Genomic DNA, 57,533 nt, shown 5'->3' with positions numbered 1-57,533 from the left:
GGCCACCGGGCCGATGAGCGGGTTGGTCGTGCGCATGTCGTGCACCAGGTCCTCCGCGGCCGCCGCGCCGGTGCCCTCCTCCGGTTGCTGCGAGAACTCGCAGGCCAGGCAGGCACTCCTCCCCGGGTCGACGGACATGTACGAAAGCAGCGTTCGGGTCGCGCCGCCGACGACCAGCGGTACTCCGGCCCGGACCGCGGCCTCGTTGACCCAGAGGCCCGCGTCGGGATGACCGTCCAGGCCGCCCACCATCAGGTCGATCCCGTCGGTGAGATCGGTGAGGTCCTCGGGGCCCGCGACCCAGCGGTCGACGGTGCGCACCTCGATGTCCGGGTCGTACGCCCGCACCCAGGCAGCGGCGCGCTCGACCTTCGAGCGGCCGACGTCCTCGAAGCGGTAAAGGAACTGCCGGGCGAAGTTGCGTGTCTCGACGCGGTCGTGGTCCAGCAGCGTCAGCCGGCCGACACCGAGACCGGCCAGGCACTGCACCAGCGAGGAGCCGCCACCGCCCACACCGAGCACCAGGACGTGCGCGTCGCGCACCCGGCGCAGGAAGTCGGTGCGGTGCCGGTCGAGGTCCGAGAAGGTGCCGAAGAACGCCAGGTTGGAGAAGTGCCGTTCGTCGACTGCGGATTCACCGGTGAACCGGCCCTCGTCTCGTTCGACCAGCCCGAGGCCCGCCAGCCCCGTCAGCGCCCCGCCGAGCTCCTGGTCCGTCACCTCGACGCCCCGGCCGGCGAGCGCGGCACGCAGTGCGTCGGCGCCACGTGGCCCCTCGCGAAGCACGGAGAGCAGCGCCTCGACCTTCCCCTCGGGGTCCTCCAGAGTGATCGACTCACGGGGGTCGAAGACGACGATCAGGTCCTCCCCCACCGTCTGCCAGGAGCACTCCTTGAGCGCGACGCGCATCCACCCACTCGCTTTCGGCCTCAGCGGACCCCGGACCCCCCAGGGCATGGCCGCAACTCTGATGCCCGGGGCTGAACTTCCGCTTTGACGGCGCTTTGGGCCGGTGCCGCAGGTCGGGTGCGGTGCGGGCCCGCGTCCGGCGGCTCAGTCCGCCGGCCGCAGCAGCTCGCGCACGGCGTCCGCGTCCGGGTGGTCGAGTTCGTCGAAGAGGGCGAGGGAGTTCCGCCACGCCTCGCGCGCGCCCTCGGAGTCGCCGAGGGTGCGGCGGACCTCGCCGAGTCCGCGCAGCGCGACCGCCTCTCCGTACCGGTTGCCGAGGCGGTGGAACCCCTCCTGGCACCGGCGGTAGCAGTCGAGCGCTTCGGCGTACTGGCCCATGGCGCGGCGGATGACGGCGAAGGTCTCCCAGGTGTACGCCTCTCCGAGCGGGCTGCCTTCCTCCCGGTGCAGTCGTAGCGCCTCCTCACAGCAGGCGAGCGCCTTCTCGTGGTCCCCCAGATGGGTGTGGCACCAGCCGATGTTGTTCAGCGCGCCGCCCCATCCGGCCCGGTTGCCGGCCGCGCGTTCCAGTTCGAGTACCTGCTCGACGCAGCGGAGCGTGGCACGGTAGTCGCCCTGCTGCTCGTACGACCAGCCGAGCGCGCGCAACGTGTGGGCCTGTGCCGTCGGGTCGTTCAGCTCACGTTGCAGCTCCAGGGCCCGCGACAGCTCCTCCTGGGCCTCCTCGTGCCGTCCAAGCCGGATCGCGGCCCGGCCCGACTCGCAGTGGCACTGTGCCGTCCCGGCCGCGTCCCCCTGCCGCCGGGCGGCGGTGATGGCCGTGCGCTGGGTGGCCGCCCAGTCGTGCCAGCGGCCGCTGAGGTGCAGGAAGTCGCCCATGACGAGGGGCAGTTGCCAGGCGTGACCATCGAATCCTGCTGGGCCCGCCGCGTCGGTGACCGCGAGCAGTGCGGAGTGCTCCGCCTCGAACCACGCCATCGCCTCCTCGTACCCTTCCGGGTACCGGGGGACGGAGCCGGGCACCGGTGGCGACAGGGGAAGTTGGGCGCGGACCGGGGCGAGCCGCCCGCCCGCCGCGTGCGCGGTGTGCAGGAAGTGGTCGAACAGGCGGTGCAGCGCCTCGGTGCGTGCCGCCTCGGAGTCCTCGGTCACCGCCAGCTCCGCGGCGTAGGTGCGCAGCAGGTCGTGGAAGGAGTACCGGCCGGGCTGGTGCTCATCGATCAGGTGGACGCGGGCCAGTGCGGTCAGCGCCCCTGCCGCCTGCCGGACGGGGAGCCCGGCCAGTGCCGCGACGGCGGGCGCGGCGGCGTCGCGGCCGGGGTGGAGCCCGAGCAGGCGGAACACCCGGGCCGTTCCGGCGTCGAGCCGGAGGTACGACCACGAGAAGACCGTCCGTACGCTGCTCACTCCTTCGCCGGCGTCCAGCGCGTCCAGTCGGCCTCGTGTGTCGCGGAGTTCCGCCGCGACCGCGCCGAGCGCGAATCCGGGTCGGCCGACGGCGCGGGCGGCGGTCACGGCGAGTGCCAGTGGCAGCCGGGCGCACAGGCCGATCAGCTCGGCCGCCGCCTCGGGTTCAGCGGTGATCCGGTCCGTGCCGAGCCGGGCGACGAGCAGTTCGTGCGCCTCCTCGCGCGGCAGCACGTCGAGGGAGAGCAGGAGGGCGCCGTCGGTGACGGCGAGGCCGGCCAGCCGGCCGCGACCGGTGACGACCACGGCGCAACCGGGCCCGCCCGGCAGCAGGGGGCGTACCTGGGCGGCGTCGGTGGCGTTGTCGAGGACGAACAGCAGGCGGCGGCCTGCGGTCTCGGTGCGCAGCAGTGCAGCCCGCGCCTCCAGCGGATCGGGGATCCGTTCCGGCGGCACCGACAGGGCCTCCAGGAAGCCGCGGATCGCCTCGCCGGGTGGCACCGGCCCGGCGGCGGAGTCGAAGCCGCGCAGGTTCACGTACAGCTGTCCGTCCGGGAAGTCCGGTGCCGCACGGTGTGCCCAGTGCAGTGCCAGGGCCGTCTTGCCCGCGCCCGCCGTGCCGGTGATCACGCGTACGGCCGGGCCGGTCCCGGTGGCCGCGTCATCGCGCGGTCCGTCCAGCATCCGGAGTTCGGCCCGGCGTCCCGCGAAACCGCGTGCGGCTGCGGGGAGTTGGCGCGGTGGCGCAGGTGCACGTCCGGGGCGGGACGGCACCTTCGGCGGCCTTGGCCGGGGTGCGGGGGTGGCGAGTTCCGGATCGCCGCGCAGCACCCGCAGTTGCAGCTCGCGCAGTGGGGCGGACGGTTCGACGCTCAGCTCGGCGGTCAGCAGCCGGTGCACTTCCCGGTAGGCGTCGAGCGCTTCCGCCTGTCTGCCGGACCGGTACAGCGCCAGCATCAGTTGCTCCCACAGTCCTTCCCGGAGGGGATGCTCGCGCACGGACTGCCGTAGTTCCGGTACCAGTTCGGCGTGCCGCCCGCAGGCCATATCCGCTTCGATCCGGGCCTGGAGGACGTCGAGGCGCTGTTCGTCGAGGCGTGCCGCCTCCGCTTCCACCACCGGTCCGGCCGGTACGTCGGCGAGTGCGGGGCCGCGCCAGAGTGCGAGCGCCTCGGCGAGCAGCGCCGCCGCGTGTTCCGCCTCGCCGGCGGCCAGCGCGTCACGGCCGGATGCTCCCAGCCGTGCGAAGGCGGTGGCGTCCAGATCATCCCCGCTGTCGGGCACCACCTGGTAGCCCGGTGATCGGGTGACGATCAACCGGCCCTGTGGATCGGCGAGTTCGCGGCGCAGCCGCAGCACGTACTGCTGGATGAGATTGGCTGCGGCCCTGGGTTCGCGGTCGCCCCAGAGCTCCGTTGCCAGCCGGTCCGTCGGGACGGGGGTGTCGCGCCGCACCAGCAGGGCGGCGAGCAAGGTGCGCGGCTTCGCGGCGGAGATCCCCCGCCAGTGGGTGCCGTCGAATATTTCGAGAGGGCCGAGGACACGAAAACGCATCCGGCCTCCCCCGTGCTCCGTCCCGTGCCCGACCGATCCTGCCACCCGTCCCCACGGACCGCCACGTCATTGTGGCGCCGACGGCAAGGGCTTCGCGTGGGGCCCCGGGGACGGGCTCGGCGCGCGGTGTCATCCGCCGGGGCGGGGCGGGCGGAAGCAGGCGATCACCATCTTGCCGTCGTTGCAGGGGTGGGCCTCCCAGTCGTCCGCCAGGGCGTCGACCAGAAACATGCCGCGGCCGCTCGGCCGCTCGGTGCTCGGCGGCCGCGGTGTGGGCAGCGTCGGCGAGGAGTCGTGGACGGCGACGTGCAGGCAGCTCTCGTCCCAGGTCATCACCAGCTGTGCGCTGCTGCCCGCGTGGATGTGGGCGTTGGTGACCAGCTCCGAGACGGTCAGCAGCACGTCGTCGACCACGTCCGCGGCGTCGTGCGCCCACGGCAGCGTCTCCAGGTGGCCGCGTGCCCATTCCCGCGCGGCCTTGACCTCGCTGTGCAGGGGCAACGACCGCGCCCAGCCCACCGCGCGCAGTGATTCCCCCATGATGTTCCCTCCGTAGGTTCGGCTCCCTCGGTTTCGCGTCTACCCCGGGCGGGGGCGCTGACGCGGTCAGACCGGCAGCAGACCCGGGAACTGGCCGTGACCCATGTCCGGTGCGGTGACCGCCAGCCAGCCGTGGCCGCGTACGACCGTGTCGAGGACCCCCACCAGGTCGGGGTCGACCGACAGGTCGCCGCACACGTCGCGGACGCCGCCCGTGATGTCGTCGTCCTCGTCGTCCTCGTCCCAGCCGCCCTCCGCCGCGTACTGCCGGACGATCAGGCCGTCCTCGGCGGCGAACCAGATGTCCGCGCCGCCGGCGTCGTCCACGTAGAAGAGCTGGGCCTTGCCGCACGCGGCGCTGACCCGCTCCACCGTCTCGACCATGTCGTTCCAGTCGTCGTACCCGACGAGCTGGGGGAACTGGCCGAACACCAGTCGCCAGCCGTCGAGTTCGGGCGTGACGAAGGCCCGGCTGGTGCCGCGGGAGGGGTCGTCCGGGCTCGGGTTCGGTATCTCCTCGCACATCGCGGCGGCCACACCCGTCGGGACCGGCACCGGGCGCGGATCGTGCAGGCCCAGCGCTTCGAAGACGCCCTCGTACGTGTCCCCGGGCACTGCCAGCCACCAGGCGCTGAGCTGCGTGTCCGGCACCGCGCGGACGCCGCCCGGGAGCTTCACCCGTACCAGCCGCTCCACCAGCATCCGGTCGCGTGCGTCGAGCGCGTCCAGCCCGCCGCCCTCGATCAGGAGGCCGAGCGCGCCGCGCCGTTCCGGCCGGGAGGAAGCCGGGTCCTGGCACAGGTCCCGCAGGCGCGGCGCGTAGGCGTCCCACATGGCGTGGAGGTACTTGCCGGGCTCGCCGTAGAAGTCGCCGCCCCGGGCGGCCTTCTCCACCAGGGCCCGCAATCCGGCCTCGGAGTCCACGCGCAGCCTGAGCAATCCCTCGTAGCCGACGTTCGACAGCCAGCGGTCGGGGTCGAGAGCCAGTGCCGCGTACCGACCGGCACAACGCTCGTCGAAGACACGCAGCAGCCGGGCCCTGAGCCATCCGTCCAGCTGCCCGGCGCTCGCCGCCGCGAGGACGGCGTCGAAGGCCGGCGCACCGATCCGGCTCAGCACCTCGCCGTACGCCTCGAGGCGCTGGGGCGACTGGTCGGCGCACACCGCTTCCAGCAACCTCGGCAGCGCGTTCTCACCGTGGGCCGCCAGCCGCTCCACCGCCGCGGTCACGCGTGCCGAGTCGCCGCTGGTCAGGTCCTCGATGAGCTCTTCGATCCCGGGTTCGATTTCCATGGGGGGATCCTAACGATCTCGTGCGGGGCCGGCGGCAGCCGTCAGGCAGCCGGAGTCAGACAAAGGGTCAGGATCTGGAACGGGCGCAAGTCCACGTGGACGTCCTGTCCGTGGACGGCCGGTGCGGGCTCATCCGTCAGTTCCCGTTCCAGCAGATCCGTGATCCGCGCGCCGGCCGGCGGGAATCCGGCCCTGAGCGTCGCCCGCGCGCGGCCGCCCGCGGATTCGTAGAGGCGGACGATCACGCGGCCCGAGCGGTCGTCGGCGAGTTTGACCGTCTCGATGACGACGTCGCCCGTGGTTTCGTCCGTCGTCCGGACGAGGGGTTCGACGGGCGCTCCCCCGGGCACGACGCGCTCGGGAAGGTTGAAGCGGTAGCCCTCACGGACCGCGTCCCGCAGCGCGGCACCGATGACCAGTCCGTAGCGCAGGCGGTGTTCGCCGCGATCGCAGTCGGGGTCCGGGAAGAGCGGGGCGCGCAGGAGCGAGAGGCGTACGGTCGTGGTGGTTCCGCCGTCGGGGCGGACGTCCCTCGTGACGTCGTGGCCGTAGCTGGAGTCGTTCACGAGGGCCGCGCCCCAGCCTGGTTCCTCGACGTGCAGATAGCGGTGGGCGCAGACCTCGAAGCGGGCGCTGTCCCACGAGGTGTTGGTGTGGGTGGGACGCCGGACGTGGCCGAAGGGGATCTCCGCGCTGGACTCCGCGGCCCTGATGTCGAGCGGGAAGGCCGCCTTCAGGATCTTCTCGCACTCCTGCCAGTCGATGTCGGACTCGACGTCCAGGCGGCGGCCGCTCTCCTGCAGACGGAGCACCTGGGTGATGCGGGAGTCATTGAAGCTTCGTACCACCCGGATGCCTCCGGGTACGGCGACGACCTCGTCCGCCTCGGTCAGGTCCCGCACGGTGTTGCGGTAGAAGGCGTCGACGTCCCAGGCATCCCACTGGTTCGGGAAGTCCTGGTGCAGTTGGAGGAGGTTTCCGACCGTGCCGGGAGCGAGCGCTTCGCGTCCGGCGGTCAGGTCGTACGCGGAGGTGATCAGGCCGCGGGTGTCCACCGTGACGCGGACGAGGCCGTTGTCCAGGACGAATCCGCCGTCCTGGACAGGGCGGGGCTCGACCGGCCGGGCGGTTCGCGCGCGGGGGGACGCGCCGAGCGCGGGAATGCCGTCGCGGGTGTGCGGTGCGGCGTTGAACACGGTTTCGCGGGCCGTCCCCTCAGCGCCGGAGGCCGCGAGGGCGCGTTGCGCGGAGTCGATGACCTCGCCGAGCTCCCGGGCGGTCTCGGCGTAGACCGCCTCGGCCTCCCGGTGCACCCAGGCGATCGAGGTGCCGGGCAGGATGTCGTGGAACTGGTGGAGCAACACGGTCTTCCACAGCCGGTCGAGCCGTTCGTACGGGTAGGGCAGGCCGGTTCGCAGTGCCGCTGTCGCAGACCACAACTCGGCTTCCCTGAGCAGGTGTTCGCTGCGCCGGTTGCCCTGCTTGGTGGCGAGCTGGCTGGTGAGTGTGCCGCGGTGCAGCTCCAGATACAGCTCGCCCGACCACACGGGTGCGTCCGTGTACTCCGCCCGCGCCTTGGTGAAGAACTCCCCTGGGCTCTCCATCTCGACGCGGGCCGAGCCCTCCAGATCCTCCAGCCTGCGGGCCCGGGCCAGCATCTCGCGGGTGGGGCCACCGCCTCCGTCCCCGTACCCGAAAGGGACGAGTGAGCGGTTGGCGGCGCCCTTGTCCCGGAAGTTGCGCTCGGTGTGTCCGATGTCGGCGCCCGAGAGGTCTCCGTTGTAGGAGTCGACGGGCGGGAAGTGGCTGAAGATGCGGGTTCCGTCGATGCCCTCCCACCAGAAGGTGTGGTGCGGGAAGGGGTTCGTGGCGTTCCAGGAGATCTTCTGGGTGAGGAACCACTTGACGCCGGCCAGCTTCATGATCTGGGGCAGGGCGGCGTTGTACCCGAAGGTGTCGGGCAGCCACATGTCCTCGGTTTCGATCCCGAATTCCTCCAGGTAGAAGCGCTTGCCGTGGACGAACTGGCGTACCAGTGACTCGCCCCCGGAGAGGTTGGTGTCGGGTTCGATCCAGAGGCTGCCCGTGGGGATGAACTGCCCGGTGCGCACCTTCTCCACCACACGTGCGAACACCTCGGGCCGCTGCTCCTTGAGCCAGGCGAGCTGCTGGGCCTGGGACATGACGAAGCGGAACCCGGGGTGGTCGTCCATCAGTGCGGTGACGTTGGAGACGGTCCTGGCCGCCTTGCGGACGGTCTCCCGTACGGGCCAGAGCCACGCGGTGTCGATGTGCGCGTGGCCGACGGCGGAGACGCGGTGCGCCCCCGCGTGCGCGGGTGCGGCGAGCGCCGGGGCGAGTACCTCACGTGCGCGTGCGGCCGTTCCCGCGATGTCCTGGAGATCGATCGCGTCCAGTGCCCGGTCCACGGCGTGCGTCAACTGCCAGCGCCTGGTGGAGTCCTCGGGAAGCTGGTCCATCAGCCCGGAGAGGACGTCCAGGTCCTGTACGAGTTCCCAGACCGTGGGTTCGAAGACGGCGAGGTCCATCCGGTTCAGGCGGTAGAGCGGTGTGTCCGGTGCGGTGTCGCCGCTCAGCCACGAGGGGACTCCGCCGGCCCGGGTGGGGACGAAGGGGTCACCCGCGCTTCCCGAATCGAAGATCACCGGGTTGGCCGCCGCCTCGATGTAACGAACGAACTTCTCTCCGCCTTCCGCGCGTTCGGTGACGGGCAGCCACGCGTTGCGGGGATTGAGTGCCTTGACCGGGCTTCCGTCGGGGCGGTACACGAGCCCTTCGGCGGAGAAACCCGGCTGGGTGGCCCCGAAACCGAGGTCGAGGACCGCTTCGACGCGCCGCCCGGCCCATCCGGCGGGAACGGTGCCGCTGATCCGGAACCAGGTGGTCGTCCACGCCGGGCCCCACGGTGTGCCCGTGCGGACCGGTTCGTACGGTGCGCGGATCCCTTCGGACACGGGTGCGGGTTCGCCGGGGACCTCCCACAGGGCGATGTCGAGGGGAAGGCTCTCGCCGTATACGGCGGGCCTCAGGCGCAGGTCGAGGACGCGGGCGAGCCGGCGTTCGGTGACGGTTCGGTCGTGGTGCATGGGTGCTCCGGAGGGGAAGGCGGGGCAGGAGGGCAGACCGGTGCCGTGGAGGTGGCGGCGGAGTCCGGTTCAGCGTGTCCCGTAGCGGATGACGCGGGTGGGTACGACGGTCCTGCGGGCCGGGATCGGTTCTGCGGACGAGCCGTTGATGCGGTCGATGAGCATCTGTCCGGCTCGGCGGCCGATCTCGTCCGCGTCGTACGAGACGATCGTCAGGGGCAGGCCGAGGACGTCGGCCAGGTCGAAGTCGTCGAAGCCGGCGAGGGCGACCGGGCGGCCGAGGCCGTGCACGGCGCGGATGGCGCCCTGCGTCAGCCGGTTGTTGGTGCAGAAGAGAGCCGTCGGCGCGTCGGAGGCGTCGAGGAGCGCGCGTGCGGCTGCCTCGGCGGTGGGTACGTCGGTGAGGCCGCGCCGTACGTGGGTCTCGGCGGGTTCGATCCCGGCCGTTTCGTGGGCCGCCCAGTAGCCGCGGAACCGTTCCGCTCCGGTGTACAGGGCGGGCGGGTTGCCCAGGAAGCCGATGCGGCGGTGGCCGTCCGCGATCAGCTGCCCCACGGCCTGCTCGGCACCGCCGAAATCGTCGACCAGGACACAGTCGGCGTCCATGCCGGCCGGAGGCCGGGAGGCCAGGACGATCGGCATTCCGCGCAGCGCCGCGGGAGCGAGGTGGCGGTGGCTGCTTCCGGCCGGGACGACGATCATCCCGTCGACCTGACGGGCAGTCAGGTCCGCCACGAGGCCGCGCTCCTTGTCGACCTGCTCGGCGGTGTTGCTGAGCAGGACCCGCAGGCCGTGTTCGGAGGCCACCTCCTGCACGCCCAGGGCCAGGCGGGAGTAGAAGGGGTTGGCGAGGTTGGTGACGACCAGTCCGATCATCCCGCTGCCGCCCAGGCGCAGGCTGCGGGCCGTCTCGTTGCGCCGGTAGCCCAGCGCTTCGACGGCGGCCAGCACACGTTCCCGGGTGGTGCCGCTGACCCGGGCGTCGTCCTTGAGCACGCGGGAGACGGTCATGGCACTGACACCGGCGCTCGCGGCCACGTCGCGCATCGTGGGGGCGCCGTTGTCGCCCGCGCGGTGCTGTGCCATGTGCGGTTCTCCTGCGGATCGGTGGACGGGCCCGTGGGTCGGTGACGCGGTCATTCTAGGTCCGTGCCCGGGATGCGACGGCGGCCTCGCGCAGGGTCCAGTGCGCGGCGCCGATGAGGGGCGCGTCGGCCGGGCGCCGTGCCGTGAGGGCCGGGGGCGCGGCGGCCGGCGCGCTTGCTGCGATGCCTTCGCGCACCGCGGGCCCGAGCAGGTCCCAGGATCCGGCCATCGATCCGCCGACGACCATCAGGTCCGGCCGGAACCGCTCGCACCAGGGCGCGAGGGCCCGTCCGAGGGCGCCGAAGCAGTGCCGGATCGTGTGCCGGGCGGCCCCGTCGCCCGCCCGGGCCGCGTCGGCGATCTCGTGGACGTCGGGAAGGGGTCCGTCTCCGGACAGGGCCGCGGCGGTGGCGTAGAACCTGCGGATGGCCCGGCGGGAGACCACCTCCTCCAGCGGGAGCCCGTCGACGGTGAGCCGGTGGGCGCGGCCGCCGGGCGGTACGTCGGGTCCGTCGGTCACGGGCCGCCCGCCGTCCAGGAACGAGGAGCCGACACCGGTTCCGAGCGTGACGCACAGGACCCGGCGACGCCCCACCGCCGCGCCCGCCCGGTACTCGCCCAGGGCGAAGGCGTCCGCGTCGTTGACGAAACTGATGCGGCGGGGGGCTCCGGGGAGCCGGAGGAGCAGTTCCGCTCCGACGTCGACGCCGTGCAGCGACTCGAACTTGCCGATGCCGCGGAAACGGCCGACCCCGGTCTCGTAGTCGAACGGGCCGGGTATCGCGACGCCCCAGTGGGCGCCCGCCGGGGGCTCTGCCCGGGCTCCGACGGCGGCGATGGCGTCGAGGAGTTCGTCGGCGGGCGCGTCGGCGGGGACCGGCTCCCGGACCATGGACAGGGGCGCCGGCCGCGTGGACGTGGTGTCGATGACGGCGGCCGTCACGTGGGTGCCGCCGATCTCCAGTACGGGGACGTGGCTCATGCCGGGGCCACCAGGGACTTCACCACGTGCACCGGTTCGCTTCCGACGGGGTGCAGCCGGTAGCCGCCCACGCCCGCCGGGATAGTGAGGGTTTCGGCGAAGGCCAGGTGGTGCCGGTCCCCCCGGCCGGTCTCCACGACGACGCCCCCGCCCGAGGAGACGTTGAGGATGTGGAAGCGGCCGTCGGTGTCGTCCTCGGCGGGCCCGGGCCCCTCGATCACGAAGCGGTGCACCGCGTAGAACATCTCGGGCAGCGCCCCGATCAGTTCCTCGCGCCAGCCCTGGCCTTCTCGCAGGGTCCTCGGCTCCTGCACCAGTTCCTTGAGGACATCGTCGCCGCGGCGCGCGGTGTCGAGGTTGGCGAAGGCGTGGGCGGAGGAGAGGGGCCTCGGCGCACCGGATACGCCCTTGCGCTGCCAGTCGTAGAAGCGCAGGGAGTAGAGGTAGGGGGTGGCACTGATCTCCAGGACCAGATTGCCCTCGCCGGAGGCGTGCGGGGTGCCGGCCGGGATCATGTAGAGCTGCCCGCTCTCCGACGGGTGCGTCATCACGTGGTCCTCGACGCGCAGCGGGGTTCCCTCGGCCGCGGCCGCCTCGACCTCCTCGCGCATGGCTGTCACGTCCGTACTGTCCCGCAGTCCGAGGTAGACCTGGGCGCCGGGGTCGCACGCGGTGACGTAGTAGGTCTCGTGCTGGGTGTAGGGCCACCCGAAGGTCTCCCGCATGTACCGCTCCCGGGGGTGCAGGTGCAGGGAGAGGTTGCCGCCGCCCACGGTGTCGAGGTAGTCGAAGCGGATCGGGAAGGACGTGCCGAAGCGGCGGTGGACGTCCGGGCCGAGGAACGTCTCGGGGTGGAGTTCGCACAGCAGCTGGAAGGGCAGTTCCACCTGGGCCGTCTCGTCCTGGCCGACGAGGACTCCGGCCTCGGGGGCGATCAGCTCGTAGCCGAGGGCCGTGTTGCCGTGGCGGGGTTCGAAGCCGAGCTCCCGGGCGGCCCACCGGCCGCCCCACGGAGTGGAGTTGAAGAAGGGCCGGCTGCGGACGGGGCCCGAGGCCAGGGCGGCCAGGGTGGCCCGTACCGCCGCGCCGTCCAGTGAGGCCGGGCCGTGTTCGCCCTGGAGGTCGATCCAGCGGTCGATGCGGGGGGCCAGGCGGTCGCGGTGGCGGTCGCCGACGGGCCAGTCGGTGTAGAAGAGGCTGCGCAGCTCGCCAGGGGTGCCGGGGCGGCCCAGGTTGACGCCGAGCGGCAGTTCGGCGCGGGTGACGGCCTCCTCCGCGTACCGCTTGGGCAGGTCGGCCCACCACAGCAGGTCGGGCTCGCCGAGCGCGGCGCCGGGGCCGAATACGAGCAGGACGCCGTCGGCCGGACGCGGCTGGACGGGAGGCGTGTCGAACAGGTCGTCCATGGAGAACCCGGCGATCGGCAGGAAGAACGGGTCGGCGTCCGCGTCGGGCACGCAGAGCCGCTGGACCGCGTCGGCCGACCAGAGGGCGCGCACATCACACAGCGCCACCTGGGTACCCCGTGCGCGCAGGGCGGCGGCGAGGGCGCCCGCCGCCGCCTCCCAGTCGAGGGCGGCGGGGCCGTCCAGGGCCAGGACGACGGGTGCCGTGGGCACGTCCGCGACGGCGGCGGCCCAGCCGGTGACGACGGCGCCGCCGGTGACGGCGTACCGGGGGTTGCGTTCATAGGGACGGGGCTGGTGCACAGAAGCTCCTGAAGAAGGGACCGGCAAGCATCGGCATGGTATCGATAACACCCCTGGTCGGACAAGGCGGCTATCGAATCGGTTCACAAAACCGGCCCCTGACAGGACTTTCCTGGTTCAGCCAAGAGAACCCCTTGTTTCAGCCACATGGTGTCGTTAACATCCTCGCAACCCGGAGCGCGACGGCGCACGCCGTACGCGCTTCCGGTGGCCTCCCCACCGCATACCGGAGCCCAGGCGTTCCCCGCCGGGGTCCAGAGGGAAGTGAGCCCATGAGATCCACCGGCGAGACGACGGCGCAGTCGTCTCACCCGCTCCGCCGGCGCACCGTGCTGGCCGGCCTCGGGGCCGGCGCGGCCGCCGCACTGGCCGGCGGCTGCGCGCGGGGCGACAGCACCGCCGCGAAACCGGGGACGACATCCCTGGCCAACGACAACGCGACCTGGGACGACGGTTACGTGGCCGCCGGACGCGAGCTGAAGAAGCTCACCGGCTACGCGCTGCGGCCGCTGTCGAACCCGAATCCGACCGCGTACACCCAGGTCACACAGATCTCGCTGCAGACGACCAAGGCGACCGATCTGATCAAGTGGCAGGCGGGCTACAACCTCAAACAGCTCGCCCGCACGGGCAGCCTCAGTGACCTGACGCGGCTGTGGGACGCGTACGAGCGCAAGGGCTGGGTGACGAAGTCCCTGCGCGACTCGATGTCCTACCGGGGCGCGGTGTACGGGATGCCCCTCTACCAGTCGTACTACGTGCTCTTCTACAACACGCACGTCTTCGACAAGCACGGTCTGCGGGCGCCGGAGTCCTGGGACGAGCTGCTGCACACCGCGGAGGTGCTCAAGAAGTCCGGTGTCGTTCCCTTCGTGGCCACGCAGAGCGGCAACTGGCCCGCCTACGAGTGGTTCGAGGAGCTGGTCAGCAAGGTCGACCCGGTGTTCTACGCGGATCTCATCGCGGGCCGGGCCCGGTACACCGATCCGCAGGCGCACAAGGCCATGCAGATCTGGCAGGACTTCATGAAGAAGGGCTGGATGACCCCGGCCGACTTCGACCAGAACAACGGCCCGGCCGCGCTGAAGACGGGCAAGGTCGGCATGTTCCTGCACGGTTCCTGGCAGTCGCAGGGACTGGCGGCGGCGGGCATGAAGCCGGGTGAGGACTTCGACGCCTTCGTCCTGCCTCCCGTGGACGCCGCCACCCGGCGCTCCGTGATCACCGAGGCGGGTGTGCTCGCCGTCCCGGAGAAGGCCGTCTCGCACGACGCCGCGATGGCCAACGCCGGTCACTGGCTGCACCCCTCGGTCCAGCGGGTGTGGACCGACTTCCTCCAGGACGGCTCGGCCAACCCGAAGGCGGTCACCTCCAACCCGGTGCTCGCCCGGCTCAGGAAGCGGGCGCGGGACGAGCACTGGACCGAACTGCCCCGCTACGGCCAGTCCGGACCGCCCAATCTCATGCAGGGGAACACCGATGACCTGGGAGCCTTCATGACGCACGCCATGTCGCCCGAGGCGACGCTGCGCAGCATGGCGGGCCGCGCCACCAAGGAGTGGGCCGCGTGGAACAAGGACGAGTCATGACATCCACCCTCGACGCGCGCCGCACCCGGGCCGGGGCCTCCCCCGCCCCGCCCGCTCCCCCGGCCCGTACGCCCTCGCGGGGGCTCAGGGACCGGATCGCCTCGGCGGGCTTCCTCGCCCCGGCCGTCCTGCTCGTCGGCGGCCTGCTCCTCACGCCGTTCGTGATCACGCTGTACCGCGGATTCTTCAGCGACGGCCGGGTCTCCGGCTTCACCTGGTTCACCAACTACGGGCTGTTCCTCAGCGACCCGGTCCTCGCGAAGTCCGTGGAGAACACCCTGATGTGGGTGGTCGGCACGGTGGCCCTCCCGCTGGTCCTGGGGCTCGGCATCGCGGTGATGACGAACGGCTCCGGGTGGTCCCGTATCGCCCGGCTGCTGGTGGTCCTGCCGTACGCGATCTCCGGCTCGGCCGTGGCCGTCGTCTGGAACTTCCTCCTGACCACGGACGGGGCGGCCAACCAGGCGCTCGACGCGCTGGGACTGGGGTCGTTCGCCCAGGGCTGGCTGCTGGAGTGGCCGGGGAACACCCTCGTCATGATCGTCGCCAACACCTGGCAGGCCACCGGGGTGGCCGTGATCCTCTTCCTGGTCGGTCTGCAGACCATCCCTCCGGAGACCCTGGAGGCCGCGTCGCTCGACGGTGCCGACGGGCTGCGGAAGTTCTGGTACGTGGTCCTGCCGCAGCTGCGGACCGTGTCCGTGATCGTCGTCGGCAGCAGTCTGGTGAACGGGCTGAAGTCGTTCGACCTGATCTGGGTCCTCACCCAGGGCGGCCCGGGCCGCAGCTCCGAGACGCTCGCCGTCTCGATGTACCAGGAGACCTTCCTCGCGCTGCGTCCCGGCGCCGGAGCGGCCGTCGCCGTCGTCCTCACCGTCATCGTGCTGCTGGCCTCCTGGCTGTATCTGCGGCGCCAGCTCACTCCGAAAGGCGCCTGAGCATGTCCCTACGCCGCGTCTCCGCCGGCACCGCCGTCCGCAACACGGTCCTGGTGCTCGTCTCGCTCCTCTGGGCCGTACCGACCTGGCTGCTGCTGGTCAACGCGCTGGTGCCGGCCGCCGAATACGGCGGCGCGCCGCACTGGCTGCCGCACGGGGGGTTCGGTCTGTTCGACAACATGTCCGAGGCGTGGTCCCGGGCCAGGCTCGGTCCCGCGATGGGCAACAGCCTGCTGTACGCGGTGACCAGCTCGGCCGCGGCCATCGTGGTGGCCACGACCGCCGCGTTCGCCACGGTGATCATGCCGGTCAGGCGCAAGGCCCTGTGGTTCTGGCTGATCTACTCGGGCACGCTGCTGCCCCTCCAGGTCTTCCTGCGGCCGCTCTTCCTCGCGTACGCCAACACCGGCCTCTACGACGCGCAGTTCGGGCTGTTCCTCATCTACGCGGCGGTGGCGATCCCGTTCGCGTACTTCATCATGCGCAACTTCGCGCAGACGCTGCCCTCGGAGGTGGTCGAGGCGGCGCGCCTCGACGGCGCCTCCTGGTGGCGGGTGTTCTGGCAGATCCACGTACCGCTGTCCCGGTCCGCGATGATCGCCGCGTTCGTCTTCCAGTTCGTCGCCGTCTGGAACGACCTGCTGTTCGGCATCACCCTGTCCACGAGCCGCAACATCCGCCCGGTGATGGCCGCGCTCGCCGAACTCCAGGGCAACTACTCCAACGTGGGGCCCCCGGTCGTTCTGGGCGGAGCCCTGCTGGTCTCGCTGCCGACCGTCGTCCTCTTCTTCGCGGCGCAGCGGTTCTTCGTCAGCAGCCTCAAGCTCGGCTGAGCCCCGCCGCACCCCCGATCAGACACCCCGCACCGACGCCCCGAGCCGATTCCCGAAAGGCATCCCGGTGAAACTCTCCGCCCGCACCGCTCTCGCCCTGGCCGCAGCACCCCTGCTCTGCACGGCGCTCGGCTCTTCCCCCGCCCTCGCGGCGTCGCATCCGACGGCCGGTCCCTGGAAGAACCGTGCCGTGCGGACGTACGACGCGCTGCAGCGCCATCTGTACCAGGGCCCGGAGGACCACGGCCTCTACCGGGAAGCGACCCCGCCCCGCAGCGCCGACAACGCCCATTCCTATCTGTGGCCGATGCGGGAGGCGGCGGCCGCGACGGTCGACATGGCCGGCCTTCCCGGGTCCGGCGGGCGCTACACGGCGGACGCGGCGGAACGCTTCACGACCCTGGAGCTGTACTTCGAGCCGCGCGACGGCAGGCCCGGCTACGACTCGTACCTCCCGGCACCGCTCGGGCAGGGGGGTGACGTCTTCTACGACGACAACTCCGTGGTCGGGCTGACGCTGCTGGACCAGTACGAGGCCACCGGCGACGCCGCCTACCTGCACCGGGCCGAGCTGACCTTCGACATCGTCAGCCGCGGCTGGGACGACGACCCGGCCAAGGAGTGCCCCGGCGGGATGCGCTGGGTCGACTCCCCGGCCAACGACATGCGCGCCGCCAACGTCACGGGCCTGGCGGCGGAACTGGCCGCCCGGCTCCACCAGGAGACGCACCGGAGCCGCTACCTGACGAGCGCGCGGCGGTGGTACGAGTGGAACTGGTCGTGCCTGCGCCAGTCCCCCGGCCTGTACCGCAACAGCCTCGGCGACGACGGCTCCGTCAACTCCACCCTGTGGACGTACAACTCCGGGGCCATGATCGGCACCGCCACCACGCTCTACCGGGCGACCGGGGACCGCACGTATCTCGACCGTGCCGTACAGGACGCCGAGGGCTCGCTCGCGTACTGGAAGGAGGGCGAGCGGCTGCACGACCAGCCGGCGATCTTCAACGCGATCTACTTCGACAACCTCCGGATGCTGGACCGGATCCGCCACGACCCGGCCTACCGGCAGACGGAGAGCGCCTACGCCGAGCGGGTGTGGCAGGAGAACCGCGACCCCGCCGACGGCCTCTTCCGCTTCCAGCCCTCGGGCGGCGGCGACTACGAGCCGACCGCCTCCGCCGAAACCCTGGAGCAGTCCGCGATGGTCCAGATCTTCGCGGGCCTCGCCGACGAGCCCTCCTGACCCCCGTCTCTTCCCGCCCGCCCCACGCACCGAACCGGCACCATGCCAGAGCGGAGAACACTCTCCATGCCCCGCCCCGATCTGTCCCGCCCCTCCTGGTGGGACTCCGACATCGCCCGCGACATCCTGCGCGACCGCGGTGTGAGCGCCACCGGTGTCCTCGGCGGACACCCCGTCCGGCTCTCCTGCGAACCGCTGCTGCGCCACGACGGCAACGGCGGGCTCCTGCAGTCCGTGCGGATCCAGGCCGGCCGCCCTCTCGCCCGGGCCGCGGTCACCACCCTGTCCGGCGCCTCCGTCCGCAGCGAGCTGATACCCGGACCGGCCGGCGAGACCCGGATGCTGGTCCCGGAGGTCGAAGCTCCGCTGCCGGTGCTGGTCGAGCTGCCCGACCTGGCTCCCGGCGAACACGTCGAGGTGCTGCTGACCCCGCAGCGGCACTGGACGCTGCACCTGGTCCAGCACGCCCATCTCGACATCGGCTACACCGACCCTCAGGGCACCGTGTTCGCCGAGGGCCGCAAGTACCTCGACTCCCTGCTCGAACTGTGCCGTACGACGGACGACCGGCCCGACGCGTCGAAGTTCCGCTGGGCCGTCGAAGGGTTCTTCAGCTTCGAGAACTGGTCGGCGAACCGGCCGCCGGAGCAGGTCGCGCAGTTCCTGGAGCGGGTGCGTCAGGGGCGTATCGAGCTGACCGCGATGCCCTTCAACCTGCACACGGAGACGTGCTCGACGGACGAACTGCACGAGTTGCTGCGCCCGGTACGCGAACTGCGCGCCCGGCACGGCATCGACGTCACCACGGCCATGCAGACGGACGTCCCCGGTCAGGTGGTGGGCCTGCCCGACGTGCTCGCCGACAGCGGCATCCGCTATCTCTCGGTCGCCCACAACTGGGCGGGCCGGGCGGTGCCGCACCACACCGGCGGCGGGGCGCTGCCCCGGCTGTTCCGGTGGCGTGCGCCGGGCGGACGCAGTGTGCTGGTCTGGCGTACCGACACCCCGCACGGGCTGGCGTACATGGAGGGGTCGATCCTGGGCTTCGACGAGTCCTACGACCGGGTCGACGACCTGCTGCCGCACTATCTGTCGGCGCTGGCCACCCGGCAGTATCCGCACGAGGGGCGGGGCATCCCCGGATTCCCGGTCCTGGACGAGGAGTTCAAGGGCGATCCGTATCCGTGGGACGTCCTGCACCTGCGGGTCCTGGGCAAGTTCGCGGACAACGGCCCGCCGCGCCGCGTCATCGCGGACACCGTGCGCAGGTGGAACGAGGAATGGGCCTTCCCCGCCCTGCGGACCTCGCGCAACGAGGACTTCTTCCTCGACGCGGAGGCCCGTTACGGGGACCGTCTGGAGACCTTCGAGGGCGACTGGAGCGACTGGTGGGTGGACGGGGTCGGGGCCGGCGCGGTCCCGCTGGCCGCCACCCGGGACGGTCAGGCGGCGCTGGCCGACGCCCAGACGGTCGCCGGGCACGCGGAGATCCTCGGCGCGGCGGGTTCGGGCACCACGGCTTCGGCGCCCGAGGTCTACCGGGCCGCCTCCCTGTTCAACGAGCACACCTGGGGCGGTGGCGATCCCTGGACGCACGGCGACCACGGGCACGCCTCCGGTGAGCGTCAGTGGCACTGGAAGTACGCCCAGGCGCTGCGCGCCCACGACGACGCGAAGACGCTCCTGGACGGCGCTGGTGCGGCGCTCGGCGGCCGGCTCTCCCCGCGCGAGGGAACGCTCGCCGGTTTCTACGTGACCAATACGTGCAGCTGGCCGCGGTCGGAGGCGGTCCGGCTGTTCCTTCCCGAGAGCACGGTCGCGCTGGAGGACCCGGTCCGGGTGCTCGACGCGCGCGACGGCTCGTTGCTGGAGCACACCGAGGAGGCGCAGACCAACGAGCTGCACCGGGCGGCGGGCCGCTTCCTGCTGTTCCGGCTCCCGGAGGTGCCGGGGCATGGCGCGGTACGGGTGGACGTCGTCCCGGGACAGGAGCCGCCGGCCGTCCCGGAGAGCCGTTCCGAGGAGCCGGGCGTCCTGGAGAACGAGTTCCTGCGGGTGCGGGTGGACCTGCGGTCGGCGTGGATCGGCTCGGTGGTCGACAAGCGCACCGGCCGGGAGCTGGTGCGACAGGACGCCACGGTGGGGCTCAACGCCTATGTGTACGACGAGTACGCCACGGCGGGCGGCTTCAACCATCAGTCGAGCAAGACCACAGCGGACGGGTCGATGCATCTTCTCGCCTCCCGCACGGCCGCGCCCCCGGCCGCCCTGGTGGACCGTTTCCGCGACGCCACGGGCGAGACCCTGGTCTACGAGTGCGCCCCGGCCGGCACCGAGCGGCTGCGGGTGCGCGTCCATCTGCCGCACGGGCAGGCCCGGATCGATCTGGAGAACAGGATCGTGAAGCCCGCGACGCTGACCAAGGAGAGCGCGTTCTTCGCGTTCCCCTTCGCGATGCGCCGGCCTGTCGTCCGCATGGAGGCGACCGGCGGCATGACGGGCACCGGGCTGCCGGTCGTGCCGGGGTCCGCTCAGCACATGCGCGCGGTACGACGCTGGGTGAGCTTCGCGGAGGACGAGGTGGTCGCGGCCGTCGCCACGCAGGACGCGCCGCTCGTCCAGGTGGGCGGGATCGCCGTCCCGTACGTGCCCTACCCGCAGTCGCTGGCCCAGGACGAGCCCGGCACGCTCTTCTCCTGGGTGCACAACAACATCTGGGACACCAACTTCCCCTCCGAGCAGGCGTTCGACCATGTGTTCCGCTACAGCGTGTCCTTCGGACAGGCCCCGCACATCAGCGGGCCCGTGCTGGGCATGCGCACCGCGGCCGTGGGCAGCCGCCCGCTGCTCGCCGTCCGCGCTCTGGGCGAGGAGAGCCCGGCCCCGGACGCCGCGTACGCATTGCTGGGCATCGGCGACCGGCGCGTGCGCGTCGTGGGGCTCACCGTGCCGGCCCCGGGCCAGGTGCTCGTCCGGCTCCAGTCCTTCGCCGAGGAACCGGTCGCCTGCCGGATCACCCCGGGCTTCCCCGTCAGGGAGGCCCGCGCGGCCGATTACCTGGGGTGCGCCGGTGACCTCCTGACGCCGGACGACGAGGGCGCCACGACCGTCGACCTGCCCGTGCTGGGCACCCGCGCGGTGCTGCTGCGGCTGTAGCCGGGGGCCCGGGTCTCGGCCGGCGGCCTCGTCCGGACCGCCACCGTGCCGAAGAACGCCCTTGACACCACGCCTCGCTGATCACATAGTTCTCACCGCTCAGCGCAACGACGTTGCGCTGAGCGCACCGGATCAGCGAGGAAAGGGACGAGGCCATGAACGAGGTGAGCGGAGCGTCCGCCGGCGGCACCGGCCACGAGGCCGGCCGGCGCGACGACGCGGACGTCCTGGCTCCGCCCCAGCCCGGCGTGCTTCAGGGAGCGGACCGGGCCCTGCTCGCCCTGCTGTCGTTCACCGAGCGGCGCCCCGAGTGGGGGGTGAGCGAGATGGCGCGCCGGCACGGCTGGGACAAGGCCGTCGCCCAGCGCATCCTCACCACGCTCGCCTCCCGCTCCTTCCTGACCTGCGACACCACCACCCGCCGCTACCGGCTCGGGCCTGCCGTGTCCCGGCTCGCCCGGGCCGGGGAGCACAGCGGTGTGCTGCCGTCGCTGGTCCGGCCCATCCTGGCCGGGCTGCTGCGGGAGACCGGCGAGAGCGTCGTGCTGAACGTGCCGCAGGGCGCCGGATACCGGTGCGCGGCCGCCGTCGACGGCACCGGACCGGTCCGCTACACCGCGATCGTCGGGGCCGTGATGCCCGGCCACGCCGGCGCTTCCGGCCACGCCATCTTCGCCCACTACTCCGAGGCGGAGATCCGCCGCCTGTTCGGAGCCACCCCGCTCCAACGTTTCAACGACCACACCGTCACCGGCCTCGACACCCTCCTGGCCCGGTACGCGGAGGTACGCACCCGGGGGTACAGCGTCAGTCACGGCGAGTACGACGAGGCCGTCGCCGCCGTGGCCGCCCCCGTGTTCCAGGCCGGCAGCATCGCCGCCTCGCTGACCGTCATCGGGCCCGCCCACCGCGTTGCCCGGGCCGTCGACCGCATCACCGAACTCGTTCTGGCCGGAGCCGAGGAGGCCACGGCCGCCTTCGGCTCCTGACCCGCCCGGCCCGGCGGCACTGTCCGGCGGGCCGCATCCGTACGACGTGCGTCGTGCCGGAGTACGCGCGGATCACCGCAGCCTGCCCGAAAAGTCCCTCCCTGTCCCGGGGCAGGGCCCACCCACCAAGGGGTGTTCCGTGTCGCATCACACCTCGCCGTCGGCCACCGCGCCGCCGCCCTCCGACTCCGGCCCCGCCGACGCAACCTCCGGCGCCGGCCACCCCCGCGTGCGCGAACCCGTCGTGTTCGTCGTCCTCGCCGTGCTGTCCGTCGTCGGCGCCGTCATCGGCGCGGACCTCGTCGCCAAGCTCGGGATCTCCGCCAACACCTCGGTCGTCGGCGCGCTGATCGCCATGCTCATCGGCCGCATCCCGCTCGCCGGGCTGCGCTCGATGCGCTCCGTGCAACGGCAGAATCTCGCCCAGAGCGCCATCTCCGCCGCCACCTTCGCCTCCGCCAACGCGCTGCTCACCTCGATCGCGGTGCCGTACGTCTTCGGGCGCGAGGACCTGGTGTGGCCGATGCTGGCCGGTTCCTTCGTGGGCCTGCTCATCGACACCTGGGTGCTCTACCGCTCCTTCGGCTCCCGGCTGCTGCCCGCCGACGCCGCCTGGCCGCCCGGGCAGGCCGCCGCCGAGACGATCAAGGCCGGTGACAAGGGCGGGAAGCGGGCCCTGGTCCTCGGCGCGGGCACGCTCGTGGGGCTCGGCGGAACGCTCTTCAGCCTGCCGCTGTCCGCCGCCGGTGTCGCCTTCCTCGGCAACGTCTGGGCGCTGCTCATGTTCGGTACAGGGCTCGGTCTGCGCGAGTTCGGCCCCGACCTGTTCCACACCGACCTCGGCGCCGGGTACGTTCCGCACGGCGTGATGGTCGGCGCAGGCGTCGTCGCCCTCGGCCAGGCGGTCGTGCTGCTGGTCCGCCGACGCGCGGAGCAGCCCGTTGCGGCGGCGACCCTCGCGGGACACGACGAGACGACCTCGTACACCGTCGACGAGAAGGCACTGCGCCGCGCGCTCGTACGCGGCTACGCCCTGTTCGTCGCCGGGGCCGTGCTGCTCGCCGTCCTCGGTGGGCTGATCGGTGACATGAGTCCGCTGGGGCTGCTCGGCTGGGTGCTGTTCGCCGCGTTCGCCGCACTCGTGCACGAGCTGATCGTCGGGCTCGCCGCGATGCAGTCCGGCTGGTTCCCGTCGTTCGCCGTCACTCTGATCTTCCTGGTCCTGGGGCTGCTGATCGGCATCCCGTCGGTGCCGCTCGCGCTCCTGGTCGGTTACGTGTCGGCCACCGGCCCCGCCTTCGCCGACATGGGCTACGACCTGAAGGCCGGGTGGCTGCTGCGCCGCGAGCACCGGCCCTGGGACCCGTACGAGCGCGAGGGGCGCCGCGAGCAGTTCCGCGCGGCCCTCATCGGCTTCGCCGCGGCGCTCGTCGTGGTGGCGGTCCTGTGGCAGTCGTACTTCAAGCAGGGGCTGATCCCGCCCGTCGCCAAGGTCTACGCCGACACCGTCAAGAACGGCCTGGGCGAGCCGGGAGTGCTGCGCACCCTGCTGCTCTGGGCCATCCCCGGCGCCGCCATCCAGCTGATCGGCGGCACCAGGCGGCAGATGGGCGTCATGCTCGCGACCGGCCTGCTGATCCTCACCCCGAACGCCTGCTGGATGGTCCTCGCCGCGCTCGCCCTGCGTGTCGGCTACCGCAGGTGGCGCGGCCCGGCCGCCGACGAGGAACTGAACCTGGTCGGCGCCGGCCTCATCGCGGGCAGTTCCCTGGGCGACTCCGCCCAGATCATCAAGGCGAGCTGACCCCTCCCCCGAAAACCACCTTCCCTCACCCGCACCACCGCAAGGAGAAGATCCATGGAGATGTTCAGCCGGCTCGAACCCCGGTCCGAGTACCTGAGCTACGAACTCGCCCTCGCCGCTCGCAAGCTCGTCGAGCAGGTCATGCTCGTCAAGCCCGGCGAGCACGTCGTCCTCACCGGCGACACCAGCAGCGACCGCCGGGTCGTGGACGCCACCGCGCAGGCCGTCGCGGCGGCCGGGGCGCACCCCGTGGTCGTCTGGTACGAGACGATGCCCAGCTCCTCCATGGAGCCGCCGCGCCCCGTCGCCGGTGCGATAGCCGACGCCGACGTGTGGATCGAGTTCGCCGTCTCGTACGTGATGCACTCCGACGCGTTCCGCCGTGCGATGGCGAACGGCTGCCGCTACACCAACCTCACCGCGATGGACGTGCACATGCTCGTGGCGACGGTCGGCCGCCCCGACTTCGAGGGTGTCATCAAGCTCGGCAAGGCGCTGGTCCGCCTCCTGGAGCATGCGGACGAGGTGCGCATCACCTCGGCGAACGGCACCGACATCACCGGCCGCAACGGCGACCGCCCGATCAACCTGCGGGGCAAGCCCGCCGAGAATCCCGGCGAGACCGTCATGCTCTCCGGCCAGATCTCCTGGAACCCGCTGGAGGAGACCCAGGACGGCGTGCTCGTCTTCGACGGTGCCCTGTGGCCGCCGGACCAGCTCGGCCTGCTGCGCACCCCGGTCCGCTGCACCGTCGAGAAGGGCGTCGTCACGAAGATCGACGGCGAGGGCCAGGACGCGGAGATCTTCCGCCGCTGGATGGAGTCCTGGGACGACCCGAACATGTTCCGCGTCGCCCACTGGTCCCTGGGCTTCAACCCGGGTGTGCCGGCGCCGACCGGCCGCATCGTCGAGGACGAGCGCGTCTTCGGCTGCGTGGAGCTGGGCATCGGCACCAAGGGCGCCTGGATCGGCGGCGAACCGTGGGTGTCCGCCGCCCACACCGACGGCTCGATCCTCGGCCCGTCGATCTTCCTCGACGGCGAGTGCATCGAGAAGGACGGCGTGTACGTGCACCCCGAGCTGGTCGAGATCTGCCGCGAGCTGGGCGTCGCCGGCTACTGACCGCCGCTTCCCCGCCCCGCCCCCGTACACCCCGCCCCAGGAGCCGGACTTGACCGACGACCAGATCACGTACCGCCACAGCGGCCTCGTCTGCACCGATCACACCCTCGACGTTCCGCTCGACCACGCCCGGCCCGACGGGCCCGGCATCTCCGTCTTCGCGCGGGAGGTCGTGGCCGAGGGCATGGAGGGCCGTGAGCTGCCGCGGCTGCTCTGGCTCCAGGGCGGGCCGGGCGGGCGGGCGGAACGCCCCAACGCGGCGGGCGCCTGGCTGCGCCGCGCCCTGAAGGAGTTCCGCGTCGTCCTCCTCGACCAGCGCGGCACCGGCCGGTCCACCCCGGCGGACCGCACCACACTGGCCGGCCGGGCCGATGCCGCCCGGTACCTCACCTATTTCCGGGCCGATTCGATCGTCCGCGACGCGGAGCTGCTGCGCCGCCGGATGCAGGGCGACCGGCCCTGGACGGTCCTCGGCCAGAGCTTCGGCGGCTTCGCCACGCTCACCTATCTCGGCCTCGCCCCCGAGGGCCTCGACCGGGCCCTGATCACCGGTGGTCTGCCCACCCTCACCGGGCACGCCGATGACGTGTACCGCGCGGCGTACCGGCGTACGCTCGCCGCCAACGCACGGTACTTCGAGCGCTACCCGCTCGACCGTGCCCCGGCCGAGCGCGTCGCGGCGCACCTGGCGGACCACGATGTCCGTATGCCGTCGGGCGAGCGCCTGTCGGTACGGCGGTTCCAGACGCTGGGGATCACGTTCGGCACGGCGTCGGCCTTCGACTCACTGCACTATCTGCTGGAGTGCGCCTTCGTCCCCGGACGGGGCGGGCCGGTCCTCTCCGACACGTTCCTGCGGGGCGTCGACTCCGTCGTCTCCCTCGCTCCGCGTCCGCTGTACGCGGTGCTGCACGAGGCGATCTACGCGCAGGGCGGCCGTCCCACGGCATGGTCCGCCGACCGGGTCCGGGCGGAGTTCCCCGAGTTCGACGCCTCCGCGGGCGGGCCGCTGCATTTCACGGGCGAGATGATGTACCCCTGGATGTTCGACGAGGACCCGGCCCTCGTCCCGCTGAAGGCGGCCGCGGAGGCGCTCGCCCACCGCACCGACTGGCCCGCCCTCTACGACCTCGACCGCCTCGCGGCCAACAGGGTGCCGGTCGCCGCGGCGGTGTACCGCCAGGACATGTACGTCGACCACGACCACGCGCTGAGCACGGCGTCCCGGGTGCGTGGTCTGCGCACCTGGGTCTCCGGGACTCATCTGCACGACGGGGTCAAGGCCGACCCTGCGGTCCTGGACCGCCTTCTGTCCCTGTCGTAGGGGAGTCACCGGGTCGCAGGGGAGTCACGGACGCGAAACGAGCCCTCGACTGCGAAGTCGAGGGCTCGTCCACGGCCAGGGACACGAGGTGGCACGTCACCGCCTGCGCGGCGCCCAGCCACTGCCTATCCCCGCCACGTGGAGGGCCAGTGCCGTGAGCCCCAGCAGCATCACGTTGGTCGAGGAGAAAACGTCGTTGGTGCTGATATCCGCAGCGTTGATCAGGAACGAAATGAAGAACAACACCGCAGCGACTATACCGAGCACGGCAAGCCCCTTTCGTTGAAGTGAAATTCCCTTTTACACCGTTGGATCAAGGCCGGTCAGTGAGTAATTCACCACCGGTACCAGCGACCCCGCTTGCCGTTGGCCGTCGGCCGGATCACGAATCCGAGGAGCCAGACGACCAGCACGATGACGGCGATCCACCACAGTGCCTTCAGCGCGAATCCGGCACCGAAGAGAAGCAGAGCGAGCAGCAGAACAAGAATGACAGGAACCATGTTTATCAACCTCCGAGACGTCCTGTGCCCCGGAGTCGCGGCTTCACTCACCTGATCTTACGCAAAATTTATGACTGCCGGTTTCGTGGCGGGCGCCGCCTGTTCGCGCACGCTGCCAAGGATTCGCGCACGCGATGTCAACATCTCCGCACGGAGTGCTGACACCCTCATAGCCGATCACCGCACCTGAACGATCCGCACCGGGGGAACGAAAGACCATGACCTCAACTCGCCGCGCCCTTGGCGTGATGACACTGCTCGTCGCCCTGAGCGTCGCCGCCTGCGGACCGGACGACTCCGACGCCCAAGGCGCACTCGCGAGCCCCGGCAGCGGCGGCTCCTCCGCTCCGTCCGCCAGGGCTTCGGGGACGACGGACTCCGGCGGCGGGCAGGAGGAGGACTGCGGAGAGCCGCCGTCCCTGCCTTCCGGGCACAGCCGGGTGAAGATCACGCTGATGCGTGATTCCAGCGGCTTCGAGGCCGCGGAGGCCAAGCCCCACTGCACGCCCAACGACTGGATCTACGGGGCCGACGAAACGGACCCGACCCAGCACTACGCGCTCCCCGACGACGTCGAGGCGCACCTTGCCCTGATGGACGGTCCCGGTCAGTGGAAGCAGGTCGACCACGAACAGCTGGCGCTGCACATCGACCGCTGCCACGCCCAGGAGATCGGCGCCCCCACCGACGACTACCCGCAGGTGGAACCGCCGTTCGGCTGCTTCGGCAACGTCTACGAGATCACCCTGGGCGCCAAGGGCGAAGTGCGGACCATCAAGGAGATCTGGAGCGTCTGAGACCCGGCCGGCCCCGCGCCGGGTCCTGCCGCGTTACCCGTGATAGGTGATGTAGCCGTTGCCGTCGCGGTCGTTGGCCTTCTTGGTGTAGGAGTGGACGTCCGCGCGGGCGCCGGAGGGCTTGTAGAGGTAGATCGTGTCCTTGTCGTTGTTCCAGATGAAGTTGCAGTTCTGGCGGTAGACGACGTTCTTCGCGTCCGAGTCGGTCCCCCGGTTGCCGCGGAGCTTCACGTAGTCGCCGGGCTGCAGGGTGTGGGACTTCGTGAAGGTGAACCTGTTCCCGGTGGCGTCCTTGACGACGTAGCCCTTGAGGTTGACCGTCGTGGTCCGCGAGTAGTTCTTGATCGTCAAGTATTCGCTCGCCGCGTTGCCGCCCGAGCACTTGTTGGAGTCACGCCCCGGTGCGTCGTACTGGACGCCCTTGATCTTCAGGACCGAGGAGTACTCGGCGGCCTGGGCAGGAGTGCCGGCGACGAGGCCGAGCGAGACGACCGAAACCACGGTTGCGGCGGCGGTCAGGGCATGACGGGTGCGCATGGCGATTCCCCCTTGGTGGTGCGGATGGAGCACCCCGGAGCCTACCGATAATGTGACCATACGGTGAACAGAACTTGGAGATTGTGCGGAGCGGGCACCCGGTACGCGTCGACTCCCTCGCCTCGTGTGCGCACACTCCGCGCGGAGGTTCCGGGCGCCTCGGCGAGGCCCAACACGGGCCCCCCACTGGGCCGTTGCTCCTACGAAGCCGCCCTCCGGCCTGCCCCGGCGGGCGTGATGGCGCTTCGCGGCCGCGCCGCTTGTCCAAGCCGCGTCCCGGGCTCAGGATGAGGCGCATGGTCATCCTTCAAGGCATCGAGTCGCGCGGCACGGAGCACTGTGAGACCACCGCGCTGGGGGTGCTGCTGCGGGCTGAGGGCGTCGATCTGTCCGAGGCCATGCTGTTCGGGATCGGGAGCGGCTTGTCCTTCGTCTACTGGGACAGCAAGGCCATGGGGTTTCCGTTTCTCGGCGGGCGGGTGAAACCGTTCGAGCTCAGCAGGGAGCTGGCGCCCCGGCTGGGTGCCGAACTCCTCGTCTCGGAGACCTCCTCTCCGCGCACGGCGTGGCGGAACGTCGTGGCGGCGCTCGACGGCGGGTCGCCCGTCGGGCTGCAGCTCGACAGCTTCCATCTGGAGTACTTCCGTACGAAGGTGCACTTCGGCGGTCATGTCGTGGCGATGTACGGATACGACGAGCAGGACGCCCACCTCGTGGACACCGGTGCGCAGGGCGGGGCCGTAACCACCAGCCTGACCTCACTCGCCGCGGCCCGGGCCGAGCGGGGGCCCATGACGGCCCGGCACCGGTCGTTCCGGCTCGCGCTCCACGGCAGCGCGCCCGTGCCGCTCAAGGAGTGCGTCGTACCGGCGATCGCCGGCTGCGCCGACGCCTTCCTCAACCCGCCCATCGCGAACCTGGGTCACCGGGGCATCGCCAAGGCCGCCCGGCAGGTGCCCAAGTGGCTCGACCGGCCCGGTGATCCGCGCGAAGGCGTGGCGCGGACCGCTGAGCTGATGGAGCGGGGCGGTACCGGTGGGGCGCTGTTCAGGAATCTGTACCGGGACTTCCTCGCCGAGTGCGGTGAGGTCGTCGCCGGCCCCCGTCTGCGCACCGGCCACGCCCTCTACACCGAGGCCGCCGGGTTGTGGACGCAGGTGGCGGCGCTCCTCGCGGTGGCCGGGCGGACCGGCGACGCGGCGCGGCTCGCGGAGGCCGGGGCGGTGCTCCGTGAGCTCGCACGCGTGGAGCACGAGGCGATGCGGGCGCTGAGCGCACTCGGCTGACAGCGCCCGGCGTGCGGGGCGCAGGCCGGGCGCTGTCGAGGCAGCGGGTGGTCAGCTGGTCCAGAGGACCGGGCTGTCGCTGTACGCGTCACCCTCCTCGAACGAGGCGACCGTGATGGGGTCGGTCTTCGTGGCGCTGAGCGAGCACGTCTCGTACGAGGCGCCCTTGGTGGTGAAGTCGCGCGGGGCCGTCTCGCTGTCGCACTCGCCCGGGAGGTCACCGATCAGGATGACGCCCGTGGGCGCGCCGCCCGCCAGCTTGCCGCGCAGCCGCAGCGACGAGTACGAGAGGTCGGTGCCGCCGACGTTCTCCACCTTCATCCGGATGTAATAGGGCGTCATGCCCTTCGCCTTGTCGCCGAAGGGGGCCATGTCGGCCTGGGCGCCCTTCTCGATCGCCGTGACCGTGACGGCGACCGTGCCCTCCTTTGACGTTCCGTACTTGAACGGCACGACCGCGCGGTCACCGACCTTGAGCTTCGTGCCCGGTGCGGCGACGTCACCACCGGGTGCGGTGGAAGCGTCGTCGCTGGGCTCCGTGGAAGGGCTTTCGCTGCTCGGGGCGGGCGAAGCCGGGGCGGAGGCCGAAGGCGATTCCCGCCCCACTGCCTCGCTGTCGCCGTTATTGCAGGCCGTGAGCCCGAGGCCCAGGGTGGTGAGGGCGACTGCGAAGACGATGCGTCCCTTGCGTATCATTTTGACCTAACTCGCGGTAGGGGCTGTGCTGTACGACAGCCGGAACGGACGTGGCGACACGGCGACGGCAGTGCGTCAATGAGGCGCGCCGCGCCGCCCCACTCACCCTGGTCCAGGAATGACACAGGCTCGTCCCAGCGACGGCACAGCCACGCGACGGGCCACGACGCCCACCCTCCCGGAAGCGGCTGTACGCTGCACACGTTCGACGGGCATCAGTTCGGGCGCGCGGGTACGGGGCGCGCCCAGGGGTGGGAACGCGGGGGTTCCATGAGTGACACGCATCCGGCAGGACGCCGCGGACCGGGCGTCCCGACCGGTGCGCGCATCGTCGTGGTCCTCGTCCTCATCGCGCTCGGGACGGTCGTCTCCTGGCTCCGGTACGACGCGCGGCACCCGGCCCCGGAGCCGCGTACGGAGTTCACCGCGACCAACCCGCCCTCCGGGCTGCCCGCAGCGCTCACCACACGTCAGCACCTCCGCTGGTCCCGCTGCACCGCTCCGGCGAGCGCGCGCGAGGGCTACGAATGCGCTGTCATGAAGGCCCCCCTGGACTACCGGAAGCCGGACGGCCGGACGATCGACGTCGCCCTGATACGCCTCAAGGCCACCGGGCGGAACAGCATGCGCATCGGTTCCCTCGTCCTCGACTTCGGTGGCCCCGGCGTGTCCGGCGTGAACGGACTGCCCGCGCGCATCCGCCAGTACGGGCATCTGCTCGACCGCTACGACCTGGTCTCCTTCGACCCGCGCGGCGTGGGCGCGACCATCCCCGTGCGCTGCGGGAAGACCGCGGACGACACCGGATTCGAGGGGAACGACGCCTGCGTCGAGCACTCCGGGGCGCTCCTCCCGTACGTCGGCACCACGCGCACCGCGCGCGACCTCGACCTGATGCGCTATCTCCTCGGCGACAAGCGCATGCACTACTTCGGCATCTCGTACGGCACGGCGCTCGGCGCGGCGTACGCCCACTTGTACCCGTCGCACGTCGGGCGGCTCGTCCTCGAAGCGTCGGTCGATCCGACCGTGGACCTCGACGAGGAGCAGGTGGCGCAGGTCGAGGCGGTCCAGGCGGCGTTCGACCGGTTCGCGGCGCACTGCGCGGCCCACATCCACGACTGCCCGACCGGCGACGGGCCCGAGGAGGCCGCCCGCCGCATGGCGCGTCTGGCCGACCGTCTGGAGAAGAAGCCCGCCCCGGCCGGCGGCGGCAGGACCTATGACGCCGACGACCTCGCGTACGCCGTCAGCGACCATCTCGCCCGTGGCACGGAGGGCTGGCCGCCCCTGGCCGAGGCGCTCACGGCGCTGATCGACCACAACGACGCCCGCCCGCTGGCCAAGGGCTCGGATCGCACCGGCTCCGCCGATCCGGCGGCATCCCCGCAGGACAGCAGCCGCGCCGCCCTGATCGCGATCACGTGCGCGGACTCCGGCCTGCGCCCCGGCGTCGAACGCCTCGACCGGGACTCGGGGCGCGTCGAGGCCGCGTCGCCCGTATTCGGCGCGGCCTGGTCCAGCGGCGTCTACCTCTGCTACGACTGGCCGTTCGCCGGGGAGCGGGTCACCCCGCAGGTGGACGCCGAGGGCGCGGACCCCATCCTGGTGGTCGGCGGCTCCGGTGACCCGGTCACCCCGTACACCGGTTCGCAGCACATGGCCCGCGCTCTGGGCGACGGCGTGGGCGTGCTCCTGACGGCCGAGGAGGAGGGGCACGGGACGTACCCGCAGAACCGCTGCGTCGTGAAGGCGGTCGACCGCTACCTCCGCACGGGGCGCACACCGGCCCCGGGGACGGTGTGCCGGGGCGACATGTCCTAGCCGTGGCGGCGTCAGCCGGTGCGACGCGCCTGCTGCATCGCGGTCAGCCGGGACACGTACAGGGCGGTCGCCACCACGGCGGGGAGCACGAGGATACGGAGGACCAGGCCCAGCCATGCGCCCTCTGCCATGTCGTACGTGTACCAGCTGTCATAGGAGTCGCTCAGGAACTCCGCCCCGTTGTCGTGCTGGGTGAAGTCGTCGGTGTCCGCCCACTCGTACGCCGCCACGTACCAGTACAGCGGCGACGTCACGATCGTGAAGACCGCGCATCCCCACCAGACGTGGAGCCGGGTCGCCGGTGCCATGGCGCCGCCGAGGGACGTCGGGCTGGAGGCGTGCCAGACATCGTTGGCGATCTGCTTGGGCAGGTAGAGGTTGCCCAGCGGAATGAACCACGAGAGGACGGCGAGCCGAGGCCCGTATCGCAGCCGTCCGGGGGCGAACTCCTCGGCGACCGACCGCATTTTGGCGCACCAGATCAACCAGGAGACGACGAAGGCGATCGCCGCCCCGGTCTGGATGTAGCCCCAGGGGTAGGCCGTGTCCTCGTCCATCTGCCAGGATCTCGAAACCGTGTCGCCCAGCAGGTTCAGCTGGGTGATCGTGGTGCCCAGCGCCGCCAGCCCGAACAGGGCGAGGGTCGCGTACACGGCCACCGTGGACGGGGCCGGGCCGTTGCGCCCGTTGCGTTCCTCGGCCAGGGTGCGCCCTGCCGTGCTGAGCGGGGGCTCCGGCTCCGCCGGAGCGGTGACGGGGGCGGTGACGGGGCGCTGGGCCGGAACGGTCAGGATCTCGTCCTCGGACGGCTGGGCCGGGGCCGGGCCGCCCTCCCTGGTCAGAACGGTGCCGGGGTCCTCGTGCTCCAGCAGCTGCGCCGCGTCCTGCCCGAGCCTGGCCAGGACCGGCGCGGGGAGCCACGGGCCGAGATGCCGGAACTGCGTCTCTTCACGCGTCCGGAGCGTGGCGAGCGACGGCCTGGCCTCCGGGTCCTTGGCGAGGCAGTCGCCGACCAGCGGGAGCAGGGCCTCCGGAACGCCGGTGAGGTCGGGTTCCTCGTGCACCACCCGGTACATGAGGGCGTGCGGGCGCCCCTCGGCCGTGTCGAAGGGGAGACGTCCGCCGGCGGCGAAGGCGAGGACCGAGCCCAGCGAGAAGATGTCGCAGGCGGTGGTGAGCCGTTCGCCGCGTACCTGCTCGGGTGCCATGAAGCCCGGGGAGCCGACGACCACCCCGGTGGAGGTCAGTCCCCCGTGGGTCGGGCCGTCCAGGGCACGGACGATCCCGAAGTCGATCACCTTGGGACCGTCGATGGTGATCATGACGTTGGAGGGTTTCAGGTCGCGGTGGACGAGCCCGGCCGCGTGGATGTCGGCCAGCGCGTCGCAGAGCCCGGATGCCAGCCCGCGTACCGAGCGCTCCGGAAGCGGCCCGTGACTGGCCACCACCTCGGCGAGGGTGGGACCGGGGACGTACGCCGTGGCGACCCAGGGCCGGTCGGCGTGCGGGTCGGCGTCGAGCACAGCGGCCGTCCAGTCGCCACCCACGCGTTGGGCGATGGCGACCTCCTCGGCGAACCGGAGCCGGAAGTCCGGCAGCGCCGCGAGTTCGAGCCGGATCGACTTGACCGCCACCATGCGGCCGCGAGGGGACCGGGCGAGATACACCACGCCCATCCCGCCCTCGCCGAGCCGGCCGAGCAGCCGGTAATCCGCCACGCGTACTGGATCGTCCGCCCGCAGGGCCCGCACAGGCACGTCCTCCTTCGACACCATGCGCCCGCGGGCGCACAAACGACTGGTCAGGCTAGAGGAGACGGCGCACGGGCGACGACGGTTTCACCGAACACCCTCCCGTCCTCCCGGCGGTCGGCGGGCGCCGCCGCTACTCGTAGCGGTACTTCAGTGAATCCGCCTCTGCCTGCTCGATGTCGGCGATCGTGAGCTCGGGCATCCGGAGCTGAGCGAGCGTCACCTCGGCGGAGGCCGGCTGGTCGTCCGCCGACAGCCACTGCTCCGGCTTCCAGGCCCCGCTGCGCAGAAGGGACTTGGGGCAGTGCGGATAGACCTCCTCGATGCCCACCACCAGCGCGCTGGCGGGCGGCTTGCCCACGGGGGTCAGCCGGTCCAGCAGTTCCGGGCGCGTGGAGACGCATGCCCGCCCGTTCACGCGGAGCGTCGTGGTGCGCCCCGGGACGATGAACAGCAGTCCGGCCCGGCCGGTGGCGATGACGTTCTGCAGGGTGTCCAGCCGCTTGTTCCCGGTCGCGTCGGGTATCGCCACCGTCCGCGCGTCCAGGACCGCGACGAAGCCCGCGGGTCCGCCGCGCGGGGAGACGTCGCAGCGCCCCTCCGCGTCCGCGCTGGCGACCAGGACCAGTGACGAGCAGGCGATCATCTGCCGTGTCTGCTCGTTGAGTTCGTCCGTCTGCTTGCGCAGCGCCGTTTCCTTCGGGAGTTCGTAGGCCCGGCGCAGCGCCTCGTGATCGCGTACGGCGTCGGCTCGGAACGCGTCGTACGCGCTGCCGGTAACGAGTGTCGTCATACGGCGACCTTACGGGTGTGGCCCGGACAGCCGCACCGTGCCCGCAATCCCCCGCAGGGGTGAGCCGACCTGATCGAACGAGTTTCAGCGGCGACAGCATAGAAGCCCCACGGTCTGACCCCTCCAATAGAACTTGCGTTCACTAAATGCCCTCCGATCCGGCCGTTACGGGACCGGATCCGCCGCGTTTTTAGAGCATCAGTGCCACATCGACGCCCAGACGGAGGAACGCCGTGCACCCCACCCCTCCCCCTCGCGACAGCCTCCAGAAATCGAACAACAGCGTCCCGGGACCCCGTACCGTCCCCTTGGCGCCCGCCCCCGGGGCGCAGATGCGTTACGTCGACCTCACCGGCAGCCGCGAGGCTGCCGGCCGGTCGATCCGGATGCGCGACATGGCCCGCCGCCTTCCGCAGCTGGTGCGCCGCTCGCTGGCCCTGGCCTGGCGGGTCGACCGGCGGGCGACCGTCGGCCTGCTGTTGTGCCAGCTGGTCACCGGGGTGATGCAGGCCCTGGGCCTCGTCGCCGTCGCGGGCACCCTGACGGCCCTGCTGCGGGACGGGGACGTCTACCACCGCCTCCTCGATGCGTGGCCGTCCGTCGCCCTGCTCGCCGGGGCCGCCGGAGTGCGCGCGCTCCTCGGCATCACCGTCAACTGGCTCTCCTCCAGGCTGGGTCCGCTGATGTCCCGCGAGGCCGAGCAGATGCTCCTCACCGGCTGCGCCGAGGTCGAACTGTGCGCGTACGACGACCCCGACTTCAACCGTGACCGCGAGGCCGCCGACCGCGGTGCCCAGGTCACCGGCGACCTGATCAACGAGGGTCAGGACCTGATCGCCTCGGCCGCCGCCTTCCTCGCCGGGGCCGTCGTACTCGCCGGTGTGCACTGGGTGCTGCTGCCCCTCCTCGTCGCGGCGAGCCTGCCGCAGGCCGTGGCCCAGGTCAGCGCCGCCCGCGTGCGCTACCTGGCCAACCTGCGCAGCAACGGCGACAACCGGATGCTGTCCGTGCTGCGCTGGCACATCTACACCAAGGACGCCGCCGACCAGATCCGCGCCGGCACCATGGCCGGGTTCCTGTCCGGCCGGTACCGGGACACCGTCGCCCGTATCAACGACGAGGACCGGGCCGCGGCCGACCAGGGCGCGCGGATGTCCCTGACCGGCGCGGTGTGCGGGGGGCTGGGGTCGGCGGTGGTGTGGGCGGCGGTCGTGTGGCTGCTCGCGACCGGGCGGATCAGCGTCGGCCACGCCGGTACGGCCGTCTTCGCGCTGCAGACCGCCGGCATGTCGGTGCGCGGCCTGGTGGCCGTCGGTGCGCGCGCCGTGCGGACGGGCCTCTACATGGACGACTGGACCGGCTTCCTCGACAAGGCGGGCGGCTTCCGCATGCGCCGGGGCCCGCACCACCCCGCGCCGCCGGAGACGATCGAGGTCAGGTCGGTCACCCACCGCTACGCGGGCAAGGAGCACGATGCCCTCTCCGAAGTCTCCCTCACCCTGCGCCGGGGCGAGGTCACCGCGCTCGTGGGCTTCAACGGCTCGGGCAAGTCGACGCTGTCGAAGCTGGTCAGCGGCCTCTACCTGCCCACCGACGGGAAGGTGCTGTGGGACGGCGTCCCCACCACCGAGGCCGACCCGCAGGCTCTGTGGCGGCAGGTCGCCCTCGTGCCGCAGGACTATGCGCACTGGCCGCTGACCGTCCGCGAGAACGTCACCCAGGGGCAGCCCACCGCGCGCGGCGACGCGGCGGTCCGGGAGGCGTGCGAGGCGGCCGACGCCGACGAGGTGGTCGACAAGCTCGGCGCCGGCCTGGATACCCTCCTGGCCCGCGAATGGCTCAACGGCGAGGAGCTCAGCGGCGGCCAGTGGCAGCGCATCGCCCTGGCCCGAGCCTTCTTCCGCCAGGCCGGGCTTCTGGTCCTGGACGAGCCGACGGCCAACCTCGACCCGCGAGCCGAGTTCCGCATCTTCCAGCGGCTGCGGACCCTGGCCCGGGACCGGGCGGTGCTGCTGGTGACCCACCGCATCGCGAACGTGGCCGTCGCCGACCGCGTCGTCGTGCTCGACGCGGGCCGCGTCGTCCAGGAGGGCAGCTACGCCGAGCTCTCCGAACAGCCGGGCCTCTTCCGGCAGTTGCTGTCCTACCAGATCACGTCCGAACCGGACGACGACGAGCACGAAGCCCCCGCGTGAGCCGCGCCGACGCCCCGGCCGACCGTGCGACGCTCCCCGCCCGGGTGATCCGGGCACACCGAGAGCACGCACCGCACGCCGCGAACTGTTCCACGAAGATCCGCGGGACGGGCCCCAGGACGGCCGCTGCCAGCGCTCGGGCCACCGCTACCCACCGGAAGCGACGAGCCGGAAGAGCTCCAGCGTCCACTCGCGCTGTTCCACGGTATCGGGCACCCGCGCGCCGCGGGCCCGTTCCATGGACGCCCAGGCGACCTCCGGCGTGGTTCCGTCCAGAATCAACAGGGCCACCGCGATCAAGGAAGACCGCCCGATGCCGCAGCGGCAGTGCGCGACGACATGTGCTCCGGCCCGGAGGCTTTCTGTGAGACTCCGCAGAACCGGCAGCACAACGGACATCGGCGGAACTGTCAGATCGGGAATGGGCAGCGAGACGAACTGCAGCCCCGCGGCCCGCGCGAGGCGGGGCTCATCGGCCAGGCCGAGCTCAGCACGCTCGGAGTCAGGAAGCGCGCAGACGAGAATGTCGGCACCCGATCCACGAAGGGCTGCCATATCCGCTGCCAGTTGCTCGCGGCCGCGGGGCCTGGCCATGGTGCTCAGGCGTCCCGGCTGCCGCGAGCGCGTGACGGTGAACAGGGCGAGCGGCTCATTCATCAGCCGAGGAGCACGGCGCGAGCCGTCGGTAGCGGCGACCGAACTCCTCGCCGAACCAGCCGTCCACGCTGCTCAACCCGCGCTCGTTGAGCTGAGCTTCGTGGATGCCGTACACCCTTTCGGGCATGATGGCGTGGACGAAGTCGATGGCGTCGTCCGTTCGCAGCCACGATGCCTGCAGGGGTACCAGCAGGCTCTTCACCGGCCGGTCGGGGACGTGGAGCGAGTCGCCAGGATGGTAGAGGCTGTTCTCCACGACGTAGCCCAAGTTCACGCAGTCCGGTCGTTCGCCATAGGTGGGCGCATGCCGACCGCCCTGGGCCCTGACCCGGAAACCGGCCGCGGTGAAGTCCTCGTCGGCCTCGACGCCGACGAAATCCAGACCCGGCATCCGCGCCGCCCTGGGCGCGTAGACGGGTACGCCCAGCCCCTTCAACCGCAGCAGGTCCACGTGATCGGCGTGTTCGTGGGTCACCAGGACCGCATCCGCACCGGAGAGCGCCTGCGGTTCGCTCCAGATGCCGGGGTCGATGACCAGTGTCCCGCCTTCTTCGTGTTCCAACCGGACACAGGAATGGGTGTATTTGGTAATGCGCACCCGGCCGAGCATACGGCGGAGGGCCTGTACGCGGTGCGTGTCAGGGCGGAGGGCGGGAGGCCCGCTTGCCGACGCGGCCTTGAGGCTGGGAAGCACATCCCTTCCGGTGATCGCGGGCGAGGAACAGGCGCATGCAAGGTGCTAGTCCAAGACGCCTTCAAAGGGTCAACATCGAGCAACTTCTTTGCTAAATAAGTCATTTCTGTTGTCGCGAGACAGGCCCCGGCGGTAGCGTCCGAGCCATGGACACATCAAAGTCGAACGTCGAGGAGCCGGCCGATCTGGCCGAGCTGGAGTTCTCCCCCATCCCCCTGGAGGATGCCAATGACCTGGATGACCGCGTGTACCTGCTCGGCGTCCGTTCAGAGTTCGTAGAGCGGTAACGTCCGATCCCCGTGCATGCCTCGGACCGTGTTCCGGGCATGCCGTCCGCGGAGGTTCGCCGGCGCCGTCGGTATCGAACCTTTCCCTTGCAGGAGGGGAACACCACGCGTGGTCATCAGTCGTCTGCCGAACGGGCCTGCTGCTGACTCAGTACTGCGGCTGCCCGTCGACGCCACTGACGACCTCATCTATGAGGCGATCGCCGATCTCGATCCCGACCGTCGCTTCGGGAGCGCGGACGACCCCATCTTCCTGGCGGCATGGCTCCCCCGTTCTACGGCCAGGGGCATGTCATTTCTCGGATTGAGCCCTGTCGGCCGACGTTGGCTGGCAGGGCTCGCGGGTGACGAGTTCGCCTCGGAGCGCCGGGGCGAACTCGCAGCCGCGCTCGCTGCCGTACACCCGTCCGCCACATTGCCGGAGAACCCGGTTGAGCAGGTGACCACCATGCTCAGGGTGCTGACCAGGTCCGCGGACGGCTCGGCCGGCATCATGCTGGGGCGCCAGCCGGTGTGGTGCGGACCTGACGGAGGCAGCGGACTCGCGTATTCCCACGACCCGTCAACCGGCACGCCGGGCGTGACCGGCTCCTACCTCGCGGGAGGATCCGGGGCCCAGTTGCTGGCTGCGGGCGGCACGGACCTCGGGGATCTGATCGACACGGAGCCCTGGGGCCCTGGGGTGAGAGAGGCACTGCGTACTGCCGAGGCTGCATTCGACTGGCCCGCGATGGTGGAATTCGTCGTCGAACGCGGCCGCCTGCGCGTCATCCGCGAGACCCCCGCCCCCCTGCACGGTGCCGCCCGGCTGTCCGCCGTGGCAGCTCGCTACGAACTCGGCAGTCTGACCCCCGCCCAGGCGGTTTCACTGGTCCGGCAACAGGACGTCGAGCAGGCGCGTTCCGCATCAACGGAGACGCACGGGCTGCCTGTCGCGGCGCACGGTCTCGGTGTGTCCCCCGGCGTCGCTACGGGGACCGTGGTCTTCAGCGCGGCCGCCGCCGTCGCCGCGAAGGAGGACGGCGAGCGGCCGGTCCTCGTCCTCACCGAGTCGAAGCCGCAAGACCTGCCGGGCCTCCTGTCCGCGACGGCCGTCGTGACCGAGCGGGGTGGACGAACGGCGCATGCCGCCGTGGTGGCACGCGGGCTCGGTCTGCCGGCGGTCGCCGCCCTCGTCGGCGGCGCGCTCGACAGCTACGAGGCGTGTCTGCGCACCCCGGGAGGCGACGTCCTCCGGGCCGGCGACGAGGTGACCGTGGACGGCACCACCGGGGTGCTCTACCGGGGTGGCCCGAGTCGGCGGCAGATCCAGCACCGCCCGGCTGTGGAGCTTCCCGGGTGGCTGGACGGCGCGCTGTCCGGCCTGCCCGGGATTTCGGTACGGGTGAACGCGGACAGCGGCGAGGACGCCGCCGCCGGACGGGCACTCGGTGCGGCCGGGATCGGACTCTGCCGACTGGAGCACATGTTCCTCGGCGAGCGGCAGCAGGTGCTCCAGCGTGTCCTGCTGTCGCGACCCGGCCCGGAAATGGGGGAAGACCTCGCTTCGATACGGGCTTTCCTGCGTGCCGAGCTCACGGATGTACTCGTCGCCATGGACGGGCTCCCCGCCACGATCCGCCTGCTCGACCCCCCGCGGCACGAGTTCCTTCCCGACCTCACCGAGCGCGCTGTTGCCTCGGCGGCGCTCGATGACCCGTCCGACAAGGACCGGCTCGGCATCGTGCGCCGCCTGCACGAGCACAACCCCATGCTGGGCGTGCGCGGCGTGCGGACCGGCGTCCTGCTGCCCATGCTGACGGCCATTCAGATCAGGGCGCTGATCGAAGCGACCCTCGCGCTGCGCCGGGCGGGCCGCGACCCGCGGCCCGAACTCCTGGTTCCCATGGTGAGCACACCGGAGGAGCTGGACTTCATCGGGGACACGATGGCCGACGTCTGCGCGCAGCTGGGCACGTCCCGGGCCGAGGCCGGCATACCGCTGGGCGCGATGATCGAGACACCACGGGCCGCCCTGCTGGCCTCGTCGATCGCCCGGCACGCGGACTTCCTCTCGCTGGGCACCAACGACCTGACCGCACTGGTCTGGGGTCTCTCCCGCGATGACGCGGAACGCCATCTGCTGCCCGCGTACCAGAACATCGGCCTCCTCGCCGAATCGCCCTTCGCACTTCTGGACGTCGAGGCCGTCGGGGAACTGGCACGTCGGGTCGTGCACGACGCGAGAGCGGTACGGCCCGGCATGCGGCTCGGCGTGTGCGGTGAGCAGGCGGCCGACGCGGTGGCCGTACGGTTCTTCGCCGAGGCCGGCTTCGACTACGTCTCCTGCGCACCCCCACGGGTCCCACTCGCCAGGCTCGCCGCCGCACAGGCCGCCGGGTGCCGGGGCGCGGACCATGCCACTGCGACCGAAGAGGAACTGTGAGCGAGCCGGCGATCGTCGTGGAAGAGCTCGGCCGCACCTTCGTCGACCGCGGCCGGGAGATCACGGCCCTGCGCGACGTCAGCTTCCAGGTCGCCGCTGGTGAGGTGGTGGGTCTGTTGGGCGCCAACGGAGCGGGCAAGACCACCCTCACCAAAATACTCGCCACCCTGCTGCTGCCCACGACGGGCACCGCCCGGATCTTCGGCCACGACGTCACCCGTGACCTGCGGGAGGTGCGACGGATGACAGGTGTCGTGCTGGGCGGCGACCGCGGCCTGTACGCCAAGCTGGGCGGCCGTGACAACCTGCGGTTCTTCGCGATGCTCGCCGGTGTCGGCAGGAGGGGTCTGCACGCGAAGGTGGACGCGGCGCTGGACCAGGTCGGCCTGCTCGATGCGGCCGACCGAGCGGTGGAGACCTACTCGCGGGGCATGCGCCAGCGCCTCCACATCGCCATCGGCATGATCGGCGAGCCTCGCGTGCTGCTCCTCGACGAACCAACGGTCGGCCTCGACCCTGTCGAGGCCGACCGGCTGCGCGGCACCGTTGCCCTGCTGAGCGCCACCGGCGTGTCGGTCCTGCTCACGAGCCACTATCTGCTCGACATCGAGCGCCTCGCCGGCCGGGTGATCATCCTGGCCGACGGTGGGCTGGCCGCAGACCTCCCGGTCGACGAGTTCGCCCGGATGGCGGGCTACACCGCCACAGTGACGGTACGGGGAACCGGCAGCCCACCGGACGGCAGCGCGCTGTCCTCGCCCGATATGGCTGTCGGCAGCGTCGTCGAGTCCGAGGGTACGTGGACCCTCCGGCTCCACGTACGGGACTGGAGCATCGGCTCGTTCGGCCTCCTGGAGCATGCGCTGGCCCGGTCCAGCGTCCTGGACGTCGCGATAGATCCGGTCCGGCTCGAGGACGTCTACTCTCAGGTGGCCGCGCGGCTGGAGAGCGGCAGCACGGCAAGGGGAGCCCGTTGAGGGATGCCACATGGATGTTCCTCATCGCGCTCCGTACGGAGCAGCGGGCCATGCGCGGCAATCCACTGCTCCTGGTCAACTCCGCCATTCTGCCCGCCGTGTTCCTGGTCATCACGGTGGAGACCGGCCGCCCGGCTCCGGACCACGCGACGGAACGCGTCGTCGCCGTCATGCTGACCGCCCTGTGGGGGTCCACGGTGTGGATGAGCGGAGGCGTCCTGCGCCGTGAGCGCACCTACGGCACCCTCGCACGCTGCGTCTCCGGAGTGTGGTCACCGTATCTGGTCCTCCTGGGCAAGAGCCTCGGTGCCACGGTCTACAGCGTCGGCGCGATCCTCGTCAGCACCACCCTCACGGCGGCCGCGCTGGGACTTCCCCTGAAGGCTTCTCATCCCGTGTGGATCGCCGTGGCCCTCCTGGTCCTGGTGTGCTCGGGCACCAGTCTGGGGGCACTGGTGTCCTGTCTCTTCCTCGTGACCCGCGAAGGCCTCGTCTGGTCCAGTGCGTTGATGTATCCGGTCTTCGCGCTCGGTGGGCTCCTCATCCCCACAGGCGTACTGCCGCGGTGGCTCCGCTGGGTGCCAGAACTGATCAGCCTCCACTGGATCAAGGACTTCCTGGTGGGTGCGTCCACCGGCGGCGTCGCTCTCTCCTCGCTGGGCGTCGCGACAGTCCTGACGCTCGTCTACTTCTCCGTCGCAGGGCTCGCCTACCGCGGATCCGTCGACGTGGCCCGACGGGAGGGGACCCTTGACCTCGCTTGAAGCCGCCGCGGCACGCCCCTCCCGGGCCTGGTGGGCTGCTGAGGCCGCGCGTATGGGGTGGTTGGAGTACCGGGCCCTGCGCTCGCCTCGAAGCCTGCTCGCCGCCACGCTGCCGCGCGGAATCCTGCAGATCCTCTTCTTCACGACACTGGCGGGCGTCCTCGCCGGCCCCGGCCACCGCGAGTACGCCTTCGCGGGATCGTTGGTGCTCGCGTTGAGCGGCTCCAACGTCAACGGCGTCGTGGCCGTGCCCGTCCTGGACAAGCAGTACGCCACCTTCGCCCGCGTCAGGACGGGCAGGCCGTCCCCCACAGTGACCCAGCTCGCCCGAGCGCTGCCCTACCCCGTGATGGGGTGGCTCCTTCTCCTGCTCCAAGCGTCCATCGCGGCACCCTTGCTGGGCTTGACGGGCTTCGCCCTCCGGCTGCTGCCCTGGGCGTGGGTGTATGCGGTCATCGCGCTCACGCTCAGTGTGCTGGGACTCGCCGGGGCAACGATGACCGTCGGCAAGCGGGCCGACGTACTGGCGCCGAACGTCCTGTCGTACCTGGTCATGCTGTGCAGCGGCGCGATCGTCCCGCCCGGCCGGCTGAAATGGGTGGACGCGATCGGCCAAGTGCTGCCCGCGCGACACGGCCTGGACGCGATCCGTGCCGGGTTGGCCGGGCGCCCCTGGCTCGCCGACCTGGGGCTCGAAATCCTCGCCGGTGCGGGATTCACGGTCATCGCCGCGCTGTCGATACTCCTTCAGGCTCGCCGAGCGAGCAGGCTCGGCCACGACGACTTCGAGTGACTGACACACGCCCACAATCCTGGGGGAACCGTTGAGCGTCATCCATCTGCCGCTGCCGAGGCATCGGGGCCAGGACCACCCGCAGCCCGGTACGCCGCCCAGCAGGTCGCTGCGCGTCGCCCTGGTCAACATGCCGTGGGCTCGCATTCACGCGCCGTCCATCCAGTGCGGCCTGCTGCAGTCCATCACCAGGCGGGCGGGCCACCACTGCGACAGCCACTACCTCAACATCGAGTTCGCCGCCTTCTTCGGCAGCAACGCCTACGACTCGATCGCGAACATCGCGTCCGAGCGGCTCCACCTGCTGGGCGAGTGGCTCTTCTCCTACGCCGCGTTCGGTGAGGTGACCGCCGACCGCGACTACTTCGCCGAGTACCCGGAAGTCGAGTCCATCTGGGCAGAGCTGACCGGAAAGGGACTCGACAACCTCATGACAACCCGCCGGGACACCCTGCCCAACTGGATCGCCGAGTGTGCGTCCAAGCCGGTGTGGGGGGAATACGACGTCATCGGCTTCACATCCACGTTCATGCAGAACACGGCCTCCCTCGCCCTGGGGAAGGCCATCAAGCAATGTCACCCGGGCGTCACGCTGGTCTACGGGGGTGCGAACTTCGACGGGGACATGGGTGCCGAGTACGCGCGGAAGCTGCCCTGGCTGGACCACGTCGTGACCGGCGAGGGCGACCTCGCGTTCCCCGCCCTGCTGAACGCCATCGCGGACGGCGCGGAGACCCCCATTCCCGGCGTCCACGGCCAGGCCGTCCCGGAACTGCCCCCCTCCACCGACGCGCAGCGTCCGAACGCGCTCGACGAACTGCCCACACCCGACTACCGGGACTACTTCGCCTGGCTGGACCGTTTCGACCGCACCCGGCTGCTGGGGAGGGCGCCGGTACGGCTGCCGGTGGAGTTCTCCCGCGGATGCTGGTGGGGCCAGAAGCACCACTGCACTTTCTGCGGCCTCAACGCGCTCGGCATGGCCTACCGGGCCAAGTCCGGTGCTCGCGCCTTCACCGAGCTCGCCGGGCTGCTCCGCGACTATCCGGTCGTGCACGTCGACACCGTGGACAACATCCTCGACATGGAGTACCTCTCGTCGTTCTGCGCTCAACTCGCCGAACGGCACTGGGACGTGAACCTCTTCTTCGAGGTGAAGGCGAACCTCACCAGGGAACAGCTCAGGACCCTGAGCAGAGCGGGGGTGCTGCGCATCCAGCCCGGTATCGAGAGCCTCAGCTCCCATGTACTGACGCTGATGCGCAAGGGTGCGAGCAAGCTGCTCAACATCCGGCTCCTCAAATGGGCCGGCTACTACGGGATCGACGTCTCGTGGAACATCCTGGCGGGTTTCCCGGGTGAGACCGAGGACGACTACGCGGAACAGCTGCGCGTGATCCCGCTGTTGCACCACCTGCAACCGCCGGGCGGCTGCGGCAGGATCTGGCTGGAGCGCTTCAGCCCCTATTTCACCGATCCGTCGTTCCCGATCAGTGACATCCGGCCCCGGGCCAGTTACCGCCATGTCTATCCGCCCGCGCTGGACCATCAGGAGATCGCCTACTTCTTCGACTACGAGGCATCGGGCACCTGCTCCCACGAGACGGTCGGGGCGATGCACGACGCCATCGCGGACTGGCAGCTGCGCTTCTCCGAGGCGAAGCCCAGCCTCATCTACCAGCGCCTGCCGGACAAGCTGACCCTGATCGACCGCAGGACCGACCAGCCCAAGCGGGCCGTCCTCGCGGGCTGGAAAGCCGATGCCTACGAGGCATGCGGCGACTCACCGCGCGGTGCCGCGGCGGTGGCCCGGCAACTGGCGGCGAGGGACATGCCCGTCACCGAGGACGAGGTGACTGCCCTCTTCGAGCAGTGCTGCCGAGCCGGTGTGATGGTGTCCGACGACGGCAAATACCTCGGGCTCGCGCTCCCCGAGAACCCCGGCTGGTAAAGGTGTGGTGCAGGCATGGCAACAGACACATCGGCCCATGACCGGGTCCGCCTCGGCCGGCGCATCGCGTCCCGCCTGGCCGCGTCGTCGCACGCGGATGCCGCGTTTCTCGCCGGCAGCACGGTGGTCGGGCTGGGCAGCGCCACCAGCGACATCGATATCTATCTGGTCGGTTCTCGCACGGGTGAGAAGCGGCAACAGCTGTTCGCCGACGACATCCGGGTTGACGTACAGCATCTGGCCCTGGAGTCGCTGGAGGCGCTCGTCGACAGGGTGCTCACCACGCGGCTGTGCTCGGACCGCCCGGGAAGGCCGCTCTCGGCGCAGGAGACCTCGTTGGTCATCCGGCTCTGGACGGGCAGCATCGTGACGGACGCAGGTGCCCTGACCGCGCTCCGGCAGCAGCTCGCCGATGAGCCCCTCCGCCTCGCCCGCGTGGCCATGAACAACTGGATACTCGCCGCCTACTTCGCGGCCGAGGACTGTGTCGGGCTGCGCCAGTCGGACGACCCGATGGACCTCGATCCGGCCGCGCACACGGCCCGACGTGCGCTGGTCTGCGCCGGCAAGGCGCTGGCCGCGGCGGGCGGGGACCTCTACCACGGCGAGAAGTGGGTGTGGCAGCAACTGGCCCGTAGTGGCCCGGACGGATTCCCGTTCGCGGAGTTCCGACGCCTTCTGCGTGACGACCCGCTGGCATCCGCGTCCGGTGGCCGCACCGGACTGAGCGCGCTGACGTCGTTCACCCAGACCTGTCTGATCGCCGCGGCAACCCTGGGCTGGCATGGCGTCGACCTCGGGCGCTGGCCGGCCTGGTCATCGGGGGACGGCCCGCTCCACAGGGCGCCGTCGCTCTTCCCCCGCGTCTACGACGACGTGGTGATGCTGATCCAGCCCGGGGGCCGGCACGTCCGCCTGACGCCCGAAGCGGCGCTGCTGTGGGGTCTGAGCCACGGACGGTCCGAGCAGACGGTGACCGAATGCGCGCTGAGGCTGTCGGGCGAGGCGCCCGTATTCGCCGAGCTGACCGAAGAGAGGTGCCGGAGCGTCATCGCAGAACTGCGGCAATCCGGGCTGCTCACGGACTCGGGCCGGCAAGGAGGAGCGGCATGAGGTTTCGTCAGCGGCGCAGTGACACTCTGGACCTCTTCCTGGCACTGCAACGCGAACTCATCGGGCGCAGTGGTTCCTGGGAACTGAACTTCGTGCCTCGACCTGTCACACCGGAGGCAACGCTGTTCCTCGACGGGCTGGAGGCATGGGCGCCGACCGTCCATGCCAACCTGCCCGACTTCCTGGCCACCGCCCGCCGGCCGGAGGACCTGCGCACACTGACGGACGACGACCTGGCACCCGGAACACAGCTCGTCGCCGCCGCCCTGACGGCAACGGCACCCGAACTCTCCGCCGCCCTGCCCCTTTTCGAGGAGATCCGGGAGGAGGCGGCCGCGCGCATACGTGACATCCTCCCGCCCGAGCGCTACATGGCTCCGCTCTGCGCGGCGCTCGGAACAGACGAGACGGAGCAGACGCTCAACCTCTACCTGGTGCCCCTGGCCCCCTCCCTGCCCGGCGTGGGCTTCCTGACTGCCGCAGGGAGAATCACGGGTATCCACGCGGACTGCCGCCGGTTCCGCGGATCGACGCTCGCGGACGCCGTTCTGACCATGCTGAGCTGGGCACAGCTGAAGAGCGGGGCCACGCGCCGGGACCATCTCTCGGCCGAACTCGCCGCGCGTCTGCCCGGCACCGCTCCGTACCAGCGCCGTCTGCGCGTCATCCTGACCAAGGTGCTTGTCGAAATGACGGCCGGCCACCTGGTACGCGCGGCGGCTCCCGGGCACCGTCCCTGCGTCGACGTACTGGGCACCAAGTGGCGGTATCCCCGGCTCCACTCCGTAGCCGAACGGCACTGGGCCAGGTACCTCGACGGTGACGTCGACCGTGCCGGAGCTCTCACCGCGATGACCGCGGAACTCGCCGCCCACAGCCCGCGCTGGTTCGTCGACCATGTGGATCCGTCCTCGCTCGCCGCCGACTTCTACCTCATGGAGTGGCTGGCTGCGGAAGGCAACCACACGGCCAGGGCGCGGCTGTCCCGCTGGCTGCCCCACCTGTGCGCCGAACTGGCGGGCCACCTGGACAACGTGATCGGCAACGAGCTCGGCCACTACGAACGCGCCCGTACGGACCACCTCCCGCAAGATCTCGCAGACTTCATTCGGAAGATCAACGTGGGGGACAGCCGGATCAGCTGGCAGTACCTGCGCCGTGAGCTGGGGCACGGGCGAGCACTCCAGCTCGCCACCGAGGCGTTCACCGGACCGGGCATCGAGTTCGGCGGAGAGGCGTGGGCTCCCGTGGCTGCCATGGTCCGGCGCTATGTCCTCCACGAGCTGCCCGACAGCGTCTTCGTCGACCAGTGCTTCACGTTGGAGCACAACAACGGCTCGCTCTTCGACAAGTACCACGACACCGAGAGCATGCGCGGCGTACTGGATGCTCAAGCGGCGACCGATCTTGAGAAGCTACTCGTGCACGCCTCGGCAGAGGTCCGGGAGCTCTGGAGCGGACGGCGCCGTATCCCGGCAGAGCACCATCCGCTCTGGCTCGGGCCGGGCCCGGTGGAGTCCCGCCCCGCCTCCTCGGAATGGGGCAGCCCAGGACTGTCCTGCGGCGCCCCGGGCACCCTCGGATGCGGTGACCGCGGCGAACCGAGCACGTTCAACCCACTGAGAGACCCGTTGCGCGACGCCGCGGTGCGAATCCGCCACACGGCCGCCCGCCGCCCGCTGCCCTCGTCCCTGACGACCTACCGAACCGTCACGGCGGTACTGCACACCGAGCACGGCGACATCCACCTCTGTCTGTACCCGGGGGAAGCCCCCTACACCGTGGACAATTTCGTGGGCCTGGCGAACGGGAGCCGCGCGTGGACCGACCCGTCGACCGGGGCCCCGGGGAAGGGAGGCTTCTACGACGACACGGAATTCCACCGTCGGGTGCCCGGGTTTCTCGTCCAGGGCGGCGACCGCCTGGGCACGGGCCACGGCAGCGCCGGATATCGCATACCCGACGAAATCCATCCGGACCGACGATTCGAACGGCCGTTCCGGCTGGCGATGGCGAATCTGGGCCGGGACAGCACCGGTTCTCAGTTCTTCATCACTCTCGCTCCGGCACCACATCTGGACGAGGGCTACACCATATTCGGGGAGGTTGCGGACGCCGGGTCGAAAAGCGTGGTGAGGGCCATCGCCTCGTCGCCGACGGCGGTCCGGATCAACAGCGTGGCGATTTCGACCACCTGACAATCCAGGGCCGAGATCGCCGCACACGTGTCCCGCTGGAACGGAGAGAGATGACCACGGCATCCGCACCCGACGAAACTCCCGGCGTGACGATGAAGGACGAGGCGTACGGGACGCTGCGCGCCTCGGCCGCGCTGTGGGCCGGCACCAGTGTGCTGATCACCAACCGGCGCGGTCAGGTCCTGCTCCAGCGCGTCGGCTACCGGCCGACCCGCCTGCTGCCCGGCGGCGCCGTCGACAAGGGCGAGTCACCGGCCCGGGGCGCCGCCCGTGAGCTGAAGGAGGAGCTGGGCGTCGCGGCGGCCGTCACCCGTGGGCTGGCCGTCGACTGGGTCTCCCCCGCCGGCCGGGCAGCGCCTCCGGTGATGCGGTTCCCGGGCGAGCTCCTGCACGTTTTCGACGGGGGCGTCTGGGACGAGGACCGGATCGCGGCCGTCCGGCCCGCGCCGGGCGAGATCGAGGGCATCGAGTTCGCCGAGCCGGCCGATCTCCCCTCGCTCATGTCCCCCGGCGATGCCCGCCGCGTCCTCTCCGCGCTCCGCGCCCGTATCAACGGCGCCGGCCCGGTGTTCCTGGAGGACGGACTCCCGATCGCCCCCACCGTCCTCGACCGGGTGGGTGCCCTGGGCACCGCCCGGGCCTGTCACCACCTGCCGTTCCACCCCGGGCCCGTGCCCGCCGGCCTCACGGTCCGGCAGTCCTGGGTCTGGGCCTTCGCACCGGACGGGCGGGTCCTGCTGCTCTTCGAACCGGACACCGGCGCGCCCTGCCTGCCCGGCGGCACGGCGGAACCGGAGGACGGCGGCGATCCCCTGGTGACCGCCGTCCGGGAATGCCGCGAGGAAGCCACCGCCGAGCTCGGCGAGACCCACTACCTCGGGTACCTGTCCGACCCCTCCGGCCCGCGCGCGCGGGTCCGTTACGCCGCCGTGCTGACGAGCCTGGGCGAGGCCGCCGTCGATCCGGCCACCGGTCAGACGTACGTACGCGTCCTTGCCACGCCGGAACAGGCCCTGGAGTTCTTCGACTGGGGGCCGTCCGAGGCGGCCGAGCAGCTCGCGGCGGCCCACCGTGGCCGCACCCTGCTCGGCATCCCCGAGGCCGTGCACCCGCAGCCCATCACCGAGATCGTGCGCCCCACCACCTGGGAGCGCCCCGCCCGTACCGGATCGAGGATCCCGTGACCGCCGCCCCGGTGCAGGCCCGGACCGGGCACTGCCCGCCGCCACGTCACCCCTGCCCGTCCTTCGTGAACGCGGAGGCGTGGTCGGCGGCCCACTGGCGCAGCGTTCGCGGCGGCCTCCCGAGGATGTCGGCGACCGCCGTGGTGAGGTACGCGGGCTGCCCGACCGCCGCGCTCCACGCGGCGAGCAGCATGTCGACGGCCGAGTCGGGCACCGTACCCGCGCAGAGGCTTCGGAACTCGTCCGGCGTCATCTCCTCGAACGCGATCCGGCGGCCCAGGGCGTCGCCGATGACGTCCGCCTGCGCGGCATGGGTCAGCGATTCGGGGCCCGTGAGCACGTAGTCGCCTCCGCTGTACTCGTCCTGATGGAGCGCCCGCGCCGCGACGGCTGCGATGTCGCGATCGTCGACCGGGGCGGACGCGGCAGCGCCGTAGGGCCACCGGACGACCTGGCCGGACCGGATCGCGGGCGCCCACCAGGCCAGCGCGTTCGACGCGAACATCCCCGGCCGGAGGATCGTCGACTCGACTCCGCCGGCCGCGATGAGCCGCTCGATGTCGGCGTGCAGCACGGCCATCGGATTGGGCTGCTGGAAGAAGGGGTGCGGAGTCCGGTGCGGGGAGGAGAGGAAGACGACCCGCCTCACGTGCGCCGCCAGCCGCTCGATGACGGCCCCGGCGGTCCGAGGCGGGGCGGTCCAGACGAGGAAGACCGCGCCGACGCCCTTCAGTGCCGGGTCGAGTGAACCGGGCACCGTGAGGTCACCGGCGAAGACCTCGGCCTCCGCCGGGAGCGTCGCCGCCGCCTCGGGGCGACGGCTGAGGGCGCGGACCGGCACGCCCGCGTGGAGTAGTTCATCGATGACGACGCGGCCGACCCGGCCCGTCGCACCGGTGACGAGCACGGGAGGAATGTCTCTCTGATTCATGCCACCCATGAAAACGTTACTCGGTTAAAAAGGCAACTGGGTAACAAGTGTTACGGTGGTCACGTGAGTGAGCCGACGGGACTGCGGGCCCGCAAGAAGGAGCGGACGCGTGACGCCATCGGCCACGCGGCCGTCTCACTGTTCCTGGAACACGGCTTCGACAGCGTCTCGGTGAACGACATCGCCGCGGCGGCCGAGATCTCCAAGCCGACCCTCTTCCGGTACTTCGCCACCAAGGAAGACCTGGTGCTGCACAGGTTCGCGGACCACCAGGGCGAGGCCGCCCGAGTCGTGCGTGACCGCGCCCCCGGCATCGGGCCGGTGACGGCGCTGCACCGGCACTTCCGGTCCGGCCTCGACCGGTACGACCCCGTCACCGGCCTCAACGATCACCCCGAGGTCGTGGCCTTCCATCGGCTGGTGTTCACCACACCGAGCCTGGCGGGACGGCTCATGCAGTACCAGCACGAGGACGAAGAGGCACTGGCGGACGCCCTCGGCCCGGGCATCCAGGCACACCTGCGCGCCGCCCAGGTGCTCGCGGTCCAGCGGGTGCTCGCCCGCGCCAACTGGCAGAAGATCGCCGACGGTCGAACCGCCCGCGCCGTCCACCCCGAGGCCGTCGCCGACGCCGACGAGGCGTTCACCCACCTGTGGTGACCCAGACCTGAGCTTCGCCTCGGTCGTTGCGGACAGGCTGCGACCGATCGCCTGCCTCCGCCCCGGAGCCGGGGCGCAGGCAGGCGCGGGGTTCAGCAGGGGCGGATGTGGAAGACGGGGGTCCAGGAGGCGGTGCCGGTGCCCTTGGCGACGTGGGACCAGCGTTCGCTGCCGTCGCTGTTGTAGAAGCGGGCGCGGGTGCCGGAGGTCTGGTTGTTGTTGAAGGTGCCGTCGCCGACGCCGTTGAAGTCGTAGTAACCGCAGCGGTAGTAGTCGTAGTTGACGCCGCGCCCGTCCGTGATGCACAGGTGCCCGTTGCCGCATGCCAGGGCCGTGCCGGGCGATGCGAGGCTGCGGGTCTCGGACCGTCCGGGGGCGGGGAGCGTGACGGTGCCGCCGGGGATGTCGAGGGTGTTCGCGGAGGTCTGGCGGGCCTGGGGCTCCTGGGCGCGTACCGCGTCGACCTGCCGCTGGAGCTCGTCGGCCTGCCGGTCGGTGAGGCCGGCGGACCGCGCCTGTGCGGCGTAGGTCTGCTGTCCGCCGGGGGCGGCGGGTGTCACGGCATGGGCGGACAGGGTGGGACCGGCGATCAGGGCCGCCGCGGCGGCCATCAGTCCGGCGGTACGGCGGAACGAGACACGCTTCAAGGTCTTCTCCTCGGGTTGGCCGTGCGCCTCTTTGAGGTGCACGGCCAACCTTTCCAACTGGGCGCCTTTTCAAGGGACATAGCGGCGAGGTTCACCGTTAAGTGGTGCAGATGCCTTTTTTCGCACGCTCAAGGATCCACCGCGCGTCTGTGTCAATCGCGGCCGTCGGCCTACGCGAGCACCCATCGCGGCGCGTGGCCGGGCTCCGCCGGGCAGACGAAGACGTGCAGATCGCGGTCCCGGCCGAAACGGAGTCGCGTGGGCTGCGCGACCGAGACGCCGCCCCGGATCGAAGCCTTCCCCCGAAGCAGCGGGTTCCGGTCCTCCAGCGGTGCCCAGCTGTGCGAGCCGCCGTCCATCTCGTATCCCTCCGCCGTCAGCAGCAGCGCCATGGGCGTGCCGCACGAAGTGCAGTCGATGGTCATCGGGCCCGTCGACGCCCAGCTGGGGTAGCCGCCGACACGCCAGCCGGGAGGGATGGACAGGTCGTACTGGTAGCTCGGGGCGTCGGGTCCGTGTTCCGCCACCTGCGCGTCGTCCCACGCGTCGATGCGCGCGATCAGGGACGCCGGCAGTGTGTCGCCCTCCGCCCAGGGGTACGTGTCCACCTCTTCCGGGTGCAGCACGCATGGTTCGGGGAGCTCGTGCTCCCATCTCAGCAGGGGCACTTCGGGCGGCGTGGCAAGGAGGTGTTCCGCCTGCACGGCCCGCCTCCAACGCAGGTGGTAGCGGCGCTCCAGGTGCGGGCCGTGGGTGAACGGGCAGCGGAAGAGCTGTACCAGGTCCGTACCGTCCGGCCCGCAGGCGAGGGCCGGAATGTCGCGGCGGAAGAGCTGGGCCAGCCCGACGAAGGGCGCCGGGCCGTGGCCTCCGGAAGGCTGCGCGCGGGGCCACGCCCTGCTCTGCGGCCACTCGCCTGCGACGCGGGCGCTGCGGATCTCGTCCGGCGCGTACCCTTCGGTCTCGCGCCGGTGCGGCTCGTGGCACAGCGGCCACGGTTCGTCCGCCGGCCAGAGCATCGGACCGCCGACATGGCTGTCGCGCGCGCCGGGCCGCCCCGGCCTGGGGTGCAATCGTGTCGTCCGGGCCCGGTAGGGGGCCAGCTCCGGAAACAGGGCCTCCACGGACACCGGCCGGGCCGGCGTGGTCCTCGTCATGCGGGGCCCCCTGCGCGCAGGAATTCCCGGGCGCCCCGGAGCCGGGTGCCGAGCTTCCGCTGCGTGGCACGGCAGTCCAGGCGTACGTCGATCCCGCCGGGCAGGCCCGTATCGCCCCGGCGCGCGGAGGGCAGCCGCGAGGGGTCGAGGCCGTCCCGGCGGGCGATGAGCTCGCCCAGCTGGTGGCGGCTGAGGGCGTCCGGGCCGGCGAGGTGGAAGACCCCGGCGGCGTCGGAGCGGGCGATCTCCCACAGGGCGGCGGCCAGATCCGCCACGTGCACGGGACAGCGGATGTCGTCGGTGAACAGGGCGCCGTCGCGGGTGCCGTCGGCCAGGGCGTGCACCAACCGCTCGTGCTCGGAGCGGCCGTTGCCGATGATCAGCGAGGTACGGGCGACGGCCGCGCCGGGGCTGACGAGGCGTACGGCCGTCTCGGCGGCGGCCTTGGCGGCCCCGTACGGGGTGAGCGGGTCCGGCAGGCACGACTCGTCGTAATGGCTGCGGCCCCCACCGGAGAACACCGCGTCGCTGGAGACGTGCACCAGGCGGATGCCGCGCTCGGCCGCTGCCAGGGCGAGCCGGATGCCGCCCTCGGCGGTGACCGCCCAGTCCGCCCTGCCGCTCGCCGCGTTGATCAGGGCGGTCGGGGCCACCGTGTCGAGGAGTTCTTCCAGGCGCGACGGGGCACGGAGGTCGAGGTGGTGCCAGGCCGCCCGGGCCGGATCGCCGGGGCGGGAGTGGTACGTGGCGGCCGGGGGCCCGCCCGAGGAAGCGGCCCGGCGCACCAGCTCGGTGCCCAGCAGGCCGCTGCCGCCGATGATCAGCGCAGTCATGCCGCCCTACGCTACGGGCGACCGCCACCGCTCAGCACCGCTTCGAAGGGAGCCCCATGGCCGAAAAGCGATCTTCCACATCTGGTTGAAGGCGCAAATAATCGAGTCTCCCCCTCTCGAACGCAAAGGTGGCACACACGATGAGCCGTAACCAACGCAGGTACGCCGGGGCCGCCGCCGCAGTCTGCGGAGCGGTCCTCGCGGTCGGCGCGGGCCCCGCTCAGCCCGCCGCCGCGCAGTCTCCGGGCGTTGTCTTCTACACCGGCGCGCACCGGACGGGCGCGGCCACGTCCGTGGATCTCACCAGCACCGAGTGCCACAACCTGGCCGCGCCCTCGGCCTCCGCGCTGAACTACGCGGCCGTGGACGTCGACGTGTTCTTCAACGCCGACTGCCGTACCGGTGCCCCCGGGACCGACAGCGACCTGAGCTTCGCTCTGGGCAGCCTGCACACGGCGGACTTCCCTTACCGGGCCGTGAGTTACCGGGTCCGCCCCATGGGCTGACCGGTCAGCCGACGTTCACCCAGGTCACGACAGCCAGCGTGAGCGGGACGGGGCACGCCACCGCACTGAGCAACAGCCAGCGCCGGGGCGGAGCCATGCGGCGTACCGGCGGCAGGAAGGCCAGTGCGGCCAGCAGCGCGGCCGCGCCGACCACGCACGCCGCGTAGGCCGCGAGGAGCCCGCCGACCGCCGCTCCGGACGCCGCACCCCAGACGGAGACCATCAGGACCAGGAAGGTCAGCCACGACACCGACAGGGCCGTGGCAGCGCCCAGCAGGGCGGTTGCCACGGCAACTCCGGGCTTCGCGGCGGAAGTCGACGGGGCGGGTCCCCACCACTGGACGGGGGGCTTGGCTTGGGTCCGAGTGTTCATGGGGAGATGGTCTCCGGCAGCCGCCCAGCTCCTCATGAGCCGGGCTACTCACCCGAACGCATCAACGTACTCAGCCCCGTCCCGCCCCCGGACCCGTTCAGCCGGTCGGCAGCGTGGGCAGGTACCGGGGCGCACGCCGCCCGTCCAGCCGGTGTTCCACCGCCGCCCCCAGGGACAGCAGGCCGGCGTCCTGGTCCTTCCCCGCCATGAGCAGCAGCCCGACCGGCAGTTCACCCACAAAGCCGGCGGGCACCGACAGCGAGGGGTAGCCGGCGACGGCGGCGGGTGTCGAGGACGGGATCACGTCGTTGTCGCCCCGGCCGCAGTCGGTGGTCCACGCGGGCGGGTTGGCCGGGGAGGCGATCGCGTCCAGGCGGTGCCCGGTCATGGTCTCGTCGATGGAACGGCGGGACAGGTCCGCCAACTCGGCGCGCATCGCAAGGTATCGCGGGTCTGTGGTGGGCGGTGCGGCGAGTGCCTGCTCGAAGAGCTCCTGTCCGGCGAAGCAGCTCTGTTCCTGTGGGTGGACCCGGTTGAACTCGATGAGCTCCGCCAGGTCGCGCGGCCCGTTTCTCGTAGCGAGGTAGGCGTCGATGTCCCGGTGGAACTCGCTGAGCAGGGCCGGGAATTCGAGTTCGGCCAGGCGTACCTGGTACGGGAGATCCACCTCCACGACCTCGGCGCCCGAGGCCCGCAGCCGCTCGGCGGTGCGTGTCATGAGGGCGTCGACCTCGGCGCCGAGCACCGGCAGCCGCCACAGGCCGATCCGCTTGCCGCGCAGTGCACCGGGACGGACCGCCGCTGCCGCGAGACCGGGGTCGGGGTCGCCGCCGCTGAGGACCGCCAGGGTGAGCGCGGTGTCGGTCACGTTCCGGGCCATGGGGCCCGCGGTGTCCTGTTCGGCGGAGATCGGAACGACGCCCGACGGGCTGACCACGCCGAGGCTCGGTTTGAGGCCGACGACGGCGTTCATCCCGGCAGGACAGACGATGGAGCCGTCCGTCTCGGTGCCGATCGCCACCTGTGCCAGCGACGCGGCGAGTGCGGCGGCCGATCCGGCGGACGAGCCGCAGGGGTTGCGGTCCAGGACATACGGGTTGTGGGTCTGGCCGCCCACCGCCGACCATCCCGATGTCGGCCTGGCCGCACGGAAGTTGGCCCACTCGGAGAGATTGGCCTTGCCGAGGATCACCGCGCCGCCCGCCCGCAGCTTGGCGACCAGCTCCGCGTCGGCCGCCGGCGGCTTGCCGGCGAGGGCGAGCGACCCGGCGGTCGTCGGCATGTCCCGCGTGTTCACGTTGTCCTTGAGCAGGACGGGAATGCCGTCGAGCGGGCCGCGCGTCCGGCCGAGGCGGTGCCTGATGTCGCTGGCCGCCGCCTGCCCCAGGGCCGTGGGGCTGGTGTGCAGGACCGCGTTGATCTTCGGGTCGACGGACTTGATCCGCCGCAGGTAGGCGAGGGTCAGCCGCACCGAGGACAGCGATCCCCGGGCCATGCGCGCCTGAAGCTCGGGGATGGTGACCGTGTCGAGGTCGATGCCGCCGACCAGCGCGGATTCGGCGGATCGCGCCGAGCCGCCGGGGCGGGCCTGAGCGGCTGCCCGCGGACCGGGCGCGACCGCGATCAAAGGGGCCACGACCAGGATCGCGGTCAGGGCCGCCATGCTTCTCGTCTTCATGGCGGCCACCCCACTACACGGGACCGGTACGGCACAAGAGCGCCCTCACCGCGCGCCCCCGGCGGCGGACCAGGTCCGGAGCGGCTGCTGCGCGAGCGGGTCGGGCCGGGTCAGTTCCGGCAACCGGCCCATCCGGCTCCGTCCCCGGACGTCCGGGACGTCCCGCCATAAGGAGGAGTTCTCGAAGCCGGTGCAGCTGATCCCGGCGTCCCCGGTGGAGAGGAGCACCTGGGCGAGTTCGGGGTGCTGGGTGAACTTCGCGCGCAGGAGTCCGACAGGTGGAGTGGTCACCGGGCGGGCGGAGCGGACGGCAGCGTGCTGCTGGTCCTGCGGGGGCTCCTCGTTGGTCACGGGCTCCAGCGGCGGGCCCGGGGCTGCCCGTCACTGGTCCGGACGCGCTTGACGGGGCAGCGGGGGCGGGCGCGGCCATCATGAGGTGGGCGGGGTGGGACCCATCTGTGAGGGAGAGGCATGGAGAAGACCGACGCGGACGTGGTGCGGACCGAGCGGGCGGGCCTCTCCGGTGCGGTGGATCTGCGGCGCGTCGGTGCTGATCCGGACTACTGGTACCCGGTGGCGCTGACCCGGGAGGTGCGCGTCGGGAAGGTGGTCGCGGCCGTGTTCGCCGGTGAGCGTCTCGCGCTGTACCGGGGCAGGAGCGGGGCGGTCCACGCGCTGGAGGACCGGTGTGCGCACCGGCAGGTTCCGCTGAGCATGGGCGTCGTGGAGGGTGACGTGCTCCGGTGCCGGTATCACGCGTGGGCCTACCGCGGTGACGGGCGCATCTCGCAGATCCCGTATCTGACCAAGGAGGACCGCAGGCCGCCCCGGGGCGTGCGCAGCTTCCCCGTGCGGGAGGCGTACGGTCTGGTCTTCGTCTTTCCCGGCGATCCGGACAAGGCGCGGTCCACCCCGCTTCCGGAGCTGCCCGCCTTCAGCTCGGGGCAGTACAAGACGCTGACGTACTCGCGGATCGTGCGCTGCCACTACTCGTTCATGCACGAGAACCTGCTGGACATGAACCACCAGTTCCTGCACCAGGGTGTCGTCGGCCGGCTCCGTCCCGAGCTCATCGGTCAGCGCGGCGACGGCCGGTCGGTGGAGGCCAGGTATCTGTTCACCCACGCCGGAGGCAAGCGCAACGCCGGGGCGAGCGTGCTGGCGGCCGAGGGGATCTCGGGCGGCTCCCGCGACGTGATGACCATCCGCACCGCGTACCCGTACCAGACCCTCGATCTGGTACCGGAGGGTGCCGACCAGCCGGTCTTCAGCCTCTGGGCGGCGTACGTGCCCGTGGGCGCCGACCAGCGCGCCTGCCATGTATACGGGCTGCTCATGATCAAGAAGCCCCGCGTGCCGGCCGTGCTCACCGTGGCCGCGCCCCTCATCCGGCGCTTCACCGAGCGCATCTTCGCGCAGGACCGCATGGCGGTCCAGGCGGAGCAGCGGGCGTGGGACGAGCAGGGCGAGGACCGCAACCACGAGGTGTTCTCCCTGATCCTGGACGTACGCGAAGTGCTGCGGTCGAACGGGGTCCCCCTGACCGTGTCGGCGGGTCCGCGCGGCACGGAGCCGTGCGCGGGTGCGGCGGGGGTCTGCGGGGGCGGAAATCCGGAGCCTCTGCAAGCGGATGCGGCGCGCTAGAGCGTTTCCTTCGGATCATCTGATCGTTGGGTGATGTGTGTCGTTGACTGACGCCCAGTGGGCGAGGATCGAGCCGTTACTGCCGGACCGG

The 57,533-nt window shown here is 71.4% G+C and carries 48 protein-coding genes (1 of these 48 running past the window's edge); 25 read left to right on the top strand and 23 right to left on the bottom strand.

Annotation, left to right across the window (positions count from 1 at the left end):
* From ACFZAT_RS31825 to ACFZAT_RS31790, 8 genes are all read right to left on the bottom strand, one after another.
* Positions 1-909, bottom strand: partial view of a ThiF family adenylyltransferase gene (locus ACFZAT_RS31825; protein WP_391269129.1) — the 5' portion only. 189 nt of this gene lie to the left of the window's left edge; 909 of the gene's 1,098 nt are visible here — the first part of the coding sequence; its start codon is at positions 907-909; its stop codon lies off the left edge, out of view.
* A 144-nt stretch (positions 910-1,053) separates the two neighbouring features.
* Positions 1,054-3,870, bottom strand: a complete 2,817-nt coding sequence (locus ACFZAT_RS31820) for a BTAD domain-containing putative transcriptional regulator (RefSeq protein ID WP_391269126.1) — start codon at positions 3,868-3,870, stop codon at positions 1,054-1,056.
* Positions 3,871-3,999: 129 nt separating this feature from the next.
* Positions 4,000-4,410, bottom strand: a complete 411-nt coding sequence (locus tag ACFZAT_RS31815) for an ATP-binding protein (RefSeq protein ID WP_391269124.1) — start codon at positions 4,408-4,410, stop codon at positions 4,000-4,002.
* 66 nt (positions 4,411-4,476) lie between these two features.
* On the bottom strand, positions 4,477-5,703 hold the full coding sequence (locus tag ACFZAT_RS31810) for a hypothetical protein (RefSeq protein ID WP_391269122.1): 1,227 nt from the start codon (positions 5,701-5,703) through the stop codon (positions 4,477-4,479).
* A 41-nt stretch (positions 5,704-5,744) separates the two neighbouring features.
* Positions 5,745-8,810, bottom strand: coding sequence for a glycoside hydrolase family 38 C-terminal domain-containing protein (locus ACFZAT_RS31805; protein ID WP_391269120.1), 3,066 nt, complete (start codon positions 8,808-8,810; stop codon positions 5,745-5,747).
* 69 nt (positions 8,811-8,879) lie between these two features.
* On the bottom strand, positions 8,880-9,896 hold the full coding sequence (locus tag ACFZAT_RS31800; protein WP_391269118.1) for a substrate-binding domain-containing protein: 1,017 nt from the start codon (positions 9,894-9,896) through the stop codon (positions 8,880-8,882).
* Positions 9,897-9,951: 55 nt separating this feature from the next.
* Complete coding sequence (locus ACFZAT_RS31795; protein WP_391269116.1) at positions 9,952-10,878, bottom strand: ROK family protein; 927 nt, start codon at positions 10,876-10,878, stop codon at positions 9,952-9,954.
* The gene (locus ACFZAT_RS31790; protein WP_391269115.1) at positions 10,875-12,587 is read right to left on the bottom strand and encodes a class I mannose-6-phosphate isomerase; all 1,713 of its coding nucleotides are present in this window, start codon (positions 12,585-12,587) and stop codon (positions 10,875-10,877) included. The genes ACFZAT_RS31795 and ACFZAT_RS31790 overlap by 4 nt, the downstream gene beginning before the upstream one ends.
* Before the next feature lie 272 nt (positions 12,588-12,859).
* On the opposite strand from ACFZAT_RS31790, the gene ACFZAT_RS31785 reads away from it, so the two are divergent.
* From ACFZAT_RS31785 to ACFZAT_RS31745, 9 genes are all read left to right on the top strand, one after another.
* Positions 12,860-14,176, top strand: a complete 1,317-nt coding sequence (locus ACFZAT_RS31785; RefSeq protein WP_391269113.1) for an extracellular solute-binding protein — start codon at positions 12,860-12,862, stop codon at positions 14,174-14,176.
* On the top strand, positions 14,173-15,114 hold the full coding sequence (locus ACFZAT_RS31780; RefSeq protein ID WP_391269111.1) for an ABC transporter permease subunit: 942 nt from the start codon (positions 14,173-14,175) through the stop codon (positions 15,112-15,114). Before ACFZAT_RS31785 ends, ACFZAT_RS31780 begins: the two co-directional genes overlap by 4 nt.
* A 2-nt stretch (positions 15,115-15,116) precedes the next feature.
* The gene (locus ACFZAT_RS31775) at positions 15,117-15,947 is read left to right on the top strand and encodes an ABC transporter permease subunit (protein WP_391269109.1); all 831 of its coding nucleotides are present in this window, start codon (positions 15,117-15,119) and stop codon (positions 15,945-15,947) included.
* A gap of 67 nt (positions 15,948-16,014) precedes the next feature.
* Positions 16,015-17,193 carry a glycoside hydrolase family 76 protein gene (locus ACFZAT_RS31770; RefSeq protein ID WP_391269107.1) on the top strand — a complete coding sequence of 393 codons (1,179 nt, stop codon included), beginning with the start codon at positions 16,015-16,017 and terminating at the stop codon, positions 17,191-17,193.
* Between the two features lie 66 nt (positions 17,194-17,259).
* The gene (locus ACFZAT_RS31765) at positions 17,260-20,349 is read left to right on the top strand and encodes an alpha-mannosidase (protein WP_391269105.1); all 3,090 of its coding nucleotides are present in this window, start codon (positions 17,260-17,262) and stop codon (positions 20,347-20,349) included.
* Positions 20,350-20,504: 155 nt separating this feature from the next.
* Positions 20,505-21,338: an IclR family transcriptional regulator C-terminal domain-containing protein gene (locus ACFZAT_RS31760; protein WP_391269102.1), complete on the top strand. Its 834-nt coding sequence runs from the start codon at positions 20,505-20,507 to the stop codon at positions 21,336-21,338.
* Between the two features lie 139 nt (positions 21,339-21,477).
* Positions 21,478-23,142, top strand: a complete 1,665-nt coding sequence (locus ACFZAT_RS31755; RefSeq protein WP_391269100.1) for an OPT/YSL family transporter — start codon at positions 21,478-21,480, stop codon at positions 23,140-23,142.
* Positions 23,143-23,196: 54 nt separating this feature from the next.
* Entirely contained in the window at positions 23,197-24,264 is a 1,068-nt protein-coding gene (locus ACFZAT_RS31750) for a hypothetical protein (RefSeq protein WP_391269097.1), read from the top strand.
* 49 nt (positions 24,265-24,313) lie between these two features.
* Positions 24,314-25,588 carry an alpha/beta fold hydrolase gene (locus ACFZAT_RS31745; protein WP_391269095.1) on the top strand — a complete coding sequence of 425 codons (1,275 nt, stop codon included), beginning with the start codon at positions 24,314-24,316 and terminating at the stop codon, positions 25,586-25,588.
* A 96-nt stretch (positions 25,589-25,684) separates the two neighbouring features.
* On the opposite strand, the gene ACFZAT_RS31740 is transcribed toward ACFZAT_RS31745, so the two are convergent.
* Complete coding sequence (locus ACFZAT_RS31740; protein ID WP_391269211.1) at positions 25,685-25,834, bottom strand: hypothetical protein; 150 nt, start codon at positions 25,832-25,834, stop codon at positions 25,685-25,687.
* An 89-nt stretch (positions 25,835-25,923) separates the two neighbouring features.
* Complete coding sequence (locus ACFZAT_RS31735; protein ID WP_073969255.1) at positions 25,924-26,091, bottom strand: hydrophobic protein; 168 nt, start codon at positions 26,089-26,091, stop codon at positions 25,924-25,926.
* 218 nt (positions 26,092-26,309) lie between these two features.
* Between ACFZAT_RS31735 and ACFZAT_RS31730 the strand changes: the two genes are divergently transcribed.
* Complete coding sequence (locus ACFZAT_RS31730; RefSeq protein ID WP_391269093.1) at positions 26,310-26,888, top strand: hypothetical protein; 579 nt, start codon at positions 26,310-26,312, stop codon at positions 26,886-26,888.
* A gap of 33 nt (positions 26,889-26,921) precedes the next feature.
* Here the strand turns inward: ACFZAT_RS31730 and ACFZAT_RS31725 are convergent, their stop codons facing one another.
* Positions 26,922-27,425 (bottom strand): lamin tail domain-containing protein, encoded by a 504-nt coding sequence (locus tag ACFZAT_RS31725; protein ID WP_391269091.1) that lies wholly within the window; start codon positions 27,423-27,425, stop codon positions 26,922-26,924.
* A gap of 296 nt (positions 27,426-27,721) precedes the next feature.
* Between ACFZAT_RS31725 and ACFZAT_RS31720 the strand changes: the two genes are divergently transcribed.
* Entirely contained in the window at positions 27,722-28,711 is a 990-nt protein-coding gene (locus tag ACFZAT_RS31720) for a DUF4872 domain-containing protein (RefSeq protein ID WP_391269089.1), read from the top strand.
* Positions 28,712-28,762: 51 nt separating this feature from the next.
* Here the strand turns inward: ACFZAT_RS31720 and ACFZAT_RS31715 are convergent, their stop codons facing one another.
* Positions 28,763-29,407: a hypothetical protein gene (locus tag ACFZAT_RS31715; RefSeq protein WP_391269087.1), complete on the bottom strand. Its 645-nt coding sequence runs from the start codon at positions 29,405-29,407 to the stop codon at positions 28,763-28,765.
* A gap of 270 nt (positions 29,408-29,677) precedes the next feature.
* Here ACFZAT_RS31715 and ACFZAT_RS31710 point away from each other — a divergent pair, with 270 nt between their 5' ends.
* Positions 29,678-31,231 (top strand): alpha/beta fold hydrolase, encoded by a 1,554-nt coding sequence (locus ACFZAT_RS31710; protein WP_391269085.1) that lies wholly within the window; start codon positions 29,678-29,680, stop codon positions 31,229-31,231.
* 11 nt (positions 31,232-31,242) lie between these two features.
* Here the strand turns inward: ACFZAT_RS31710 and ACFZAT_RS31705 are convergent, their stop codons facing one another.
* Positions 31,243-32,988: a protein kinase gene (locus ACFZAT_RS31705; RefSeq protein WP_391269082.1), complete on the bottom strand. Its 1,746-nt coding sequence runs from the start codon at positions 32,986-32,988 to the stop codon at positions 31,243-31,245.
* A gap of 127 nt (positions 32,989-33,115) precedes the next feature.
* On the bottom strand, positions 33,116-33,775 hold the full coding sequence (locus ACFZAT_RS31700) for an MSMEG_1061 family FMN-dependent PPOX-type flavoprotein (RefSeq protein ID WP_391269081.1): 660 nt from the start codon (positions 33,773-33,775) through the stop codon (positions 33,116-33,118).
* 332 nt (positions 33,776-34,107) lie between these two features.
* Here ACFZAT_RS31700 and ACFZAT_RS31695 point away from each other — a divergent pair, with 332 nt between their 5' ends.
* The gene (locus tag ACFZAT_RS31695) at positions 34,108-35,970 is read left to right on the top strand and encodes an ATP-binding cassette domain-containing protein (protein ID WP_391269207.1); all 1,863 of its coding nucleotides are present in this window, start codon (positions 34,108-34,110) and stop codon (positions 35,968-35,970) included.
* A gap of 147 nt (positions 35,971-36,117) precedes the next feature.
* On the opposite strand, the gene ACFZAT_RS31690 is transcribed toward ACFZAT_RS31695, so the two are convergent.
* Together ACFZAT_RS31690 and ACFZAT_RS31685 are read right to left on the bottom strand one after the other, a co-directional pair.
* Positions 36,118-36,627 carry a tyrosine protein phosphatase gene (locus tag ACFZAT_RS31690; protein ID WP_391269079.1) on the bottom strand — a complete coding sequence of 170 codons (510 nt, stop codon included), beginning with the start codon at positions 36,625-36,627 and terminating at the stop codon, positions 36,118-36,120.
* Complete coding sequence (locus ACFZAT_RS31685) at positions 36,620-37,237, bottom strand: MBL fold metallo-hydrolase (protein WP_391269078.1); 618 nt, start codon at positions 37,235-37,237, stop codon at positions 36,620-36,622. Before ACFZAT_RS31685 ends, ACFZAT_RS31690 begins: the two co-directional genes overlap by 8 nt.
* A 230-nt stretch (positions 37,238-37,467) precedes the next feature.
* On the opposite strand from ACFZAT_RS31685, the gene ACFZAT_RS31680 reads away from it, so the two are divergent.
* The 9 genes from ACFZAT_RS31680 to ACFZAT_RS31640 all read left to right on the top strand — a co-directional run bounded on the left by ACFZAT_RS31680 (position 37,468) and on the right by ACFZAT_RS31640 (position 49,013).
* Entirely contained in the window at positions 37,468-37,608 is a 141-nt protein-coding gene (locus ACFZAT_RS31680) for a hypothetical protein (protein ID WP_391269076.1), read from the top strand.
* A 448-nt stretch (positions 37,609-38,056) separates the two neighbouring features.
* Positions 38,057-40,033, top strand: a complete 1,977-nt coding sequence (locus ACFZAT_RS31675; RefSeq protein ID WP_391269075.1) for a putative PEP-binding protein — start codon at positions 38,057-38,059, stop codon at positions 40,031-40,033.
* Positions 40,030-41,010, top strand: a complete 981-nt coding sequence (locus ACFZAT_RS31670; RefSeq protein WP_391269073.1) for an ATP-binding cassette domain-containing protein — start codon at positions 40,030-40,032, stop codon at positions 41,008-41,010. The genes ACFZAT_RS31675 and ACFZAT_RS31670 overlap by 4 nt, the downstream gene beginning before the upstream one ends.
* Positions 41,007-41,774 carry an ABC transporter permease gene (locus tag ACFZAT_RS31665; RefSeq protein WP_391269071.1) on the top strand — a complete coding sequence of 256 codons (768 nt, stop codon included), beginning with the start codon at positions 41,007-41,009 and terminating at the stop codon, positions 41,772-41,774. The genes ACFZAT_RS31670 and ACFZAT_RS31665 overlap by 4 nt, the downstream gene beginning before the upstream one ends.
* Positions 41,761-42,567, top strand: coding sequence for an ABC transporter permease (locus tag ACFZAT_RS31660; protein WP_391269068.1), 807 nt, complete (start codon positions 41,761-41,763; stop codon positions 42,565-42,567). Before ACFZAT_RS31665 ends, ACFZAT_RS31660 begins: the two co-directional genes overlap by 14 nt.
* 31 nt (positions 42,568-42,598) lie before the next feature.
* The gene (locus tag ACFZAT_RS31655) at positions 42,599-44,518 is read left to right on the top strand and encodes a RiPP maturation radical SAM C-methyltransferase (RefSeq protein WP_391269066.1); all 1,920 of its coding nucleotides are present in this window, start codon (positions 42,599-42,601) and stop codon (positions 44,516-44,518) included.
* Positions 44,519-44,533: 15 nt separating this feature from the next.
* Complete coding sequence (locus ACFZAT_RS31650; RefSeq protein WP_391269063.1) at positions 44,534-45,631, top strand: hypothetical protein; 1,098 nt, start codon at positions 44,534-44,536, stop codon at positions 45,629-45,631.
* Complete coding sequence (locus tag ACFZAT_RS31645; protein ID WP_391269062.1) at positions 45,628-47,829, top strand: peptidylprolyl isomerase; 2,202 nt, start codon at positions 45,628-45,630, stop codon at positions 47,827-47,829. The genes ACFZAT_RS31650 and ACFZAT_RS31645 overlap by 4 nt, the downstream gene beginning before the upstream one ends.
* A gap of 92 nt (positions 47,830-47,921) precedes the next feature.
* The gene (locus ACFZAT_RS31640; protein WP_391269205.1) at positions 47,922-49,013 is read left to right on the top strand and encodes an NUDIX domain-containing protein; all 1,092 of its coding nucleotides are present in this window, start codon (positions 47,922-47,924) and stop codon (positions 49,011-49,013) included.
* A 46-nt stretch (positions 49,014-49,059) separates the two neighbouring features.
* Here the strand turns inward: ACFZAT_RS31640 and ACFZAT_RS31635 are convergent, their stop codons facing one another.
* Entirely contained in the window at positions 49,060-49,944 is an 885-nt protein-coding gene (locus ACFZAT_RS31635; RefSeq protein ID WP_391269061.1) for an NAD(P)H-binding protein, read from the bottom strand.
* Positions 49,945-50,007: 63 nt separating this feature from the next.
* Here ACFZAT_RS31635 and ACFZAT_RS31630 point away from each other — a divergent pair, with 63 nt between their 5' ends.
* Positions 50,008-50,604, top strand: a complete 597-nt coding sequence (locus ACFZAT_RS31630; RefSeq protein ID WP_391269059.1) for a TetR family transcriptional regulator — start codon at positions 50,008-50,010, stop codon at positions 50,602-50,604.
* Between the two features lie 92 nt (positions 50,605-50,696).
* Here the strand turns inward: ACFZAT_RS31630 and ACFZAT_RS31625 are convergent, their stop codons facing one another.
* From ACFZAT_RS31625 to ACFZAT_RS31615, 3 genes are all read right to left on the bottom strand, one after another.
* Complete coding sequence (locus ACFZAT_RS31625; protein ID WP_391269057.1) at positions 50,697-51,293, bottom strand: hypothetical protein; 597 nt, start codon at positions 51,291-51,293, stop codon at positions 50,697-50,699.
* A 128-nt stretch (positions 51,294-51,421) separates the two neighbouring features.
* A complete protein-coding gene (locus ACFZAT_RS31620) occupies positions 51,422-52,381 on the bottom strand; it encodes a hypothetical protein (RefSeq protein ID WP_391269204.1) in 960 nt (319 codons plus the stop codon).
* Between the two features lie 23 nt (positions 52,382-52,404).
* Positions 52,405-53,241 (bottom strand): sugar nucleotide-binding protein, encoded by an 837-nt coding sequence (locus ACFZAT_RS31615; RefSeq protein ID WP_391269055.1) that lies wholly within the window; start codon positions 53,239-53,241, stop codon positions 52,405-52,407.
* Between the two features lie 140 nt (positions 53,242-53,381).
* Between ACFZAT_RS31615 and ACFZAT_RS31610 the strand changes: the two genes are divergently transcribed.
* Entirely contained in the window at positions 53,382-53,747 is a 366-nt protein-coding gene (locus tag ACFZAT_RS31610; protein WP_391269053.1) for a hypothetical protein, read from the top strand.
* Positions 53,748-53,751: 4 nt separating this feature from the next.
* On the opposite strand, the gene ACFZAT_RS31605 is transcribed toward ACFZAT_RS31610, so the two are convergent.
* The 3 genes from ACFZAT_RS31605 to ACFZAT_RS31595 all read right to left on the bottom strand — a co-directional run bounded on the left by ACFZAT_RS31605 (position 53,752) and on the right by ACFZAT_RS31595 (position 56,149).
* Entirely contained in the window at positions 53,752-54,036 is a 285-nt protein-coding gene (locus tag ACFZAT_RS31605; RefSeq protein ID WP_391269051.1) for a hypothetical protein, read from the bottom strand.
* Between the two features lie 181 nt (positions 54,037-54,217).
* Positions 54,218-55,798 (bottom strand): amidase family protein, encoded by a 1,581-nt coding sequence (locus ACFZAT_RS31600; protein WP_391269049.1) that lies wholly within the window; start codon positions 55,796-55,798, stop codon positions 54,218-54,220.
* 45 nt (positions 55,799-55,843) lie between these two features.
* Positions 55,844-56,149 carry a hypothetical protein gene (locus ACFZAT_RS31595; RefSeq protein WP_391269047.1) on the bottom strand — a complete coding sequence of 102 codons (306 nt, stop codon included), beginning with the start codon at positions 56,147-56,149 and terminating at the stop codon, positions 55,844-55,846.
* A gap of 120 nt (positions 56,150-56,269) precedes the next feature.
* On the opposite strand from ACFZAT_RS31595, the gene ACFZAT_RS31590 reads away from it, so the two are divergent.
* Entirely contained in the window at positions 56,270-57,442 is a 1,173-nt protein-coding gene (locus ACFZAT_RS31590) for a Rieske 2Fe-2S domain-containing protein (RefSeq protein WP_391269045.1), read from the top strand.
* Positions 57,443-57,533 lie beyond the last annotated feature (91 nt).

The organism is Streptomyces sp. NPDC008163 (assembly GCF_042956885.1).
Lineage (GTDB): Bacteria > Actinomycetota > Actinomycetes > Streptomycetales > Streptomycetaceae > Streptomyces > Streptomyces drozdowiczii_A.
The sequence above is the reverse complement of the archived record's forward strand: the minus strand, read 5'-3'. Positions and strand labels throughout refer to the sequence as shown.

Coding starts and splice junctions, on each gene's coding strand:
- ACFZAT_RS31710 (WP_391269085.1), top strand. CDS start 29,678: ATGAGTGACACGCATCCGGCAGGACGCCGCGGACCGGGCGTCCCGACC.
- ACFZAT_RS31810 (WP_391269122.1), bottom strand. CDS start 5,703: ATGGAAATCGAACCCGGGATCGAAGAGCTCATCGAGGACCTGACCAGC.
- ACFZAT_RS31695 (WP_391269207.1), top strand. CDS start 34,108: ATGCGTTACGTCGACCTCACCGGCAGCCGCGAGGCTGCCGGCCGGTCG.
- ACFZAT_RS31680 (WP_391269076.1), top strand. CDS start 37,468: ATGGACACATCAAAGTCGAACGTCGAGGAGCCGGCCGATCTGGCCGAG.
- ACFZAT_RS31730 (WP_391269093.1), top strand. CDS start 26,310: ATGACCTCAACTCGCCGCGCCCTTGGCGTGATGACACTGCTCGTCGCC.
- ACFZAT_RS31800 (WP_391269118.1), bottom strand. CDS start 9,896: ATGGCACAGCACCGCGCGGGCGACAACGGCGCCCCCACGATGCGCGAC.
- ACFZAT_RS31735 (WP_073969255.1), bottom strand. CDS start 26,091: ATGGTTCCTGTCATTCTTGTTCTGCTGCTCGCTCTGCTTCTCTTCGGT.
- ACFZAT_RS31785 (WP_391269113.1), top strand. CDS start 12,860: ATGAGATCCACCGGCGAGACGACGGCGCAGTCGTCTCACCCGCTCCGC.
- ACFZAT_RS31780 (WP_391269111.1), top strand. CDS start 14,173: ATGACATCCACCCTCGACGCGCGCCGCACCCGGGCCGGGGCCTCCCCC.
- ACFZAT_RS31650 (WP_391269063.1), top strand. CDS start 44,534: ATGGCAACAGACACATCGGCCCATGACCGGGTCCGCCTCGGCCGGCGC.
- ACFZAT_RS31775 (WP_391269109.1), top strand. CDS start 15,117: ATGTCCCTACGCCGCGTCTCCGCCGGCACCGCCGTCCGCAACACGGTC.
- ACFZAT_RS31640 (WP_391269205.1), top strand. CDS start 47,922: ATGAAGGACGAGGCGTACGGGACGCTGCGCGCCTCGGCCGCGCTGTGG.
- ACFZAT_RS31750 (WP_391269097.1), top strand. CDS start 23,197: ATGGAGATGTTCAGCCGGCTCGAACCCCGGTCCGAGTACCTGAGCTAC.
- ACFZAT_RS31720 (WP_391269089.1), top strand. CDS start 27,722: ATGGTCATCCTTCAAGGCATCGAGTCGCGCGGCACGGAGCACTGTGAG.
- ACFZAT_RS31610 (WP_391269053.1), top strand. CDS start 53,382: ATGAGCCGTAACCAACGCAGGTACGCCGGGGCCGCCGCCGCAGTCTGC.
- ACFZAT_RS31690 (WP_391269079.1), bottom strand. CDS start 36,627: ATGAATGAGCCGCTCGCCCTGTTCACCGTCACGCGCTCGCGGCAGCCG.
- ACFZAT_RS31635 (WP_391269061.1), bottom strand. CDS start 49,944: ATGAATCAGAGAGACATTCCTCCCGTGCTCGTCACCGGTGCGACGGGC.
- ACFZAT_RS31645 (WP_391269062.1), top strand. CDS start 45,628: ATGAGGTTTCGTCAGCGGCGCAGTGACACTCTGGACCTCTTCCTGGCA.
- ACFZAT_RS31760 (WP_391269102.1), top strand. CDS start 20,505: ATGAACGAGGTGAGCGGAGCGTCCGCCGGCGGCACCGGCCACGAGGCC.
- ACFZAT_RS31725 (WP_391269091.1), bottom strand. CDS start 27,425: ATGCGCACCCGTCATGCCCTGACCGCCGCCGCAACCGTGGTTTCGGTC.
- ACFZAT_RS31815 (WP_391269124.1), bottom strand. CDS start 4,410: ATGGGGGAATCACTGCGCGCGGTGGGCTGGGCGCGGTCGTTGCCCCTG.
- ACFZAT_RS31765 (WP_391269105.1), top strand. CDS start 17,260: ATGCCCCGCCCCGATCTGTCCCGCCCCTCCTGGTGGGACTCCGACATC.
- ACFZAT_RS31685 (WP_391269078.1), bottom strand. CDS start 37,237: ATGCTCGGCCGGGTGCGCATTACCAAATACACCCATTCCTGTGTCCGG.
- ACFZAT_RS31805 (WP_391269120.1), bottom strand. CDS start 8,810: ATGCACCACGACCGAACCGTCACCGAACGCCGGCTCGCCCGCGTCCTC.
- ACFZAT_RS31600 (WP_391269049.1), bottom strand. CDS start 55,798: ATGAAGACGAGAAGCATGGCGGCCCTGACCGCGATCCTGGTCGTGGCC.
- ACFZAT_RS31795 (WP_391269116.1), bottom strand. CDS start 10,878: ATGAGCCACGTCCCCGTACTGGAGATCGGCGGCACCCACGTGACGGCC.
- ACFZAT_RS31615 (WP_391269055.1), bottom strand. CDS start 53,241: ATGACTGCGCTGATCATCGGCGGCAGCGGCCTGCTGGGCACCGAGCTG.
- ACFZAT_RS31715 (WP_391269087.1), bottom strand. CDS start 29,407: ATGATACGCAAGGGACGCATCGTCTTCGCAGTCGCCCTCACCACCCTG.
- ACFZAT_RS31675 (WP_391269075.1), top strand. CDS start 38,057: ATGCTCAGGGTGCTGACCAGGTCCGCGGACGGCTCGGCCGGCATCATG.
- ACFZAT_RS31820 (WP_391269126.1), bottom strand. CDS start 3,870: ATGCGTTTTCGTGTCCTCGGCCCTCTCGAAATATTCGACGGCACCCAC.
- ACFZAT_RS31700 (WP_391269081.1), bottom strand. CDS start 33,775: ATGACGACACTCGTTACCGGCAGCGCGTACGACGCGTTCCGAGCCGAC.
- ACFZAT_RS31590 (WP_391269045.1), top strand. CDS start 56,270: ATGGAGAAGACCGACGCGGACGTGGTGCGGACCGAGCGGGCGGGCCTC.